The 57671-nt window shown below is 57.0% G+C and carries 49 protein-coding genes and 3 pseudogenes (2 of these 52 running past the window's edge); 8 read left to right on the top strand and 44 right to left on the bottom strand.

What is annotated here, in order from left to right; genetic code table 11:
- Together IPP88_07630 and IPP88_07625 are read left to right on the top strand one after the other, a co-directional pair.
- Window positions 1-1070, top strand: partial view of a PAS domain S-box protein gene (locus IPP88_07630; protein MBL0122596.1) — the 3' portion only. 586 nt of this gene lie to the left of the window's left edge; 1070 of the gene's 1656 nt are visible here — the last part of the coding sequence; the start codon falls outside the window, past its left edge; the stop codon is at window positions 1068-1070.
- A gap of 242 nt (window positions 1071-1312) precedes the next feature.
- Window positions 1313-1693: a response regulator transcription factor gene (locus IPP88_07625; protein MBL0122595.1), complete on the top strand. Its 381-nt coding sequence runs from the start codon at window positions 1313-1315 to the stop codon at window positions 1691-1693.
- Window positions 1694-1698: 5 nt separating this feature from the next.
- On the opposite strand, the gene IPP88_07620 is transcribed toward IPP88_07625, so the two are convergent.
- The 20 genes and pseudogenes from IPP88_07620 to IPP88_07525 all read right to left on the bottom strand — a co-directional run bounded on the left by IPP88_07620 (window position 1699) and on the right by IPP88_07525 (window position 23359).
- Window positions 1699-3144, bottom strand: coding sequence for a sigma-54-dependent Fis family transcriptional regulator (locus IPP88_07620; protein MBL0122594.1), 1446 nt, complete (start codon window positions 3142-3144; stop codon window positions 1699-1701).
- A 550-nt stretch (window positions 3145-3694) separates the two neighbouring features.
- Window positions 3695-4926: pseudogene (locus tag IPP88_07615) on the bottom strand (regulator).
- Between the two features lie 25 nt (window positions 4927-4951).
- A complete protein-coding gene (locus IPP88_07610; GenBank protein MBL0122593.1) occupies window positions 4952-6010 on the bottom strand; it encodes a regulator in 1059 nt (352 codons plus the stop codon).
- Entirely contained in the window at window positions 6010-6258 is a 249-nt protein-coding gene (locus IPP88_07605; protein MBL0122592.1) for a cytochrome c, read from the bottom strand. The genes IPP88_07610 and IPP88_07605 overlap by 1 nt, the downstream gene beginning before the upstream one ends.
- A 186-nt stretch (window positions 6259-6444) precedes the next feature.
- Window positions 6445-6993: a TlpA family protein disulfide reductase gene (locus tag IPP88_07600; GenBank protein MBL0122591.1), complete on the bottom strand. Its 549-nt coding sequence runs from the start codon at window positions 6991-6993 to the stop codon at window positions 6445-6447.
- Window positions 6993-7619 carry a hypothetical protein gene (locus IPP88_07595; protein ID MBL0122590.1) on the bottom strand — a complete coding sequence of 209 codons (627 nt, stop codon included), beginning with the start codon at window positions 7617-7619 and terminating at the stop codon, window positions 6993-6995. The genes IPP88_07600 and IPP88_07595 overlap by 1 nt, the downstream gene beginning before the upstream one ends.
- Window positions 7616-8437 carry a cytochrome c biogenesis protein CcsA gene (gene ccsA / locus IPP88_07590; GenBank protein MBL0122589.1) on the bottom strand — a complete coding sequence of 274 codons (822 nt, stop codon included), beginning with the start codon at window positions 8435-8437 and terminating at the stop codon, window positions 7616-7618. Before ccsA ends, IPP88_07595 begins: the two co-directional genes overlap by 4 nt.
- The gene (locus IPP88_07585) at window positions 8437-9429 is read right to left on the bottom strand and encodes a cytochrome c biogenesis protein ResB (GenBank protein ID MBL0122588.1); all 993 of its coding nucleotides are present in this window, start codon (window positions 9427-9429) and stop codon (window positions 8437-8439) included. The genes ccsA and IPP88_07585 overlap by 1 nt, the downstream gene beginning before the upstream one ends.
- The gene (locus tag IPP88_07580) at window positions 9426-11846 is read right to left on the bottom strand and encodes a hypothetical protein (GenBank protein MBL0122587.1); all 2421 of its coding nucleotides are present in this window, start codon (window positions 11844-11846) and stop codon (window positions 9426-9428) included. The genes IPP88_07585 and IPP88_07580 overlap by 4 nt, the downstream gene beginning before the upstream one ends.
- 2 nt (window positions 11847-11848) lie before the next feature.
- Window positions 11849-12931, bottom strand: a complete 1083-nt coding sequence (locus IPP88_07575; protein MBL0122586.1) for a 6-bladed beta-propeller — start codon at window positions 12929-12931, stop codon at window positions 11849-11851.
- 80 nt (window positions 12932-13011) lie between these two features.
- Window positions 13012-13344 (bottom strand): hypothetical protein, encoded by a 333-nt coding sequence (locus IPP88_07570; protein ID MBL0122585.1) that lies wholly within the window; start codon window positions 13342-13344, stop codon window positions 13012-13014.
- Window positions 13345-13417: 73 nt separating this feature from the next.
- A complete protein-coding gene (locus tag IPP88_07565) occupies window positions 13418-13966 on the bottom strand; it encodes a hypothetical protein (GenBank protein ID MBL0122584.1) in 549 nt (182 codons plus the stop codon).
- A 27-nt stretch (window positions 13967-13993) separates the two neighbouring features.
- A complete protein-coding gene (locus tag IPP88_07560) occupies window positions 13994-14878 on the bottom strand; it encodes a hypothetical protein (GenBank protein ID MBL0122583.1) in 885 nt (294 codons plus the stop codon).
- A gap of 13 nt (window positions 14879-14891) precedes the next feature.
- The gene (locus IPP88_07555) at window positions 14892-15737 is read right to left on the bottom strand and encodes a hypothetical protein (protein MBL0122582.1); all 846 of its coding nucleotides are present in this window, start codon (window positions 15735-15737) and stop codon (window positions 14892-14894) included.
- A 56-nt stretch (window positions 15738-15793) separates the two neighbouring features.
- Window positions 15794-17422, bottom strand: a complete 1629-nt coding sequence (locus IPP88_07550) for a c-type cytochrome (GenBank protein ID MBL0122581.1) — start codon at window positions 17420-17422, stop codon at window positions 15794-15796.
- Between the two features lie 8 nt (window positions 17423-17430).
- A complete protein-coding gene (locus tag IPP88_07545; GenBank protein ID MBL0122580.1) occupies window positions 17431-17892 on the bottom strand; it encodes a hypothetical protein in 462 nt (153 codons plus the stop codon).
- Window positions 17893-17931: 39 nt separating this feature from the next.
- Window positions 17932-19458, bottom strand: coding sequence for a hypothetical protein (locus tag IPP88_07540; protein MBL0122579.1), 1527 nt, complete (start codon window positions 19456-19458; stop codon window positions 17932-17934).
- A gap of 557 nt (window positions 19459-20015) precedes the next feature.
- Window positions 20016-20798, bottom strand: a complete 783-nt coding sequence (locus IPP88_07535; GenBank protein MBL0122578.1) for a peptidylprolyl isomerase — start codon at window positions 20796-20798, stop codon at window positions 20016-20018.
- A 365-nt stretch (window positions 20799-21163) separates the two neighbouring features.
- Window positions 21164-21985, bottom strand: a complete 822-nt coding sequence (locus tag IPP88_07530; GenBank protein ID MBL0122577.1) for a cytochrome c3 family protein — start codon at window positions 21983-21985, stop codon at window positions 21164-21166.
- Between the two features lie 246 nt (window positions 21986-22231).
- A complete protein-coding gene (locus tag IPP88_07525; protein ID MBL0122576.1) occupies window positions 22232-23359 on the bottom strand; it encodes a 6-bladed beta-propeller in 1128 nt (375 codons plus the stop codon).
- 242 nt (window positions 23360-23601) lie between these two features.
- Here IPP88_07525 and IPP88_07520 point away from each other — a divergent pair, with 242 nt between their 5' ends.
- From IPP88_07520 to IPP88_07510, 3 genes are all read left to right on the top strand, one after another.
- Window positions 23602-24333 (top strand): c-type cytochrome, encoded by a 732-nt coding sequence (locus IPP88_07520; GenBank protein MBL0122575.1) that lies wholly within the window; start codon window positions 23602-23604, stop codon window positions 24331-24333.
- Entirely contained in the window at window positions 24330-25373 is a 1044-nt protein-coding gene (locus tag IPP88_07515; GenBank protein ID MBL0122574.1) for a c-type cytochrome, read from the top strand. The genes IPP88_07520 and IPP88_07515 overlap by 4 nt, the downstream gene beginning before the upstream one ends.
- A gap of 93 nt (window positions 25374-25466) precedes the next feature.
- Window positions 25467-25916, top strand: a complete 450-nt coding sequence (locus IPP88_07510) for an SMI1/KNR4 family protein (protein ID MBL0122573.1) — start codon at window positions 25467-25469, stop codon at window positions 25914-25916.
- 152 nt (window positions 25917-26068) lie between these two features.
- Here IPP88_07510 and IPP88_07505 read toward each other — a convergent pair whose 3' ends face one another.
- The 3 genes from IPP88_07505 to IPP88_07495 all read right to left on the bottom strand — a co-directional run bounded on the left by IPP88_07505 (window position 26069) and on the right by IPP88_07495 (window position 28392).
- Window positions 26069-26863, bottom strand: coding sequence for a fumarylacetoacetate hydrolase family protein (locus IPP88_07505; GenBank protein ID MBL0122572.1), 795 nt, complete (start codon window positions 26861-26863; stop codon window positions 26069-26071).
- 181 nt (window positions 26864-27044) lie between these two features.
- Window positions 27045-27464, bottom strand: coding sequence for a hypothetical protein (locus IPP88_07500; GenBank protein ID MBL0122571.1), 420 nt, complete (start codon window positions 27462-27464; stop codon window positions 27045-27047).
- 148 nt (window positions 27465-27612) lie between these two features.
- Window positions 27613-28392, bottom strand: coding sequence for a hypothetical protein (locus IPP88_07495; protein ID MBL0122570.1), 780 nt, complete (start codon window positions 28390-28392; stop codon window positions 27613-27615).
- Window positions 28393-28622: 230 nt separating this feature from the next.
- Here IPP88_07495 and IPP88_07490 point away from each other — a divergent pair, with 230 nt between their 5' ends.
- The gene (locus IPP88_07490) at window positions 28623-29279 is read left to right on the top strand and encodes a phosphatase PAP2 family protein (protein ID MBL0122569.1); all 657 of its coding nucleotides are present in this window, start codon (window positions 28623-28625) and stop codon (window positions 29277-29279) included.
- 189 nt (window positions 29280-29468) lie between these two features.
- Here the strand turns inward: IPP88_07490 and IPP88_07485 are convergent, their stop codons facing one another.
- The 5 genes and pseudogenes from IPP88_07485 to IPP88_07465 form a co-directional block, all read right to left on the bottom strand.
- Window positions 29469-29759, bottom strand: a complete 291-nt coding sequence (locus tag IPP88_07485) for a collagen-like protein (protein ID MBL0122568.1) — start codon at window positions 29757-29759, stop codon at window positions 29469-29471.
- A 119-nt stretch (window positions 29760-29878) separates the two neighbouring features.
- Window positions 29879-32285, bottom strand: a pseudogene (locus IPP88_07480) (hypothetical protein).
- A 324-nt stretch (window positions 32286-32609) separates the two neighbouring features.
- Window positions 32610-33801, bottom strand: a pseudogene (locus IPP88_07475) (ammonium transporter).
- Window positions 33802-33897: 96 nt separating this feature from the next.
- Window positions 33898-35157, bottom strand: coding sequence for a serine/threonine protein kinase (locus IPP88_07470; protein ID MBL0122567.1), 1260 nt, complete (start codon window positions 35155-35157; stop codon window positions 33898-33900).
- Window positions 35148-36044, bottom strand: coding sequence for a PEGA domain-containing protein (locus IPP88_07465; protein MBL0122566.1), 897 nt, complete (start codon window positions 36042-36044; stop codon window positions 35148-35150). Before IPP88_07465 ends, IPP88_07470 begins: the two co-directional genes overlap by 10 nt.
- 213 nt (window positions 36045-36257) lie before the next feature.
- On the opposite strand from IPP88_07465, the gene IPP88_07460 reads away from it, so the two are divergent.
- Both IPP88_07460 and IPP88_07455 read left to right on the top strand, forming a co-directional pair.
- Complete coding sequence (locus tag IPP88_07460; protein MBL0122565.1) at window positions 36258-36587, top strand: hypothetical protein; 330 nt, start codon at window positions 36258-36260, stop codon at window positions 36585-36587.
- Between the two features lie 112 nt (window positions 36588-36699).
- Window positions 36700-37002: a hypothetical protein gene (locus IPP88_07455; protein ID MBL0122564.1), complete on the top strand. Its 303-nt coding sequence runs from the start codon at window positions 36700-36702 to the stop codon at window positions 37000-37002.
- A gap of 172 nt (window positions 37003-37174) precedes the next feature.
- Here IPP88_07455 and IPP88_07450 read toward each other — a convergent pair whose 3' ends face one another.
- The 16 genes from IPP88_07450 to gyrA form a co-directional block, all read right to left on the bottom strand.
- On the bottom strand, window positions 37175-40174 hold the full coding sequence (locus tag IPP88_07450) for a diguanylate cyclase (protein MBL0122563.1): 3000 nt from the start codon (window positions 40172-40174) through the stop codon (window positions 37175-37177).
- Between the two features lie 106 nt (window positions 40175-40280).
- Window positions 40281-41276, bottom strand: coding sequence for an ADP-glyceromanno-heptose 6-epimerase (rfaD, locus tag IPP88_07445; protein MBL0122562.1), 996 nt, complete (start codon window positions 41274-41276; stop codon window positions 40281-40283).
- Window positions 41277-41298: 22 nt separating this feature from the next.
- Window positions 41299-42234, bottom strand: a complete 936-nt coding sequence (rfaE1, locus tag IPP88_07440; GenBank protein ID MBL0122561.1) for a D-glycero-beta-D-manno-heptose-7-phosphate kinase — start codon at window positions 42232-42234, stop codon at window positions 41299-41301.
- A gap of 123 nt (window positions 42235-42357) precedes the next feature.
- A complete protein-coding gene (locus IPP88_07435; protein MBL0122560.1) occupies window positions 42358-43695 on the bottom strand; it encodes a UDP-glucose/GDP-mannose dehydrogenase family protein in 1338 nt (445 codons plus the stop codon).
- 2 nt (window positions 43696-43697) lie between these two features.
- Complete coding sequence (gene pyrF, locus IPP88_07430) at window positions 43698-44468, bottom strand: orotidine-5'-phosphate decarboxylase (protein ID MBL0122559.1); 771 nt, start codon at window positions 44466-44468, stop codon at window positions 43698-43700.
- 32 nt (window positions 44469-44500) lie between these two features.
- Window positions 44501-45802 (bottom strand): lipopolysaccharide assembly protein LapB, encoded by a 1302-nt coding sequence (locus tag IPP88_07425; GenBank protein ID MBL0122558.1) that lies wholly within the window; start codon window positions 45800-45802, stop codon window positions 44501-44503.
- A 28-nt stretch (window positions 45803-45830) separates the two neighbouring features.
- Window positions 45831-46268, bottom strand: a complete 438-nt coding sequence (locus IPP88_07420) for a DUF1049 domain-containing protein (protein ID MBL0122557.1) — start codon at window positions 46266-46268, stop codon at window positions 45831-45833.
- Window positions 46269-46294: 26 nt separating this feature from the next.
- The gene (locus IPP88_07415) at window positions 46295-46624 is read right to left on the bottom strand and encodes an integration host factor subunit beta (protein ID MBL0122556.1); all 330 of its coding nucleotides are present in this window, start codon (window positions 46622-46624) and stop codon (window positions 46295-46297) included.
- A 97-nt stretch (window positions 46625-46721) separates the two neighbouring features.
- Window positions 46722-48461 (bottom strand): 30S ribosomal protein S1, encoded by a 1740-nt coding sequence (gene rpsA / locus IPP88_07410; GenBank protein MBL0122555.1) that lies wholly within the window; start codon window positions 48459-48461, stop codon window positions 46722-46724.
- A 170-nt stretch (window positions 48462-48631) separates the two neighbouring features.
- A complete protein-coding gene (locus IPP88_07405) occupies window positions 48632-49288 on the bottom strand; it encodes a (d)CMP kinase (protein ID MBL0122554.1) in 657 nt (218 codons plus the stop codon).
- 8 nt (window positions 49289-49296) lie between these two features.
- Window positions 49297-50610 (bottom strand): 3-phosphoshikimate 1-carboxyvinyltransferase, encoded by a 1314-nt coding sequence (gene aroA / locus IPP88_07400; protein MBL0122553.1) that lies wholly within the window; start codon window positions 50608-50610, stop codon window positions 49297-49299.
- Window positions 50607-51491, bottom strand: coding sequence for a prephenate dehydrogenase/arogenate dehydrogenase family protein (locus tag IPP88_07395; protein MBL0122552.1), 885 nt, complete (start codon window positions 51489-51491; stop codon window positions 50607-50609). The genes aroA and IPP88_07395 overlap by 4 nt, the downstream gene beginning before the upstream one ends.
- Window positions 51492-51583: 92 nt before the next feature.
- Complete coding sequence (locus IPP88_07390) at window positions 51584-52708, bottom strand: histidinol-phosphate transaminase (protein MBL0122551.1); 1125 nt, start codon at window positions 52706-52708, stop codon at window positions 51584-51586.
- A 124-nt stretch (window positions 52709-52832) separates the two neighbouring features.
- Window positions 52833-53900: a prephenate dehydratase gene (gene pheA / locus IPP88_07385; GenBank protein ID MBL0122550.1), complete on the bottom strand. Its 1068-nt coding sequence runs from the start codon at window positions 53898-53900 to the stop codon at window positions 52833-52835.
- Window positions 53901-54038: 138 nt separating this feature from the next.
- Window positions 54039-55127 (bottom strand): 3-phosphoserine/phosphohydroxythreonine transaminase, encoded by a 1089-nt coding sequence (gene serC, locus IPP88_07380; GenBank protein ID MBL0122549.1) that lies wholly within the window; start codon window positions 55125-55127, stop codon window positions 54039-54041.
- A 94-nt stretch (window positions 55128-55221) separates the two neighbouring features.
- Window positions 55222-57671 carry the 3' portion of a DNA gyrase subunit A gene (gene gyrA, locus IPP88_07375; protein ID MBL0122548.1) on the bottom strand. Its footprint extends 100 nt past the window's final position, so the window shows 2450 of its 2550 coding nt (coding positions 101-2550); the start codon falls outside the window, past its right edge; the stop codon is at window positions 55222-55224.

Genomic DNA, 57671 nt, shown 5'->3' with positions numbered 1-57671 from the left:
GCGAACAGCGTTTTCGCGGATTGGTTGAGGTCAGCCCGGAAGCCATTCTTATTCATCAAGACGGGAAAATAATCTTCTCAAACAAGGCAGCCATGACGCTTTTCGGCGCCGCCGAATCGGATCACTTGACCGGCACTTCAATCTTCAGGTTTTTTCATTCAGACTCTCTTGACGGTGTCCGGCAAACAATAGAATCAATTATGGCCGGCGCCCCATCGATGCCCATCATGGAACGCAAGGTTGTTCGACTCAGTGGTGAATTGCGATACGTCGAGGTCGCGGTCAGCGTATTCGAAGAGGCCGGCAAACACATCATTCTGGAAATGATGCGCGATATCACCGATCGGCACCTGGATCGCGCGGCGCTCGAGCACTCTCACGCTGAATTGCGGCAATTGGGCGTCGCGCTGGAAATAGCCCAAGAGGGCGAACGCAAACGAATTGCCCAGGAACTGCACGATGACCTGGGCCAGACGTTGACCGTACTCAAGATGGATATGTCCAGCCTCAAGTCGCAATTGATGGCGACGCCCGCAGATGCGACCGCCTGCGCGACTTGGCTGGAGGACATTGATCGCATGGATGGTCTACTGAACCATACCGTGCTTTCCGTACGACAGATCTCGGCTGGATTGCGCCCACAATTGCTGGACGATCTCGGGCTGGCGACGGCGTTGGAGGCGCTCGTGATGCAAGTGTCGCGAAGCTCGCATATCCATTGCACCTTCGACCTCGATCCGGAGAGGTTACTAATCGATCAACGGCTTGCAACGCCGCTCTATCGAATTGCACAGGAAGCGCTTAATAATATTGTGAAGCATGCCAAAGCGACTGAGGTCTCGCTGAGACTTTATCGGGATGTTGCGAGTTGCCTGATTCTCGAGGTTCGTGACAACGGCATTGGCATAACCGGTGAGAACAGACGCAAAGCCGCATCATTCGGGCTAATCGGAATGCGAGAACGTGTCTACGCGCTGAATGGTGAGTTGCTGATCGAGAGCCAAGGAAATGGCACACTTATACACGTCGCCATTCCCAGTAATGAGAATGGTTCTTTTTCCAAGGCTTGATCCGAAGGGCCGACTCGCGATGCTTGTTGAGACTGGTGCCCATTTTGTGCTTTTCGCCGCCGATTCCACACGTTTTGCCGACAACCCCCTGAGCTCTGCGGCCATTCTGGACGGGCCGGATTATCCGGCATCATTGGCACGAAACATGCGTGCCGCCGATTAGGCTGAATCAACCGGGAATAAGGATGGAAATACGAACCGCACGACGCAATACCAAACGCCCATAGTTGGGCGACGTACACATGGACGTTTTCATCGTGGACGATTCGAACAGCATTCGCGATCACATTGCCGCAATGCTGAACCAGATCCCGAACACCAGGATCACGGGACAGGCTGATGATGCGCCGGAAGCAATCCGCATCATTGATCGAAACCCGCCGGACGTTGTTGTACTCGATATTAGACTGCGTGCCAGTAATGGACTGGCCGTATTGCGCTATGTGGCAAGCCAATACCCCGCGATGAAAGTGATCGTCCTGTCCAATCATGCAGAGCGGGAATCACGCGAGTTGTTCATGAATGCAGGCGCCTTCCAGTTTTTTGATAAGTCGCTGGAATTTGATAAGGTCCACGACGCCATTTCGCTGCTTGCGGCATCCACGACGATATCAAACCATTAGGCGCGCTAGCTTTTCTCGACCGGACCAGTTGCACCTTCCTCGAGGCTCGAAGTTGGCGAAAACTCCTCCAATTTGCGATACAGGCTCGACAGGCCAATACCAAGCTTGTTTGCAGCCTGTCGGCGATCACCGCCTGCTGCCGCGATCGCAAGCGAGATAACTTGCGCCTCGAAGCGGCGCAAGTTATCTCGCAAATTGCCATCGAGCACCACCTCGTTGTCCAGGTTTGCCGATACCTGATTCACCGGCGATGCCGTTGCCTGTGACTCCGCAAGTGCCCGCGTGATCTGTGGGGGAATATCCGCAAGCGTAATGCAGTCGCCATCGGCCATCAAATGCGCACGATTCAATACATTCTCGATCTCGCGCACGTTTCCGGGCCACCGGTAAGCGAGGAGCAATTCTTCGGCGGCGGCATCGATTCGCTGCGACCGCGGAGTCTCCCTTTCATTTCCGACATCGCTCAGGACATGCAATATCAACCCCCTGAGATCTTCCTGTCGTTCACGTAGCGGAGGAACATGAATATGAAACATCCCCAGGCGAAAATACAAATCCTCTCGAAACTTGCCATTGGCGACCATCTGCTGCAGATCGCGATTGGTCGCAGCAATGATGCGCACATCAACGCGTCTCGACTGCTCGCCGCCAAGCGCACGTACCTCCTTTTCTTCAATGACATGCAACAATTTCGTCTGCATGTGCAAGGTCAGCTCGCCAATTTCGTCCAAGAATAGGGTTCCGCCATCTGCCTCGACGAAAAGTCCCTTGCGGGCACGATCCGCACCGGTAAACGCACCCTTCATGTGGCCGAAAAACTCGCTCTCAAGCATTGTTTCCGGAATCGCCCCGCAATTGACCGAAACAAAATTTCCACCTATACGGCCACTCTGCGCATGCAAGGAACGGGCAATGACTCCTTTCCCGGTCCCGCTCTCGCCTGTAATCAGCACGGTGCTTGCCGTTGGTGCCACCCTGCTTGCCAGGCGTTCAACTTCGCGCATTGATGTCGACGCGAACCTGAAGAGCTTGGGCGAACTTTCCGTGACTGCCTTGCGCAATGCTGTGTTTTCTTTACGAAGGCTTCGCAAGGAAACGATTTGCGATAGCCGATGCAAAAGCTCCTCGGTACGCAGTGGCTTGGTAATGTAATCCGCCGCGCCGGCGCGCAAAGCCTCAATCGCCGTTTCCGTCGATGCAAACGCGGTGACCATGATGAACGTGGTATCGATACCACTGGCGCGAGTGTTCTTTACGAGATCAATGCCGTTGCCGTCAGGCAACTGAATATCACATAGCGCGACATCCACATCTCCGCGCACAAGTTTTGCCGCGGCCTCGGCTGCACTAGCTGCCTGATCAACGTTGTAACCGGCCTGCTTGACGTGGGAAGCCATGATTTGCCTCACAGCAGGCTCATCGTCTATAACCAGAACACGCAGGGAATTCATACTTGGAACAAGGTTTTCCGGTGAAGTGATTATCGTTTTGGCCGGTATTGAAGGCCGCCTCCAAGGCACATTGTAGTACGGCTTTCCGGAGTCCAATTGTGCGACGCACGAATGCAACACAACGCAAACTGCTTGGCAACCGCTTGCTGGGCCAGAGAACACTGCCAGAGCAATAGCAATTGGAGACGCAGCACATCCGCGCCAGGCAGTTTGCCAGGCCCTCTTTCGACACTGCTGATAGGGGCGGGAAGACTACCCCCGATGGACAACGCGCACGTATGCCAATGTGCGGTGCACACATTGTCCGACATGGCGGTCGAACGCGTATTGGAAATGCGATTCGAAGCGGTCGATGGAAAATTGCGCGACTTACGCGTTCAGTTCGCGAGCGAATTCGAACGCGAACTCATTGGATGCAGTTCATTCGCCGACTATTTCCTGAATACCCGCACCGTTTTTTCTGCGCCTGGTGAAAGTCTAGATGACGGCAAGTCCGTCATGAAACCAGCGCGAAGCGAGATGAGTGCCGCTCGCTATTACTTCGTGCAACTCAGTCGGCCTTCGCGATGTGCGCAACGCCGCCATAGCTTCCCACCCAGATGCTGCCGTCCTTGCCGGACGCCATCGAAAATACATTGTTGGCAAACAATCCGTCATTGACGTTCATGACAATAAACTTGCCGTTGCCAAGTCGTGCCAAGCCGTTGTTTGTGCCAATCCATAGCGTTTCCCTGCATCAATGTGCAGCATGAATACATGGTTGCCCGGAAGTCCTTCAGCGGTCGTATAGTGAGTCCAGATCTTTCCATCGAATCTCGACAACCCACCGCCCCAAGTACCCGCCCAGACAACGCCCTGCGAATCGACAACCAGAGAAATGATGTAATTGGGATTGAACGCGACATTGATTCCGGTGAGCCCCATGTCTTCCTTCTGCCTGGCGTGATGCGAGGAAACCTGCGCAGGGTCGCTCTTAAATGAAATATCTTTCTTTACTTTTTCGTACGGCGCACCGAGGCCCTTGGCGTGATTCCAGTTCTCCCATTTTTCGCCGGCAAACCGCGCTAAGCCACCTTCCGTGGCGAGCCAGATATCCCCGCCCTTTCCTTCGGCAAGTGCGTAAACCCAGTCATTCGGCAATCCGCCCTTGGTATTCTCGACCGTGAAGACATCCCACTTGCTTCGATCCTTGAATTCACCTTTGCGAACCCGGTTAACACCAGACCAGGTGGCGATCCACACGTCGCCGTTTGCCGCCTCAAGTACATCATAGACAAAGGCATCGCCTAATCCGTCAGGGACGTTTATCAACTCCCAGCGATCTTTGGCTTCATCATATAACCCCATGCCGCCGCCATATGTGCCCGCAATAATTTGCCCGCGATATTTGCTGACGTGAAAAATGCCATTCGAAAGCAATCCGTTCTGGTTGTCGAAAAGCCGGAACTTGTCGGTGGCGGTGTCATAGCGGATCAAGCCACCTGAGGTCGCCACCCACAACACTTTTCCATCGAGCAGCATGTCCTTGACATTGCGGCTGCCAGTCCTGAAATGGACGAACTTGGCGAGTCGATCAACCTCTACCTTGCCTTCGCGTTCGATCGGTGCGACTTGATGCGCAGCCGTCAGCGGTGGGTGATTGCCCGGCAGTGCGGACGTCTGAGCGCTGGCCGTAGTTGGCCCTGCGGCGACAGGTGCGTGCTTCGCCGGCGTAGGCTGGACTGCCGAAAAAATGATGATCCCGACGCCGGCAAGGAATGCCACTCCAATACCAACCTGCATCAAATCGAATTTCATGTCCTGCGCCTTATGGTTGAATCCGGGTGACGCCACGTTTGGTGCCTGCCCATATCACGCCGTCGGGCGCAACCGCCAACGCATAGACATGGTGTTCCAGCAATCCCTGCGCCTTGCCAATGCTGTACCAGCGCTTGCCGTCGAATCTGGTCACGCCTTTGTCGGTCCCGAACCACATCGCACCGCTCGTGTCCTGGACAATCGCATAAACGAGATTGCCCGCCATACCGTCCCTTACGGTGAAATTGGTCCAGCGCGTTCCGTCGAAACGTGCCGCGCCGCCGCCCCAAGTACCTGCCCATACGGATTTATCGGCAGCAACTTGTATGGCAAACACGTAATTGGGGTTATAGGTTGGCTTGCCTTCGTTTGACACCGATAGATCGTGCCGCAAACGCGTGCCGAGACCGGTATTGGTGCTGGGCGGAAGTTGTTCGCTATTGGGTGCGCCGAGGCCTTCCTTGTGGGTCCATACGGACCACTTCTTGCCATCGAACATGGACACGCCACCCTCGGTCCCGAACCATACGCGATCCTGCGTATCAACGCCAATGCCGTAGACCCACTCATTGACCAGTTCCTTGACGTAGTTCTTGAATTTCCCTGTCTTCAGGTCAAAACGGCTGACGCCGGCCCACGTGCCGATCCACAATGTACCGTCGCGCTGGCTGGCAAACGAATATACCCAGTAATCCGCCAGGCCGTGCATGGGAAAATAGGTCTTCCATTTGCCGTCACGATAGCGCGATGCTCCGCCAGCGTTGGTACCGAACCACTTGTATCCGTCTCGATCAATCCCGACCGCGAAAACATACTCATTGGCAAGCCCTTCCTTGCGAGTGAATGTGCTGCGCGGCTTCAGCGTTTTCAAATCCACTTCATGCACGCCCACCGACGTACCAACCCACATGCTGCCATGATCGGCGTCGGATTTCAGCGCTCGCACGAATACGCCTTGCCCGACCTCGAACGTGTCAATCACTTTGGGCTGTGAAATTGCGGTCAGGGACACCATGCCCAGAAAAACCGCAAAAGCGCGACCCAGTGAGAGCGCATAACGGCCATTCATCAGTTCAACGTCCGTAAATAGGCAATCACGTCAAACAGATCTCGTTCCCGCAAGATGCCGAGAAAGCCGGGCATTGCTCCCCTCCCGGCCCTGATGCTGCCAAATAGCGCGCCGTCCGACGTGAACAAGGCATTGCTGCGTGAAAAATCCGGCACACCCGCTGCGCTTCCTCTACCGTTAACGCCATGGCACGACAGACAGTATTGCGCGTATAGCCTGGCTCCGTTTTGCGTGTCGGCCGCCCGCACTCCGCTATTCAAGAGTGCAATTGAGACCAGGAGGTACCAAGGCGACCTCATTCTCATTATTGAGATTCCTTCCCAAGCATTGGATGGTTTTTGAGTAAATCGCTACTTTTCAGTGCAACATTTCGGCATGGCGGGCAAGTACTGCTGCACGCCGCAAGAAACGTGCCGGACAAGCCAAGCGTTTGCTCACCGCTGCACATTTGCCGAGTCCGCGTAGACCTTGTCAACAAGCGCAATCCACTTGGGTTCGGCCCAATCGCGCGCGCCCTCAATACGGGCAATCACCTTCCCATCCGGTGCGACGAGAAATGTTTGCGGGTATGAGGAAATTCCCAATATTTCGCGCGCACTCGGTGCGTGCGTGTCGAGATAATTCGGGAAAGTGATCTTCGACCTCTTGAGCCATTCCCGTACCTGATGTGTATCATCTTCGACCGATAGTCCAATCACAGCCGCGCGTGCAGGATCGAGCCGGGAATGCAATTGTTCGAGACTGGGCATTTCCCTGCGACAGGGCGGGCACCATGTTGCCCAGACGTTTACGAGCAGCACTTTTCCGCGAAAAGTGGTCGACGATGAATCTGCCCTGTCAATACCTTGCATGCGAATCGGCGGAAACCCTTGGCCCACTGGCGCTCTGCTGCTGGCATCGATTCGCTCACATGCGGCAGGAGCGAGAAGCAACAGGATGACGATTGCGCAAACGCTCTTGATCCGCACCAATAGAGAAACCATCATTTGCCCTTGCTAGCTTCGGTCCACGCGACATTTCGTCCCGGGAACGACGGGGACTGGTCGCCGGCCGGACTCCTTTCACTTGCGGACTGCCACTCCCACAACGCGGCGCGCGCCTTGCGCACGAATGGATCGTCGGGTTTTGCAAGGTGCACAAAACTCCGCATCGCGCCTATCGCGCGTGCCCTGTCGTTTTCCGCCTCAAACGCCAACGCCAGACCATAGTAGGCATTTGCTTGCATCGGTCGCAGTTCAATCGCGCTTGAAAAGAAATCTCGCGCGGCAACGAATCGCTTGAGGCCGAGCATGGTATAGCCCATGTTAGCGTGTGCCTCGGGCATTGCGGGCGCAAATTCGAGCACCCGATGCAGGGCGGTGAGAGCGTGTTCGTACTGTTTGGCGTGCAGCATCAGCACAGCTTCCTTAAAGCGCCGCTCCACCTCACGCGCTTTGGCATCGGACTGATGCTCGTGCGCTCTGGCTTCTCGATTGGCATCGTCACCAACTGCGCCAGACCTGGATCGCGAGTCGCTGGCATCATTGCCCCACACCAGTACGGCTATCACCGCGCAAGCTACCATGACCAATGACAAAGCGGTCAACCAGTATTCTTTGATGGAATTCACACCGCCCCTTTATGCGGCGCGAGCGTAACGAATGGAACACCAAAAAAAGTCAGAAACGCAATCGCAAAAACCGCTGATATCATCAGGGCGCCATGAAACGGAGAAACTCGATACGTGATTCGCAGGTGAAGCGCGCCCGCCAACGCAAGCCAGGTAATGAAAGCCCACGTCTCAAGCGGATCCCAGGCCCAGTAACGGCCCCATGCGTCCTGGGCCCAGAGCGCACCCATGATCAACATGGCGCTTTCAAATATTAGTGCTGCCTGCATGACACGCCATGCGATGGCATCGAGTAATGCATCGGCCGGCATGCTCGTGAACCATGTCGCGGAAAGATCGAATCGGCGAAGTATCACAGCGCCCGATATGCCTAGCGCAATGAGGCTGCAACCAAGGAATACCTTGCCAAGCAAGACGTGAAACCAGAGAATTGGCGTCGCATAGGTCGCCGGAAAATGACTGTCTATTGGCTCAATTGACCAGAGCCAAAGCGCCATCACCAGAAGAATCGGCATGACAATACGTGCCGTCGCCCGCATGCGCGGGGCGCGCCAATAGACGAGCGTGTAGATCAGGCCCAGGCTGAAGAGGTTGCTTGCAAGGACTTCAAACATATTGAAGAATGGGCCATGCCCCAAGCGCACCCACCGCTGCGCAATGGCTGACGCCAGAATGAGCAATCCCGCACAAAGTGCCATCAACACCGCCGCTTCACGCCTGCGCGAGGCAATGGCGCCTTGCCAGGAAAGAAGTGCGCCCGCCGCATAACAGCCGAGCCCAAGCCAGAGCGTAATTACCTCCACGCGCAAACCGATCATCACGCCACCCTTGCCGCCGGCGATGTGCCGAAAACATCGCCTTTAAATTGCTTCGACTTGCGCCAAAATTGAAGCGCCAGTCCAAACACGGCGACGACGGCGGCGGACAACATCCATGGAAGTGTTGGATCGAAAAAAATGCGGTAGCCCATCCAGCCTCGCAACTCGTCAAACCGAAGTGTGCCGCCCTCCAAACTGACAGTTTCACCGCGCCGGAGTTCTGCTCTGTTGCCTAGCGTATTGACCACCAACACGCCAGATGCGCGATCACTGGTGAGCGTCCACGCGCGATCTTCTTGCACCGGCGTATCGAGATGCAGCCAGAATCTAATGTCCGGGCCGCCGGGTGCTTGCCAGCGATTGGCCTGCTTCCAATCGAATAGCGGATACCCGGGCATATGTACCGCGCCAGTAATTGCTCCGCCTTGCGACGGGAGCCAAGTCAATATCGCCGCAATTCCCTTGTTGTGCGTGGTGTAGAAGCGAAAACCGTCCGCGAGAAACGGGACGTCATCACCCACACGATGCCACTCTCCACCGGATTTACTTTGAAACAGGACTTCGCTTCGAGTGCGGGCCCGCTTGACACCCGGCGCATAGTCGACGCTGAACGGCCCTTGAAGAAATGCAATATCTTGCAGCCAGGCCGGATGGAACGGCCCTTGGCTGTTGGTCACGACCTCACTTACGGAAAAAACGTTGCCCTCCAGCATCTCAACATGGCCATCAAAATGCGTCAGTCGGCCCAGCCCGGCGAGTAGCAGTAGCGCAAGCAACGCGAGGTGAAATACGAGGAGCCCTGACTCCCGCCGCAGCCTCGGCTTCATGATCAAGGCGGCCACAAGATTGAGCGTCAACATGCCAATCGATGCGACGACAGCCCATGATGTCGCCAAAGTCAGGAATTCCTTGGTGACCAATGCCAACCCGAGGAGCGCGAAAACGAGCACCGTCAATTTGGTGGACGCCAATTTCATCATCAGCGTTTTCATGGAAGGTTATCGCAGCTTTCGCTGCTGCCAGCCATCCAGTCCTTGCCATTCCGGCCGTTTCCAGGTGCCCCCGCAGAACCGCAGTCAGTGTCTTGCCAATTGCCGCTTGCAGCAAATGTCCTGACCTTGAGGGCAGCGTTGAGATAGTATGGCGCGCGACTGTACGGTGCCGTGGTGTTGTTGCGAACTTGCGTACCGGCTGCAAGCCCGACCTCTGGCCCAACATCGTTCAGATTGACCAGCAGCGCCTTGTTTTTCCATCCATGCGGCACGGCGACATGACACCATGTGCAGCGTAACCGCTGAATCTTGTCAGTGTGGAAGGCATGCAGATTACCTTTGCTGCTATTGTAGAAACCAGTCGTCCTATTCGACACATTGCCAATTCCGTTGCGATCGGCGTAATTGTTCGGATCGTGGCACTTGAAGCAAAGCGCGTTCGCCGTGAATCCGTTATCTCGGGCACCAGTACCCGTGCCTGCACTCCATTCGCCTTTGAGGATGAAGTTGTTGTTTGAGCCATGCGGACCCCACGGGCTGCCATTTTCGCCCCCGTTGGGTACTACGGTATTCGCGGCGGTGTCGGATCCGTGACAATCACTGCAGTACATGGTTTGAGTGCCGACGTTCGTACCCCATGGTCCGCGAAAACTCCCCACGATGGTTCCGCGGACTGCATTAGTGCGCCCCGTGCTGTCAATGACCGGATGCCAGCTACGATGATTATTTACCCCATAGGCTGCGCCAGCACCGCTATCAGCGGTGCTGAGTTCACCCTTGTGACCGCCAGGAGCCTGAAACTCCATTGCCTGGTTGGTGTACTGGACCACGCCATTGGTGCCTGACGGGGTGGTGCCCGGGGAGTCTCCCGGATTGGGCGGCGTGTCATAGGCAAAATCCGAGTGACACTTGAGACACACTTGATACTCGCGCGTCACCCACGCGCTTGCGGTCGCGGCACTTGCACCGATTCCGCCGTCACCACGCTTGAAAATGTAGCTCAGCGGGTTGTTGGTGAAGCTCGCGGAACCATAGATGGGCTCAACGCCCGTCGTACCGCGCATTACCCCGGACGCAATGTTGGTGCCTAAATCATGCGTGCCCGCGGCGTCCGGCAGCACCGAATTGCCATTGAAGAGCCGGTTCTTGGTTACGCGATGCGGGTTGTGGCAATCGGTACATTCGGCGTGCCGATTTTGTGAAGCGCCTTTTCCCATCAATGCCTGGGACTCGACAAAATCCTTGCCACGTCTAATGCCCGGCCCCGTTCCAATATCGTGCACTTCTGGCTGCACGCTTATCGGCATGTGCCGCAACGATGAGAAATCAGTCTTGATATCCGGTACCGTTGCAGTCGATGTGAGAACGCTCTCGGCGGCGCTGCTGTGACACTGATAGCACGTCTGCTCGATCGCGGAATTGCCGCCGCTCTTCGGCGTCGAAATACTGTCCGTTCCTTCCCGCAACAGACGGCGCGCGCCCTGCACGGTGTGCGTATCATGGCAATTCAGACAAGCAGCCTGCCAGACCGGGAGATTCGCTGGAAGCTCTCGCAATGCCGCCGCGCCGGCGCTGTATGCCTGCGTAGCGACAGTCGGATTTGCATGCGCCGAACCTGCCCAGGCTTGCCCGGCTTTATCGTGACACGCCAGGCAGACGATGTCGCCACTTTCGCTAAATGTGCCGCCGACCGGCGCGGTGAATTGAAAACGATTGCCCCGCAGAAACTTTGCACTCCCTTTCGTAGGATCAATTTCGCGTACGTGCGGGTCGTGGCAGGTCGCGCACTGCATCTGGCCATTTTCAAGCGGCAGTTTCGGTTTGGGATTGACTCCCGCCAACCGTGTGCCAACATTGACACCATCTGGCACCCGAAGCTCACCGTCGTCCACAGCCAGTTGGGCATCGTAGGTGAAAGAAATCGGGTGATCATTGGTCAAGTTGATACCCAGATTGCGAGTGAATCCTGTGTCTGCGCCGGCGCCAACCGGCATAGTGCCGCCCACCGCCGTGCCGGCAAGTGCGACGATAGCCGGGGCCTGACCGTTGAGGACATTTATGTTCCCGATTGCCATGGTGCCGTCATGGCATGACAAACAAAGCTTTGATGACCCGCCTGGTGAATTGGCCAGTTCCGCTGCGTTAGCCTCCAGGGAGCTTGAAGTATATGGTGTGTAAGTCGCGCCGGATTGATGACGATTCCAGAGCGGGGCAGGCAGACTCTCCGCACCATGCGGCGTGTGACAAAACACACATACCTGCGATTCACTCTGCGCCTTTACCGGCCCCGGACCTGTCACCGAGAGATTGTGTTTAGTGTTGCGAACGTCCGGGATCTTCTGCGCAAGCGCCAAAGAAACTGCGGCGGAGATCGCGACCAGCGCAATGACTCCATGAATGAATCTGTTGTTGCGCATTCTCACTGATCGCCACCCAGAAACTGCATGATGGCCACACGCCCGTTAAACATATCCGCGACAAATACGCGACTATCACGATCTGTCCAGACGCCCGCCGGAAGGTAGAACTCGCCATTTGCCTTCCCCGTACCACCTATCGCCATTAGAAACCTACCCGTCTTGTCATACACCAGCAAATGATCATGGTAGGACTCGACGACATAAATGTTGCCTTCGGCATCGACGGCAACGCCCTTGGGATGGACAAGGTTGCCGAGAAACAAGCCACGCTGGCCAAACTGAAACAACGGTTTGCCGCCTAACTCGAAGACCTGGATCCGCGCATTCATGGTGTCAGAAACGTATAGCCGGTCCTCAGCCACAGCAAGATGCGACGGATAGCTGAATTCACCTGGCGCTCCCCCGGCACGGCCAAACGTCCTCAGGTGTCTTCCCTCGTCGTCAAACACCTTGATGTCATGTGAATGAATATCGGAAACAAATACCTCTTTCGTGCGTGCATGCCGGGCGATACCGGCAGGACGCTTCAGCATGCCAGCACCAAAGTCGCCAATCGGTTCACCCTTGGCGCTCAATCGAATTACGCGCTTGAGTTCGGCGTCCGTGACAAGTATCTGCCCATTGGATCCTGGCGCAATCGCAATCGGAGCGACAAAGCTGGAATTCTTCCCGGCGCGATCCCATATATCGAGGCGACCGGCCGCTTCATCGAATACCAGGACTGCTTGTCGGCTCACATCGGTCACGAGAATCCGACGCGCCTCGTCAACCATGCCCGATTGCGGACGCTGCAAGACGATCGGATTGGGCGCACGCTCGTCCAAACCAACCAACCAGCGAAACGCCTTGGAAAGTCTGGCTTGATCCTTCCCGGCAATCGTGAAATTGCCCTCGCCGAGCAACTGCCCGATCATACGGTAACGCGGCATTTCCCTGGTTTGCGCGGCCGGCCAGACGCGACCTGTATCAATACCATCTACCTCATACCGCATTACGCCCGGCGAATGAGCACACGCAGCAAGCAATGAAAGGGCCAGTGCGATCGCGAAACGCCGTCTCAATTGATTGTCTTCCCGCGGCATTGCGGCCCGCATACGTGCCGTCACCGGCGTCTGCCGTTGCAGATCGTCCGCGAAGATGAACGCCTTCTTGACGCTCCCGGTCACCATTTGCCTGGCCCTTTGGTTTCACTACTGCCAACAATACCGGACGCCAGGCCCAGCTTGCCACTGTGGCACAAATCGCAACGCTCCGCGCCCCATGCTAGCTGACCATTGTGACAGGCGCCGCAGAATTGGCCATTGGAAATATCACGCATCAGCACTTGATTGGCGCCCGCGCGCATTTTGAAGCCAAGCTCTGTATGGCACGCGCTGCAGCGATAACGGATACGGTGGAACCAATGCGGAAACACGACCGGTCGCACGCCTTCCCGTTCTGATCGTTGGTTAAGGACCACATCCCCATATTCCGCAATAGCTGGCGCTGTCATCATCCCGAAGCAAAGTAGTTGAAACAGCCAGCGCGCCTGGAGTCCCCTGCGGCACCGGCTACGCTTCAGCGACCAGTCAATTGCGCGCATCAACGACCCGCGGCCCGATTTGTCGCTCGACGTTGTGACAACGCGCGCATTCGGTCAATGGAAACGCCACAGCACCGTGGCAAAGCCCACACTTTTCTCCACGCAAAATCATCGCCATGTTGATTTTCGTGGCACCAGCTTCGCGCTTGAACAAATCGTCGTGACAGCTTCCGCAGTCGAGCCACGCTGTGTGCTGACGATGCGGAAACTTGACCATGGCCATTTCACCAGTATTCCTGAGGATGACTTCTGTATCCCGCGTCGGCATTTCTACGACGGCGCGAACGTGAGTCCTTGGCTTGATATGACCATTCTCTATTGCTTGCACCCAGCGCACCTGGTTGCCAACCGTGTCTGGCGGGAGCACGGCCAAGGCTTCGCGCGGCTCTTGCAGGACGCCGATGACTGGTCCCGCCGGGTCATGCAAGTCGTCTTTCGCCAACGGAAGCCAGTTGGCCGCAACGGCCGCACTAGCGAGCGCGATCCACAATATTGCGGAGGAAAGTCGCGGCACTCCCCGGAGTAACCGGCCAATTGCGGATCTCTTGCGACCAATCACGGTTCATCCCGGGATATATACACCGGCACCGCGAATGGCGCGAACCAGTTCCCGGGTGGATTCCTCCAGGAAACGCACACCGCCATCGAAATCCTGCTTGATAGCCGAAGCCTCCGCCGATTTGCGCGATTGTCCCGCTTCATCCAGTGCACGCTTAACCATGGCATCGATGGTCGCATTGGCACGCTTTTCCGCCAGCAGTATGTTTACCAGCATCAGGTGCGTGTCGTTCCGGTCGAGTTCGTAGTGATATTCTTCGGCCTTGCCTGCAAAATTGAGCGAACGCACCAGTGTATCGCCACTACGCATTCCGCGTACCGCCGCCTTTACCGTCAGGTAGGCCTGATCAAGTGCGAGACGGGCTCCAGTAAGGTCGCCACCCAAAGCCAGCTTTTCGGCGCGAGCAAGGAAAGCTTCGGCGTTTCCGCTGCCTTCATCAGCCTTGTTGCGTCCTTTTTCCCTGCCAATTCGCTTCTGTGCCTCGATCAAGGCCTTCGTACTCTCAAGCCGGGCATTGAAATCGCGACGATCCTTGTCCGCCGCAACTTGTTCGGGGGCGGCCAGCCTGACCGCCTCAAACATCGCTCTGGATGCCTCGTCAAGCAGGCTCGATGTGTTCGCGAAGTCACCTTCACGAAACGCCGTGTCGGCCGCGCGAAACAGGACGCGCGCGGCCGTTCGGCGCGACTGTGCGGCCGGGTTCGCCGAAGAATCCACTTGCTTAGCGCCTGAGGAAGTCTCGATCAGCGTCGACAGTGCGCCTATACGCTGTTGGAGCGTCTCGCGACTTGGTACGCCCGCGCCATGCGCGGTCGTGGCAACAAAGAGTGACAACGCGAAAATCTGGGCGATGACGCTTCGGTATTTCGGCTTGTTCAAGTACCGCATGATTGTCTCGATGTCAGTTTGGGAGGCGTTGCGGAACCACAACACCCGCAACTTCCAGCGCGTGCTGCAACTTGGCGATCGCTTGCCGCTGTCCCTGAATGGCGCTCGTGAATTGTTTTTGCTCCGCGAGTGATCGCGCATTGGCAGCAAACGCACCGCTCTCAGTTAGCAGGCGATCAATCAGGGTCAACGTTTCCTGCGGCGGCTTGTACTCCTGAATAGCCACAGGCACCAATCCTTCGTAGTCCTGAGTGCGCTCCAATTCGTATTTATATTCGTCTTCGCCAGAACTGAAACGCAAGTCGTAAACGATTACCATTGGAGCCGTGCCCAGCAACCCGTTGTAGCTTAGAATCATGTCGCGTTGCGCCTTGACCAGTACCGAATTTGCCTCGTTCATTTGTCCAGACGACGCCATCCCCTTGGCTCGATTGACGAGCATCCTGACACGCTTTAGATCCTCGTCGCCAACCTCCGCGAGCCAGGAACTCCGGCGTTCGACGAGTCGCAAGTAAGACGATTGCAGCGCCTCGATGCTCTGCATAAGCTGGGTGTGTCGGGTTTGCTCCGTGCTCGCCACAATTCCCGGATCAACTGTTCGATCGCGCACTTTTCCAATGACGCGCATGGCTTCGTTGAGCGCTTGATCTGCCGCGGCAATATCGCCCCTTTCAAGTTGCGACTTGGCGCGTTGGTGCAGATCTTCGGCTAACGCCAATTGTTTGCGTGCATCAGCACTCAACGGCTTCATCCCGGCAGTCAAAGCAGCTGAATCTGTGAGGATACGTGCGATCAACACCTGCTTTTGCTCCACCCCCATGCGGTCGGGCACGGTCACCTGTCTCGTTTGCGCCAGCACAGACACGCACGCCTGGGAGACAATGAAGGTGACCACAATCGCGAATGGACGCGTATTCATGGTTTCACTCCTGCAGAAACGGTTACCGGGTCCTTGGCCTTCGAATGGCAGAGGCGGCATTCGGAAATCGGAAACGCCACCTTGCCATGACACACTCCGCATTTTTGCCCAAGTATGATTGACGCCATGCTGATTTGATTCGCACCTTTTTGCGGGATGAAAATTGCCGGGTGGCAATTCGAGCAATCGAGCCATTGCGTATGTTGGCGATGAGGATAGACAACATCCGGCATCGACCCTTTCACTTCGCGCACGATATTCAGGTCAAGTACCGCCATCTCGGCAGTTGTATCTTGTTTGTCCGCGCGTGGCGTGACCTTCCTGTCACCAATCGCCTTGGCCCAATCGATTCGATTGCCTGCGTTGCTCTTGGGCAGGCCTGCGTAGGCGTGCAACGGCGCCTGCAACTGGCCCGTTGCCTCGTTTGTGGCATCATGGATGCCGTCTTCGAGAGGCGGCAGATTGCGTTTACCCGGCGCGGCCAAAAGGCGGTTAAATGCATTGACGTCATTGGCGCCGGCAACGGGTGTAGCGACAACCACAGCAGGCGGCGCAAGTGGTGCGCGAGATTCCACCGCCAGTGGCTCGACTGGACGCGGAGCTTCCATCTCAACCCTTTTGCCTGTTGCAGCGGCAACTCCGGCTCTGGGACCATCTAGTTGGGCGACCATGAAATCTACCGCGGCAGTGATGTCTTCCTCAGCCAAAGCAGCATTTCCACCCTTGGGTGGCATTACGCCCTTGCCTTTGATGGCACTGGCGTAGAGCGCCGCGTTTCCGGCCTTGATTCGCGCTGACCATGAAGCGCGGTCGCCAACTTTTGGCGCACCGGCGATGCCCGTCGCATGACAGGCAGCACATGTTGCCTGAAATATCGACTTGCCACGTGGTTCCGTCGTTGCCACCAAGGCGACTTTTCGAATTTCGGATTTCGATTCTGCAAGGCTCGCCGAGCCCTTTACCTGCGCCACCATGAAATCTACCGCGGCTCTCACATCAGCATCGGCGAGGCTCGGATTGCCACCTTTGGCAGGCATCGCTCCCTTTCCTTTCAGCGCACTGATGTGCAGCTTGGACACGCCGCCACCAACGCGAGGACCCCATGCAACCGCATCGCCCAATTTTGGCGCCCCTGCGGCTCCGGACGCGTGGCACGGAGAGCAAACTGTTTGATATGTGCCGCGCCCCTTTGCGCTGCCCTCGGCTGATGCCTTGGCAGCCGGCGCACTGAGTGCCGCGGTAGTACTGCCTTCGGCCTTTGAAGGAGCCGGCGCACTGCCAATCACCACCGCAGCAAGGCGCAACATGTGCATCACCGCACTCATGACTTCATCGTCACTCAGCGCCGTGTTGCCGCCTTTGGGCGGCATTGATGCCTTTCCCTTGAGTGCGCTGTCAAACAGCCCGCTGTAGCCATTTTTTCGAAGCCTCGCCTGCCAGGCTGCCGTGTCGTCTGGCCGTGGCGCGCCGCTGACGCCTTTTGCGTGACAAGCAGAGCAGGTCTTGTCATATGTTGAACGTCCATCTTGCGCATGGCCCAGGCACGGCCACCAAACCCCTGTCACCGCGCCCAGTGCGAACAAGGCATGGCGAAAACTTTTGGATGGTTTGTGCGAATGATTCATTGTGTGCCCTACTTCTTGCCAGCGATGAGCGGGGGTTTTATAACCGCCGCTCCGCCAGGATTCATCGCTGTGGTCGCAGGCACAAGTGACCGCGTGGTCGCCTCGTGAACCTGCGTTGGCGTCCCCGGCTTTCCAGAGTGACAAAGGTTGCAGTTCTCGATTGACCACGCGATGTTGCCGTTGTGGCACGACCCGCAATACTGACCGTCAATAATCTTGAGCATGTTGATTTCATTACCGCCGGCCTTGAACTTGAAACCAAGATCCGCATGACAGACTTTGCATGCATAGCGGATACGGTGAAACCAGTGCGGGAAGACAACGGGCCGGACACCGGCCTGATCGGAGTAATTATTTATGACGACATCGCCGTATTCCGCGAACGCCGCGCGCGGCGCAAGCCAGGCCATAGCCGCGGCGCACCACAATGCAATCAGCATCAAAACTTGTCGTTTGCGCGTCTGAGTCATAACCACTTTGCTGATACCAAAAAAACGTACATGTCTGCCTCAGAAGCGTCGCGTTATCCGGAACATCACCAGCCAATGCTGCGTTCCATCGATCTCGGCGATACGCGTCAGAAATCGCGTCTCCAGTCGACCAATGCTGTAATCGAGGCGGTTTTCCCACGAGCGCAATTCGCGTTCGCCCGGTACGCCAAGCGCCTGAACCAGTTCCTGCCGGTTGAGACGCAACTGCGAATAAAACACCAGCCGCGGAACACCAAACAAATTCTGATGGCGATAATTCAGGTCTGCGCTCGCCGTTGTCTCGGTTTTCCCATCATTCAGAGCTTTCTCGAAACCCGGACGCTGGCTGGATCTTCGCGCTGCTTGCACTGTCAGGTTTCCCGACAAGGCACGATCGCGACTCAACTCCATCGTACGTGTAAGCTGAAGATTCAAGAGCTGAAGCGTTTCGTGCTGACCATCGAGATACCGCGAATCCGTTGCGCTTAAGCGAATGAATGAGTTCGAATTCGATTCGGGATCAACCTTGTTCAAAGTGATCGATGCAGAGTGAAACAGCTGTTTGGATCCTTCGGCATTTGCGCCGGCGATTGCCGCCAGGTTCTGTGCGGCATTAATCGTAATCGCGCTTCCGTTGCCAACTGCGAAAGAGCGCGCGAGCGTTTGCCCGAACATGCCGTTGAAAGAAAGACCGCTGCGGTCCGGAATGCCACTGGCGCCAATTCCGGTGCCCGCTATAAACCAGTCATAGCGGAACTTGTTCATTTCAATCGTGTCGCCTTGGTAGGTAATTCCGAGAGTCCCGGTTACTGGGCGATTGTGTTGCCCGGCAGCGTCGATATCAGTAATGGAAATGCCGGCAACCGCCCGCAGGTTGCGACTTGCCGAGTACGTGACGCCTGCACTGCCGTTGACTGACCTGGTCTCAACCGCGTTCTTTCCGGTACCGTTTTCAAGCGAAAACAGGCGGAAGCTTGCGTTTCCCGTGAGAGGCAGGCTTTCCGGACGCCAGAAGGCAATCGAACTCACCTGAAAAATCCGGAGTTCACTTTCTCCAAACGTGAAGCGACTGTCTGTATGGGTGAGATTTGCGGAGTTCTCCCATGACAAGGTTGAATCCGGCCGAAACGAATGCCGGGCAAGAAGCGTCTCGTAGTCATTTCGCTCGCCCGTGTTGACCCGCTGATTGTGATTCCAGGTGCCAAGCAACTGTACGTCGTGGGAGCGCCGCAATCGCGCGTTAACATCAACTTGCAGCGCGTTCTGGATCTCCTTGCCGACTGTCGTACCATCTTGACTGAAGCGGTCAAAGCTGCCGGAATATTGCTCCCGACCATCTTCGCTGCGATAGCGCTGCGTCATGCCAACACGTGTCTGACGGTAATTCTGATTGGCACCAAGGTCGGTATCGAATCCTTGGTCGCTGCGAAGAATGCGTGCCTCAAAGGGAAATCGGCTTGCAGGAAAAATATTCAGATTGGCAAAGCCCGTAACGAACTTGTCCCCGCCGGCCAGTGCGCCATCATTCAATCGACTGGCAGTCAGCCCCAGGCCAGCGGTCAACATGGCGAACCAAGGTTCGTAGACATAAGTTGAGGCATTGAAGTTGACGATCGCGGAGTGGCGCGTAAAGCTTGGCTGCCCCTCAACGCTATTACGCCGAAAGTCATATGCAAGATCGCCCCAGAGCCTCACCGGTGCCAGTTGCCAACGTTCAGATGGCTTTGCAACACGTGAATCAGCCGCTGTCACCTGTGAGCGAAAGGGAGGCGCAGGAGGGAGGGTAGGAAGAGGAACGATCGCGCTTGTGCTACCGGTACTGCCCGCCGATTGGGCCACCACGAGGCCAGGCGATTTTGGCGATACTGAATCACGCAATTCGCCTTCACCAGCGGCCGGTATGTCAAATTCGGGGAAAGGCAACGTGCGACTGCCTTGTTCGCCATCCTCGACCTGCACATCCGCGATCAGAGTTATTGCGGTGCTTCGCTCCGTGGACCAAGCCTGCAGCGGGCTATACACCGACAACAACACAGCCAAGATGCGTCCGTTGTGAGGACATCGATACTTGCGGGTTCCACTCACTGCGCTTCTTTCGCGGTTTCGGACAGACTTTCCACATTTCACTTCACCTTCGTGGGTATCCGGGTCGTATCCGCGGAACTCAACACGGGCACGAACACAGACTCGTCAATAACCGTCGTTGTGGATCTGCGCAACGTCGCCAAAAGCGCCTGCCATGCGTGCTCGCCTTGTTCACGGCGCCACAAATCACGCGCGCGTTGCTCAACCTTCGTCAATGGATTCAGGATTGCAGCTTTGCGTTCGTCGAGTCGAAAAATTCCCACGCCCTGCAAGAGCGTTACCGGCTCGGCAATTTCGTTAACCTTGAGTTTGTCGACAACTGCCTGTGCTGGCTCCGCCAGCATGCCGCGATGCAGATACCCCATGTCTCCGCCATTGCCCGCGGACTCGTCGCCTGAGCGTTGCCTGGCCTGCTGGGCGAAGTCCGTGCCACGTCGCAGTTTCTTGACCAGAGCCGCCGCCTCAATACGCGCCTTGTCCCACACCGCCTTTGGCGAAGACGGGTCAACTTTGATCAGTATCGTCGACACACGCGATCGTTCCGGCTCGGTAAATTTGTCCAGATTCGCGTCGTAGAAAACCTTCAGTTGTACTGCGTCCGGCTGCGCGACATCGTGGACCAAAGTGTGAAGTTGCTGGAGCAAGCTATCCGCCTCAAGTTGCTTTTGCAGCTTGGGCAGCAAGACTGTGCGTCTCGTTTGCCATTGGTCACTCGCCCGGTATCGCGTCTCGTATTCGCCAATCGCGCGACTGATCGTCGCGGCGTCAGGCTTAAGGCCGCGCCGTTTCGCTTCTTTCAGCAGCAGAACGTTATCAACCATGTTTCGGGCAACTTCGCGCTGCAATGCAGCCATTTCCCCTTTCCGGTGTCTTGCCGTGATAGAACTTTCGCCTCGCAGCGAGATCGACTGCCTGATCAAACTCATCCCGACTGATACTGGTATCGCCAATGCGGACAACGGCATCCTTGCTCGCGGCACTCGCAGCAGGGAGTGTCAGCGGAAAGGCGGCGACCAAAAAACAAAGCGCAGCGAATACTTGTTTCACTGGTGCGTGCCGCACTCGACAAACGCCGATCTGGTGTTCACACTGCGATGCGAGGACCGACCTGATCGCAGACGTTCCCCGCATGAGTGGAAATCCCCTCAGCGATACACACGATATCCGCTGCTTGAATTCCATGCGGTCATTTCACGTGGCAAGCCAGGCATACCGCGCTACCAGTGTTGGCAATGCGCAGGAAGGTCGGATTGGCGCTATGCGGATCATGGCAACTTGCGCACTCGACAAATGGCTCTGGCTGAGTCTGTCCGGTATATCCGCCACCGCCGGCACCAGGGCCGCGCGTATACAGCGCCATGTCGGTCTTTTGCCGGGACCCTGCAAGTCCGCCAGCCGCCGTCGTGTCGACCCACCAGACCCGGTTTGAACCGAGGATGGCGCTTTGTGGCACGACGAAATCTGGATCGCCAACGCCCGCCGCGCGGGTGACAGGTGTCGTGGCATTGAAGCCACCGCCGGCATACTGAATACCGATCGGGTGATCGTTTCTCAAATCTGTCGTGAGATTCGTAATCAGGCCGGCGCTGATCGCCCCCGCAGTCTGGTTGGCGCCCGCCCACGCACCAGCCATCGGCCCGCCAGTGGCGTTATACCCGCCCGATCCGGGCGCATTGATGACCACGTTCATTGCCTGGGTGCCGTCGTGACAGGACATGCACGCAATCGAAACAGAGCCAACGGGAGCGGTCTTCCCATCCAGCGTCGATGTGCCAAGACTATCGTAGGTCTGATAAGTCGTCCCGCTGATGACGCGATTCCACAACGGTGCCGCGGCCGAAGTATCGGCGCCGTGCGGCGTGTGGCAGAAGACGCAGAGTTCGTCGGTTCCGCCAAATCTGTTTGGCCCAGGCCCGGTGGTCCCGAGATTGTGTTTGGTCCCGGCAATTTGCGCCGTCGCCATTCCCGTGAACATCAGGCCTGCCGCACATGCCAAACCTGCAAGCATCCACGCCAAGCCTCTACGACAATCTTTGAACGTCACGCTCATATTTCCTCCGACTGGTGATGGGGTAGAAGCGGGATATTCAGCTTTTCCATCCGCGCTACTACTTTTCCAAACAGCAAATTACATGCCACTCGATCTGCGGCCGCTTTTCATGTGAAAACTAAGGGCATTGCGCCAGCCAAAGCATGTCGATTTCCCGGCGCCGGGAATAACTCGCGGGCAATTCTCGAATTTGAGAAAGGGGCGCTACTTTTCGGCACGTGCACCAGCCGGCGCGTTGGCGCTGCCAAGGAATCCCGCTTTAGGATCAAGCATTGCGGGTCTGAAAATATCCACCTTCCGGAAGTATTGATCGACGACATAAACGCGCCCATCTTCATCCACGGCAATTCCCGAAGGAAGCATGTATTTCGCCGGTCCATCTGCATTGCTCCGCCCGCCGATATCGAGAAGCAATTTTCCCTCCGGCGTGAAGATCTGGAAATTTCCGAATGCGGCGTCAACCACGTATACGTTTCCAGCGGCGTCAATGGCGATTTCTTTTGGTCGCGAAAATTGGCCGCCCTGACGACCGACGGCACCAAAACTGCGTATGAAACTGCCGTCCGGTCGCAACACCTGAACACGAAAGTTTCCGCCATCAACTACATAGAGAAAGCCATCTTTGCCGACAGCCACATCACGCGGCAGGTTGAATTCTCCGGGTCCGTCACCGCGTTTGCCTATGCTGCTCAGATACACGCCAGATTTACCGTCAAATACGCGCACACCATGATCCATGCTATCGATGCCGCCGATATCCACCACATACACCCGCGATCCAGCGGCATCGACCGCGATACCGGCGGGACGTTTCAGGATATCCGGCCCTCCCATTTGCCGCAGATAGATTCCGTCAGGTCCGTAGACCAATACCCGATGGGTTCCGCCATCACTAACGTACGCGTTTCCGCCCGCATCGACATCGACACCGAGCGGCAAGCGCAGCCCCCCTTCTGCCTGTGCGCCGAGTTCGTAGTAACTTCCCTGTGGAAAATCGAAGACCATGACCGAGCGCTTGACCGAATCGGTGACAAATACGCGCCCGTGCCGCACGGCGATTCCGTACGGTTTGGCCAACCCCTCGCCAACTTTCTTTTCGCCGGTAACGAGGCGGCGGAAGTCGGCCTTGCCATCGTCACGCATGACGTCAGCACTGCTGTAGATGCTGCGCTCATAAATGAATCGCGCAAACTCGGGAGGCGGCGGAAAGACCGGGTTGTCCACCGCCTTTGTCGGCGCCTTTGGCGCAACCGCACACGCGCTCAACACGACGATCAACACATTCACGATCGCGAATCGAACTTGTACGCCTATGTGCTGCTGTCGCTGCATATTGCTTTCCTCGCCGTAAGGCATTGCGACCACCAACTCGCAAGGAATGTGCCAAAAGCCTGCAGCAGCACGACATGGCACTGATATTGCATGCCTATCGAACCATTCGACGCGAAAACATCCGTAACCTATTGCCCCCTCCAATTTTGATGACCCCTTCCGTGGCACCGATGAGAAATCGATTCAAAACGCTCTCCAACTCTGTAAGGGGCTTGTCGATAGCGCTTTCATGCGTCTTGCCAATGCTTGCCGCCGTGGCGGGAGGCACATCGGAGGCCGGCAAATCCGCTGCGGATCCCGCCAAGTTGTATCAAAGCTACTGCTCTGTGTGTCACGGCGACAAAGGCGACGGTCAAAGCCGCGCGCGCGCAAGCCTGAACCCGCCGCCAGTGGATTTCACCCGCCCCGGCACCCGCGCCATGCTCACGCGCGAGCGCATGATTCTCGGCGTTCGCGAAGGACGCCCAGGCACTGCAATGGTCGGATGGAAGACGCAGCTTTCGGATGTCCAGATCGCCGCAATTGTCGACCATGTTCGCAATGCGTTCATGAATGCAAATGCCAACCTTGACGCGGGAAGCGCGCAAATAGGCGCGGCAAAAACATTTGTCGCACCCGCAGCAAGCCAGCAGAAAAACACCGCCCCGGTGCCCGCGCCTCTCAAGGGCGATTGGGCGGCAGGCCAGCGACTGTATGAGCAAAATTGCGTCGCATGCCATGGGAAGGACGGCGACGGAAATGGCCCACGTGCCTATTTCATCTCACCCAGGCCGCGTAGCTTCGTGAGTGCTGAATCGCGTGCCGCCTTTGGCCGGCCACTGTTGATTCTATCCATCGCGCAAGGCAAACGCAGCACCGAAATGCCCTCGTGGGAAAAGGTACTGAACGCACAGGAAATTGCCAATATCGCCGAATACGTATACCTACGCTTCATCGCCACAGCCGGTAACCCAATCCAGAGCGATCGCAAATGATCCGAACGACACTTCTGGCTGCTTTCAGGACTTTCGCACTGGTCGCAATTGCTGCCTGCGAGCATGGCGCTGTCGCCCCAACGCCGCATGTCAGCAACATCGCGCAAGTCAGCGCAAGCCATGAACTGGGACGGCAAGTCTACAATTTTCGTTGCTACTACTGTCATGGCTATTCAGGCGATGCGCAGACCTTGGCGGCCACTTTTCTGAATCCGGCACCGCGAAATTTCAAAACCAGTTCACCGGCTGAGTTGCCGCGCGAGCACGCAATCGACGCAATTACCAATGGGCGGACGGGAACGGCAATGAAGGGCTTCGCCGGTTTGCTCGCTAAAAACGAGATCCAGGCTGTCGCGGATTTCATAATCGACGAATTCACGCGCGCGAAGGCGAAAAACACCCATTATCACACCGACGATAACGGATGGCGTAATCATGAACGCTACAGGAGCGCCTTCCCATTCGCGACCGGCGAAATTGCGCTCGACGAACTCAACGAAACCCTGTCACCTGCACAGCGACAAGGGAAAAGGCTTTTCATGAACGCGTGTATCAGCTGTCACGACCGTGGGAGAGCCAGGATCGACGGCCCTGCTTGGGCGATACGACCGGTAACGTACCCACCCGATTTCTACCTGTTGGCGGAATCCGGGCGCGCCGATGGGCATTCAGGTTTCGATCCGCACCACACCCACGAAAAGCCACGCGCTATTCCCGGCCTGACAAAAGTCGAGAAACATGGCGAACGGCTATATCAGAAAAACTGCGCGTTTTGCCATGCCGCCGACGGCACAGGCCGCAACTGGATCGGCAGTTTTCTCGAACCCAATGCCACCGACTTTTCCGCCGCGCAGTCCAGCGCAAACGATAAAGCAAGACTCACCGCCGTCATTGCCACGGGCATCGAGGGAACATCAATGCCTGCGTGGAAAAATGTGTTAACGGCGGCTGAAATTGACGCGGTGGCTGCGTACGTTATTCGCGCATTTGCAATTGCAGAGGATGTCCCGCAACGAACTGCATCTGTCAAGAAACTGTAATAACGCAACCCTTGCTGAAAATGCCCACCACCATGGGATTCTCACAAGAAGCCACCTTTTCGTGAATGCAACTCAACCAAACGGATCAATATCATGACTTTTGATGAAGTGGCGCGACGTCTCTATGGCAACGAAGAATTCGAGCATGGTGCCGGCGCCAATGCCACGACAATTTCTGCGGCAGAGGCCGCATTGGGCTTGGCCTTTCCGGAAAGTTATCGACGGTTCCTGGCCTCGTTCGGTTGGGGTTGCATTGGCCACTTTGAGATTCATGGCCTTGGACAGGACGTTCCTGTATGGCTTGACATCGTAAAATTGACCGCAAGCCAGAGAAAACTGACGCGCTCAGGTATGAATTTACGAATCCCCCCATACCTTCTGCCGCTGCACAATGAAGATGATGGCGATCAGATTTGCATCGACACCATGCAACGTGTCGGAGATTCCGCTCCCGTGGTTTTTTGGGACCATACAATTGGAAACCGACAGGCGCCGGAAAAGATAGCGGATGACTTTATCGAGTGGCTGGCCAGTCTTATTTGAATAAATCGTACACTCCGCAACTGATCCATATGGATTCATGCCTTCAACGCCAATTTCCGCGATAGACGCCGCTTCGCGCAATGCACCGGAAGCTTCAGGTTGCCATCGCTCGATCGAAACCTGCGCGAAGTGCCGCGACCATCTTCGGGTAGTCAGACGATCTTGACGCTCAATTCCGGCAACTTGTCGATGTGGCATGCGATCACATCTCCGGGAACAACCGGTCCGACATTCTCCGGCGTACCAGAATAAATGATGTCACCGGGCATCAACTCGAATGCCTCGGAAATCCTGGAGATCTGCTCCGCGACGCTCCAGATCATCTGGTTCAGGTTGGCGTTTTGTTTGATGGCGCCATTGACCTTCAACCAAATGGCGCCTTCCTTGAAATGACCGACCTGCCCGACCGTGTGCAACGGCCCTATCGGCGCGGATTTGTCAAAGCTCTTGCCGATTTCCCAGGGCTTTTTCTGATCGCCCATTGCCCGCTGTAAGTCGCGTCGGGTCATGTCAAGCCCCAGGGCGTAGCCATAAACATGATCAAGCGCTTTGTCGACCGGAATGCTGCGTCCGCCCTTGTTGAGCGCCGCCACAAGTTCGACTTCGTAGTGATAATTCTTGGTCAGCGTCGGGTAAGGGTGATCGACTACCTTGTCCGGCGCGATGAACTGGATGGCATCAGTCGGTTTCTGGAAAAAGAATGGCGGTTCACGCGTCGGGTCGGACCCCATTTCACGCGCATGCGCGGCATAATTGCGGCCGATGCAGTAGATGCGGCGAACGGGGAACAGGTCAACACTACCGGCAACTGGAATTACCGTGACACCGATGGGAAACAAGGTTTTCATGTCATTGCTTGCTCCACCAGGAAGCGCGCACCCGGCAATAGCCCCAAGTGTGGCGACCGCACCGGTCTTGAGAATTTCACGACGATCATTTTGGTTCATGGCAATTTCCCCGCAGTTAACAGCGGACGATCCGGCGATGCCCACTTTCGCGTAGTGTAGTCCCGTCGTGGGAAGCGGACATTTGAGCGAGGTCAATTTTTTGCACGGGACTGCCAAATATTCACGCACGTAGCAACGTTGCGCATTGCACCTTCACTGGCACGGCGGAAGCAATTCCGCGCTACGCGTCGACCGACGCAACAACCTGATTGCGATCATCCGGCAAGTCAGCATTTAGCCAGTCGTTTGCTTTCCCGTAGCTCTCAAAAGCACGCAAGTTAAGCCCCCTGTTACCGGCACACATTTCGAGAAACCGTGCGTGATCAAATGCGAAATTACCATCCACCAGTACTGCGATTTTCTTGTTGGTGGGCAGTGCCGGATTTGGAAACGCCATGTGCTTCGCAAGCTCATAGATGTGAACAGTCGACATGGCACATTCGATACCCCGGAGATCAAGCAGTACTTCATATTGCTCATCGAAGTCCGGGTCGGCCACGATTGACTTCAGCGCAACTTTCGAGGCGTTGAGGTCGAGCGTCCCGGCCGCCGTCATCACCATGAGGTGTTTTAGCGGAAATGCATGTTTATGCGTTTTCATGCCTGTCTCTTTTCATCCCTGTGTTCTGTGTCGCAACGGGCGGGCAAAACCGGGAATTGGTCAGCCACATTGCCCGGTGATGATGGCAAGCGCATTGCAACCCCGTTCGGGATACCTGCGCTCGCCTCAAGTGTTCACCTTGAAACAACTACCTGGTTACGATCGCGAATCGTCCAATCGTTTGTGAGCACAAATTGTCCTGGGACAAAAATCTACCCGTAATGCCAGATGGGTTGGCCTCGATTTCCACCATGTCATAGTTGCCGGCGACACCCGGGCACGTATACGTGCCTGATGACGAACCCATCCGTCCACTCTGGCGATAGTTGCCAACGTAATTGCAAATTGTCCCGCTTGCGTTTGAAGTCATTGAAAGCGTGGTGGCGGAATTGGTAATCGCCACTCCCGCGACTGTCTCGGTCGTGCCCGCATTCAACGGATTTGAACAGCCGGTCGACGTCTGCTTGAAAATGCCCGCAAAACTTCCCGACAGGTCATTGTTACGAAAGGTCTGCCGCGTCAATGCCTTGGTCACAAATGTGCCGTCAACACTGTAGGCCAATGTAGCCGCGTCAATGAACGCGGTAAAGTCCACCGTGCCAACTTGCCTGACGCTGACCAAGCCGGGATTGAACGTGGTCCCGAGCCATGGTCCCGTGGTCTGGTACATCGGGCCGGAAAAAACCAGCGCCCCTGCTCCCGTCTGACCCGAATAAGTTGCCGTTGCCGTATAGAAAGTGGGCCGATTGTCCGTGCTATAGACGAAGAAGGTCAGAAAAACAACTTCGCGTTGATGGGTGGCCGTGACTCCCCACCCGGATTCATTGGCGTTCCACCACATATCCGTCAGATCGGTCGTGAAGGTGTTTGCCGATGCAAACGGCGAGCCGAGCCAGAACAATATCAGACCTGCAGTAATTTTTTTCATTTGATCCCCAAGAGTTTTCCGAGAACGAACAATGCAAACCGGCATTGATGCCTTGTCACATTCTTGGGCGCAGGCGGCCGCCCGGCAATTGGCCGGCTGCCCAAAAAAATGTAGGAGGATTCTGATTGTTTGGCAACACGATCAGTTCAGGCTGGCGGTCATTGTGGTGCCGCCGTGTAGACTGACCCCGTGTGTGGCGAAAAACAGAATAGAGAACAGGTTGGTGTGACGTGCCGATAACAATCGGGTTGGTCTTTGTGGTAAGTGCGATCGGGTTGTTCGGCTACGTCGCAATGGCGGTTGTAAACGGCGGGCCGTTGACGATTGCGGATGTGCACGTTGCCCGATGGCTTCACGCGCGATCTTCGCCGCCCATGACGCAAGCAATGCTGGTTGTTACGCACCTCCATGACACGATCCCCATCACAATTGCCGTCGCGCTCGGCGCGGTTTATCTGGCGCTAAAAAGAAACTGGTACTGGCTGTTGTGCGTGGGCGCGACGGTACCGATCGGCATGCTTCTGAATGTCGCCTTGTCACATACTATCCAGCGCGCCCGCCCGATCTTTGATGATCCGCTGCTGCTGATGACGACATATAGCTTCCCTAGTGGCCATGTGGCGGGCGCAACTTTGTTTTATGGGGTGTTGGCAGCACTGCTAGTCTCGCGGACACACAATCAACAATGGCGCATCGCGATTGTCCTTGCCGCTGGCGCGATGGTGGGGTTTGTCGCGCTGACACGCTTGTATCTTGGCGTTCATTACTTGAGCGACATACTGGCAGCGTTTGCAGAAGGAATCGCATGGCTCGCGATTTGCCTCACATCCATTCAGGCATGGTGGAATGCGGGCAGCAGTTCTCTTACCGAAAAAGTCGGGCAATAGGCGAAAGCAACCATTCCATCACGTACATCCAAGGAGAACCGAGCCTGGTCGATCGTGGCATCGGCTCACCGTTTTCAAATGGAGGCGCTCGAGGCTGCCAATGGATAAAGGAGAAGATGATGCCTCGAGATCCGGTGGCAGCATGTGGCCACCGCCCGGACCATTTGAACAATGTTTGATTGGAGCCAATTAACGCTGGGGAGCCGGTGGAGGAACGACAACGATCGTGTCGCCACCTGTTCTACCCTTGTCGCCCTTGGCGCCTTCAGCACCTTGAACGCCTTCCGCACCAGTTGCTCCGGTTGCGCCGGTTGCACCTTTTTCTGCCGAGGCACCCGGCGCGCCCTGCGCGCCCTGCGGACCCGCCGGACCCGGAACGGCCACGACAGCCGGGGCCGACGGTACGACAACCGTCGGTCGGTCACATGCGCTTAATGCCAGCGCGGACAATGCTACTGCAACGGCGATTGAATATTTCATGATGTGGTTTCCTTTATGTCGAACTAGCGTTGCATGCCGTATTGCACGCGACGGTCCAAATAACTTTGCTTCCAATGCTTGCGGGACAAAAAATGAATTACCCGGCGATGTGAGAACGGCTACTCCCTTTGCTTGCGATTTTCTTCGTCCCGCTTTTGCTCTTCCTTGTCTTTTTTCTTGTCATTCTTCCTGTCTTCCGGCTGGCCGGCAGCAGGCTTGGGCTCCTGGCCTCGGGGTTCTGCCTTAGGCGCCGATTGTGACTGCGGTGGTCGTTGTGGCGCGTTAGGCGCAGTCGCGGGGGCACGTGGCTCGGCTTGCCTGATTGCCGGGACAGGCTCTGCCCTCGGCGGTTGCGGTGGGGGTTGCGCTGCGCGTGCCGGAGGAACAATTTGCGGAAGCGCAGTCTTTGGCTCAATGGTGCGTTGCAGCGGCGGCGCTGCGTTCGGTTGTCCGCGCGGTTCGGATCTTCCACGTTGTTCGGGCTGCGGCGTTGGTGGGGATGGCGGGACGGCTTGCGACGGTGCAGGCTGGGCCGGTGACGGACGTTGCACCGGTGATGAAGGTGCGACTGGCGCGACAGGCTGCACTCGTTGCCCTTCGTTGCCGCGTTGGTTGGCTTGATCGCGCGGATCGCGCGGATCGCGTTTAGCGCGTTGTTCCGCAGGCGGCGTGGCGGGCATCACGGGAGCAGGTTGCGGTGGCGCGACGCGGGTCGGCGCCGCACTTTGCGCGGGTGCCGGTGCCGGTGGAACTGGGGCAACAGGTTGAGCGCGTTGATCGGCCTTGCCACGAAGATCGGACCTTCCGCGTTGCTCCGGTGGTTGTGCCGCTGGTATGGACGTTCCGGCTTGCGGTGCTGCACCCGTAGTGCCCGAAGTTGCAGGCGTGGCCGGTACATTGCGTTCATCGGATTTTCCACGCTTATCACCGGCCTTACCCGCAGGCATGTTGGGCGCAACTCGCGGAGGAAGCGCGGTCGGCGGCGCAACTTGCGGCGGGATAACTACTTTGACCACGGGTGCCGGCACTGCTGGCGCTGGCTTCAACGCCTGGCGCGCGGCCGGGTCGAGCGGAGTTCCAGGCTTGGCGGCCAGTTGCTGTTGTTGCGCCGCAAATCCCGCGTGCGCCGCAGGCGGCGCCGTGCGCGCAACTACTGGGCGCTCAAACACGCGTCCTGGCGGCTTGCCACCCTGAGCTGCAGCGCCACGAACACTCTTCTCAACAGGCGCCACGCGCGGAACCAGCGCGATTGGCGCACTGGCGATCAATTCCCGGGGCATCTCTACCCTTGCCCTGGACACCGGCTGCGATTGCACGAAAGCTGTCGCGGGTACGGCGATGACAGCTCCTGCCACTTGCCGGTTGGCGTAGACCACATTGGTCACGTTCGAATTGTTGTAATAATTATTGATGACGGTCGTATTGACGACCGTGTTGCTGCGATTGATATTCTCGAAATAGCCGCGGCTCACTGCATAGGACGGCCGATAGACTTCGCGCGGCGCAAGCGGGAACCATGCGACCCCTCCGACATTGCCGCTGGAAATCCTGAGCTGGAAATTGTCGCCGCCCACGAAGGCGACCAGTGCCGGGGCGTAGTAAGCGCGGGAGCGGGACGGACCGGGCACCCAACCCCATGCGCCGCGCTGATTCGTCCAGCGACCGTAATGTGACACGGCATAACCCCACGGTGCATCATCTATCCACGTCCAACCCCACGGATCGACCCACGCCCAGTGACCGTCGCGATATGGCGCCCAGCCGGCGGCCACGCGATTGGGAAACCAGATGTTGCCGTAAGTTGCATCGGCGCGCCACGTACCGTTCTGATCAAGGTCTTCATAGCCAACCACATCCCGCGAAACATAGCGCGCGGAAGTCGAATTGTCGTAACGGCGATCTCGCTGGCTCGCCCAGTTATCGAACTCATCGAGGCGCGGCGAATCAATGTAATCGTACTCGCGCAAGCCGGTTCCCGTGAACCGATACGGTTGCCGCGAATCGATGACATAGGCTGCACCATCGCCATAGGCTTCGCCACGGCCGCTGCGCACAATGATGGTCGTTGCGTTGCCATCTGCATCCACTTCAATCCGGTATTCGCCAGCCTGCCTCAAGGTAAACGCCAAGGTTAGGCGTATCAACTTCAAACAACTGGTTGGGATCGAGACGGCGGACGCGAACATTCAATGTGCCCTGCGTCAATTGCAGCTGGGTAATTTCGTCGTCGAGATTGAGAATGGATACGCTGGTGAATGCATTCATGCGGATCACGGCGCCGCCGATCTGGATTTCGGCACGGGCGCGCGCATCGGCCCAGAGGCGATCACCAGTCGTCAGCGGACGATTGACCGTGGCCTGAACCCATTCATTCTCGCCGCCGGGTGAAAAACTGACCGCGCCGGTGGCATAGCCGAGTCGCGCGACGCGCGATGGAGGATCCGCATTGGCCCAGCCGCTAAAGGCAATAATTGTTGCGCTGGCCAAAAAGGCCAGCGCCTGGAAACGAAGTGATTGGCGCCGCATGGCTATTCCTGACGTAAAAATGTGTTGAGGTGCGCGAGGTATCAACACACTTTGAATCGCGGACGCGCGGCGGCGTATCAGCGGAATTCGCAAACCCTTGTAGGACGAATGCCCCCAGCGAGGTGCGATCAGGTGCGCCTCGCAAAAAAAACACAAACTCTAGCACTGGCGGGTGCTTCCGTGGCATTTGACGCCAGAATGCGCGCCAATGCTAGGGTTTTGTATCCGCCTCTATATGGCTATTTGCCGCCTTGCCATCCCACATGCCAAGAGCTACGCGACCCACGCGGGGTAACACACGACCGTGACGGCTGTGCGGACCAATCAATCCCGCTCCGGCGTCGCGCTGATCTTGTGAATCGCCAAATCGGTACCTTCGTACTCCTGCTCTTGATCGAGCCGAATGCCGACGATTGCCTTGAGCGTGCCGTAAACCACGAACCCGCCGATGAGCGCGATCGAGATGCCGAGCACGGTGCCGGTGAGTTGGCTAAGGAAACTCACACCACCCATTCCCCCCAACGCCTTTGCGCCAAAAATTCCCGCCGCCAAGCCACCCCACGCACCGCACAGACCGTGAAGCGGCCACACTCCAAGAACATCGTCGATCTTCCAGCGGTTTTGCGCCTGGGTAAACATGAAAACAAACAGCGTGCCCGCGACGCTGCCGGTAACGAGAGCACCAATCGGATGCATGACGTCCGACCCTGCGCACACCGCGACCAGGCCCGCGAGCGGACCGTTATGCACGAACCCGGGGTCGTTCTTGCCGGCAACCAGTCCCGCCAGCGTGCCACCTACCATGGCCATGAGCGAATTGACGGCGACGAGCCCGGTGACTTTGTCGATGGTCTGCGCACTCATCACATTGAAACCGAACCAGCCTACACACAATATCCAGGCGCCAAGTGCCAGAAAGGGAATGTTCGATGGCGGGTGTGCCGCGATGTTTCCGTCCTTGGTGTAGCGGCCCATGCGTGGGCCCAGCAACAGCACGGCGCTCAGGCCAATCCAGCCACCGACTGCATGTACCACGACGGAACCGGCAAAATCATGGAACTCCGCGCCGAACCAGTTCTTCAGCGTCGACTGGATACCAAGGGCCTGGTTCCACGCAATCCCTTCAAAAAGGATAGACGAATCCGACCAACAGAAATGTAGCAATCAGTTGCGGATTGAATTTGGCGCGCTCGGCGATACCGCCGGACACGATCGCGGGGATCGCAGCGGCGAAGGTCAGCAGGAAGAAAAACTTGACCAGCTCGTAACCACTCTTTGCAGCCAGTTGTTCAGCGCCGGCAAAAAAATTGATCCCGTAGGCAACGCTATAGCCGATGAAGAAATAGGCAATGCTTGAAATGGCGAAATCCACCAGGATTTTCATGAGTGCATTCACCTGGTTCTTCTGGCGCACGGTGCCCAGCTCCAGGAATGCGAAGCCGGCATGCATGGCCAATACCATGATCGCGCCAAGCAAGATAAACAGTACGTCCGCGCTCGATTTCAGTGTATCCATATGCGTCCTATGAGTCCTTTGAGTCCTTTGAGTCCTACAAATCCTATAGACAGCGCAAGAGAGTAAGGCTTGTCAATTCGTTTCGTCAGTCCGCGTTCAGTACAACGCAATGACCAGCGCACCAACAATGGCCGTGATGATCATGATAACTACCCCCCAGCTGCGCGTGTACCTGAACCGTGGCGCGAGACGTGAATTCGACGCTGAACTTGTTGTCAGGTTTGTAACGTCCTCGACCGATGGCTGCGCGAGTCGCACCAACGCCTTCGCGGAATCGAACCGGCGCGAAAGCAGCAATAGCGTGGCGGGCGGATTGAATGCGGGGTCCGCATGCCACGGCACCGTAGTCGCGTCATTGCCAGGAGCATTTTCGTTGGCATCGGCAACTCGAAATCGTTCCGTCGGCAATCTTGAACGATGCGTCGCCGACTTGGCGACCCCGGCATGGCGCGGCACGGTCGCGGCGACATCAAGCGGGATAGTCGTCTCACCAATTTCCCGCGGTGGCGCGGGGGCATCGTCCAATGCCTCCTGGCAGGCGACAAGATCGGCCGCCAATTCGCCCGCGCTCTGATAGCGCGCATTGACATCTTTCTGCAAGGCCTTGGCGATGATGAGATCGAGGAATTCCGGCACGGCAGGGTTCAGCTGGCTGGCGCGCGGCGGCGAGGTATTGACAATTGTGTACATCAGGTCGCCGATGTCATTTCCGGAAAACGGTGGCATGCCGGCCACCATTTCGAACAGCACCACACCCAACGAAAAAACATCCGATCGATGATCGACGCGGCGCCCGGCCACTTGTTCGGGTGACATGTATTTTGGAGAGCCCAGTACCAGACCCACCTGCGTCTTGACCTCCGAGACGCGCATCCGCGCAATACCGAAATCCATGATCTTGGCGTGGTCACCACGCAATACCATGATGTTCCCGGGCTTGATATCGCGATGCACCACGCCTTGCTCGTGCGCAAATTCAAGGGCACTCGCGACCTGCGCCGCGAGACTCAACACCAGCGGCAGCGGCATGCGCCCCGCCGCCATCAGGTCGCGCAGTTCCACGCCTTCCAGAAGCTCCATCGCAATGTATGCCCAGTTACCTTCGCGCCCGGTATCGTAAATGGTGATGATGCCCGGGTGGTTAAGCCCACCGGCTGCCTTGGCTTCCTGATAAAAACGTGCCTGATATTCTGCGGATTCGGCGGCATCAGACGAAAGCAGCACCGCCTTCACCGCCACCTGACGGCCAAGTGTGGGATCGTCGGCTTTGTGCACGACACCCATCGCACCGCGCCCCAGTTCTTCGAGCACGCGATATCGGCCGATATGACTGAGTTCCAGACGGGTTATTGCCAAAACTTGAGCCCTTCCAGAATCCCGCGGTTCTTCTTCGCCCCCGGGGCGATGAAAGAGTGCTTCACTTGCAACTGCTCGCCCGGGTTCAGGTTCACCTCGGTCACAAACGGCGGAAACTTCCCATGGCGTACCTCGACCGTGTGCGGGCCGGCGGCGACTTGCACGCGCGTTACGGCGGGCGCCCGGCCTTTCGTCACACCGTCGATAAAGATCTCCCCCTGCGGTCGAATGTCGAATGCCAGAAATGCCGGCTGACGGGATTCCACCAGGCTCTGCAGCGCAAATCGCGCGCCGACACCGAGAGCCAGTATTCCGACACACGCGAGCATGACCATTCCCATGCGCCGGCGAGCACGTGCGCGCGTTGCCGCATCATCGATTGAAAAGAGTTCATGCGCGCGGACATGCGCGTCAGTAAAAGTTCCCGCTGGCTGAAATTGCACCGCGAGGTCCGGCGCACTTTCTGCCAGCACATCGCGAAATGATCGCGACACCACCAGACCACCCGCGGACGCGAATGCGGCAATGCGCATGGCCGCGTCGATGCCGTCGCCCATCAACCCCGACTCGCCACCCTCACCCATCGACAGCGTTACAGGACCATGATTGACACCGACCCCGAACGGGCCACCCGAAGTGGAGGCAACGGCACGTTGCGCGGCCTGCAGCGCGCCACGCGGATCAGACAGCACAACGAGGGCGGCACCGTCCAGCGCGTCAAGGATGATTCGGTCCTGCTCATTGAGCGGCACGGAAGCGGACGCAATCGCCGCATCCAGTTGCGTGCGGAGTTTGGCTTGTTCAGGGACCGGTTTGTGCGCAAACCCAGGAATCCCAAGGAATACCACGCTGGCAAGCGGACTAAAGGCCTCGGTTTCACTACTCATGCGGTCTCTGGTTTGGATGCTGCAGGAATTGTACCCGAGTTGATCGCCGCGGCATGTTGCGGCGGGTCATGACCACGAATAACGCCAACTCGGACAAAGCACCACCGGTCAGGATCCGTAAGTATCCCCCGGCAACAAAGCCGGGGGATACTTACTATTCGCTCGGCGAGCGTCACCAATTCCGCATTGGCAATTATTGGTAACGCGACGCCAATGTATTCCGGCCGCGATATCACGGTGACGCTCACCGGTATCGCCGATAACCAGCGCGCGATTGTCTCGTTCACCGGCATCGATGGCGGCTCGGGTGCGCAAGCGGCAATTGGATTTCTGGTTGGCGACGTGAGCAGTTCGCGTGCCGTGAACGCATTGGATATCAGTGCCATCAAGGCGCATGGCGGCCAACTTGTGACGGCGGGCAATTTCCAGTTTGACCTTGATGCGAGCGGGAGTATCGACGGACACCATGTATCAGCCGTCAAGGCGCTCTTGAAAAATCATTCGGCGACATTTATTCCGAGACCTGCGCTCATGCGAACGTGAAGAATCACGCACAACACAAATGAAAGCAGGCGGCGTCAACGCGTTTTCAGGTGCTTGCGTTATCGCTCAGCCGGCCGCCATACCGCTGCCATCCACTATTCGAGGAACTGAAATGAAAAAACTGATCGTCGCAATTCTCGTCGCTCTGCCCCTGTTCGCCACATCCGCCTTCGCAGCCACGCCGCAACAAAGCAAGATGGCCGCTTGTTCGAAGGAAAACAAAGGTCTCAAGGGAGATGATTACAAGGCTGCTCAAAAAGCATGCCTGTCGAAAGATGCCGTTCCCGCGAAGGCCGCCGCCACCACAGATAAGCCCACCACACAGAAAAAAAAGATGGCCGCCTGCGCAAAAGAAAACAAAGGCCTGAAGGGCGACGAATACAAGAAAGCCCAGAAGGAATGCCTCAGCAAGTAAAGCGATTGATTTAGCAAAATCAGGGCGCACGTTGGTGCGCCCTTTATTTCGTTCATGATCATAGCGAAAATCAGTAAAACTCAAGCACTGTAGCGGCGTTTTCGGCATTTTTGCCCCGTAACGCCCGCCAATGCTGGGGTTACAATGCGCGAATGGGCGGGTATCGTGATCACTACACACAAACGCGATTGCGCCCGCCCGCCTTGGCGTCATAGAGGCGCGCATCTGCCAGCGCCAGCAACCGCTCGTAGCTCGATTCATTCGTGAGCGTCGCCAGGCCAAAGCTCATGGTGACTTTCAGGCCGGGATTCTTGCTGGCCCAATCAAAGCCCTCAATGGCGGCCCGCAAGCGTTCGCAAATTTGCCGCGCCACATCGAGATCCGCCTCCGGCAACACCAGCACGAACTCCTCGCCGCCGTAACGGCCCACCATGTCGATACTCCGGCATCCATCTTTCAGGATATTGGCCACTTCGCGCAGCACATCGTCGCCGACGGCATGCGAGTAAAAGTCATTAATTTTCTTGAAGAAATCGAGATCAGCCAGGGCTACCGTGAGAGGCCGGACGTTGCGCACGGCACGTTCAAACTCGTGGGCAAGAATACGATCCAGTTCGCGGCGGTTGCCAAGTCCGGTGAGGCTGTCTTCCTTGGACAGGCGTTCATATGCTTGCGCTGCATCCGCGACTTGTACCAGCAGGAGGGCTTTCTCACTATTGGTGGCTTCGAGCTTTTGCTTTTCCAATTCCAGATCCTGGGTGCGCTCATCGACCATGCGCTGCAAGCGTCTGCGTTGCGCATTCAATTGTGCAATGCGCCCGCGATATATGACGAATACCAGCATGATGAATACCACTGCAAAGAGCAGGCGAAACCAGGTTGTCTCATGAAAGCGCGGCAGATGTTCCAGCGTCAACATTGCACCCGGTTCGCTCCACGCGCCGCCTTCCCGGGCTGCCAGCACACTGAACTGATATTTCCCCGGGCCAACATTGGTGTAGACGGCTTTTGCTTCACGGCCCGCATCCACCCAATCCGGATCGAAGCCTTTTAACTGATAGCGATAGCGCACTTTTTCCGGGTCCGCAAGACTCAGGCCCACGTAGGAAATTTCTACCCGGTGCTTGCCGGGTGGCACGTTAATACTCCCCGCTGCATCAGGAATCGCCCGTTCGGTATCAACCAGGACTTCCTTGATATGAACCGGCGGCGCGCGCAGGTCGATTCCGGCCTCGCGCGCCGGATCGGCAATCGCAATTCCACGCGCGGTGGGAAACATCAAGCGGCCATCACGTGCACGCCAGCCGGCCGGCTGCGTGGCGCCATTGCACTGCGCGGTTGCCATGCCCTCTGACCGTCCATAGGTCGCGGGCTCAAGTTTCTGGCGTTTTCCCGCGACCAGCTCGGCCAATTGGGATTTCGAGATCTTGATGATGCCGCGATTTCCGCAAGTCCAAATTTGGCCGAGATGGTCGTCGAGTGCGCTGAAGTAGGTTTGTTCCGGCACGCCTTCGCTGGACAACAGGCGGCGCACCCGATGATCGGATGCGGCCTGCCCGGGCTGCACATACGCAAGGCCGCCGCTGGTACTCACCCAGATGCGTCCCTCCATGTCGGCATTGAGCGCGAGAACCGAGGATTCCATGCCCGGCAACTTGACGACGAGCGCCGATTCGCCGCGCTCAATGATGCCGAGGCCGCCACGTGTGCCAACCCAAATGCGACCATCCTTGTCTTCCAGCAACGCACTCACTTGTTCACTGGGCAACCCGGCGTCCATCTGCATGTGCGAGACCGGCACATCGCTTTTCCAGGATGCTTTGATGAGACCGTTACTCGTGCCCACCCACAGCGTGCCGTTGCTGGCCGCCAGAATCGCCCGCACCGGCACGACTGAAATACCGAATTTCACCGAGACCGGCTCGATATTCTCGCCCACCAGACGGTGAATACCCCCTCCATTGGTGCCGACCCAGAGCGTCCCGTTGGGATCCTCTGCCAGCGATAGCACCGCACCGTTTATGAGCCCCTGCGCGCGGCCATATCGGCGCACTCCCGTAGCCGTGACGGCAAACAAGCCGTCCGCGGTCGCCACCCAGATCCGACCGGTTCGGTCCTCGAGCACGGCGCGCGAAAATTCTTCGGTGAGGCCCTTGCGAACGCCCCACGTTGCGATTCGTGCGTCGCGAAAGCGATTGACGCCGCCGTCCGTACCGATCCAGATACTGCCATCGCTGTCCTCGAAAATATCGCGCACATTGTTGTTGGTGAATCCGTCGGGCGTGGCGAATCTTTCAAAGGCATTTCCCGTCAGCCGGTAAACACCTTCAAGACTGCCTACCCAGACGCCGCCATTACGGTCGACCAGCAAACGCGTCAGGGCATCCGTCGCCAATCCCTGCGTACGTCCAAAGCGGCGGATGTTGTGCGGGTGTCCCCCGTCACGCACGGCGATGCCCTGGCCGTTGGTCGCGATCCACAAGCGCTTGTCGCGATCTTCGACAATCGCGGCAATGCTTGCCGAATCAAGCCACGTTCCGGTGGGGTTTACAACAAATCTGCCGTCTCGAAATGCTGCGAGTCCGCTATCTGTACCGACCCAAAGCCCGCCGTCGGATGTAGCCGTCGCCGCCGCAACTGAATTTGACGGCAGTCCGTCGGCGACGGTAAAAACGCGCGCCTCGCCGTTGCTTATTTGTGCCAGGCCACTTGAACCAATCGCCGCCCAAAGCTTCCCCGCGCCATCCTCAGCCAGCAAATTGACCGTACCCGTAGGAAGGTTTCCTTTCGGACGAATCGCCTCAAACTTGCCCTGCGAATAGCGGACGAGGCCTGCGTCGCGCAGTCCCAGCACCAGACTGCCATTTTTGGTCACCAGAAGCGTCGCCACGCCGCTACCCCGCAAGGCAGGCGCGTTGAACTGATTGAAGACCGTGAAGGCGATTCCGTCGAACCGCGCCGCGCCCTCATGCGTGGCAAACCATAAATAGCCATCTGGCGTTTGCGCCACGCTGCGCACCGTACTGTGCGGCAGGCCGTCGTCCACCGACCAGGATTGGTGCGTCAAGTCACTGAGCGGTTTGAAGGTATCGAGCGCAATGGCCGGGCTCGATGCCGTGCAGACCCACAAATGAAATGTCAGCAAAAGCGCGGCGACAAAATGGCGCGTCAAAGACTGATTTGAATCACGCGGCAGGTGAGATTTAGGCCATGGCACGCAGGCATTATATGGGCTTGCGAGTATGCAATTGGAAACACACCAGTTGAATCAATCGCGTCTACCTGACGGAAGCCAGCCACGGTATGTAGCGTGACACGCCCTGCTCCACCGTGAGGAATTCTTCCGTGTAGCCGGCGGCGCGCAGCCGGGCGGGATCGGCCTGGGTGAAGCTCTGGTACTTTCCCTTGAGCGCCTCCGGAAACGGGATGTACTCGATAAAACCTTGTGCCTTCAATTCATCCAGCGAAAGCGCACCTTTGCCCTCGAGCGCGCGGCAGGCGTTCATGCTTGCGACCGCGACATCATTGAACGTCTGGCTGCGACCGGTACCCAGATTGAAAATTCCGGAGAGTTCCGGATGATCAAGGAAATGCAAGTTCACCTTGACAACATCTTCTATCGATACAAAATCGCGACGCTGCTCACCGTTGGCATAACCATCATTTCCCTCGAACAGCTTGATTTTGCCGCTGGCGCGGTATTGGTTGAAGAAGTGATACGCAACCGAGGCCATGCGGCCTTTGTGATTTTCACGCGGGCCATACACATTGAAATAGCGAAATCCGGCGATCTGCGCGGAGGCGTTGACCAACAGCGGACGCACCGCCTGGTCGAACAGAAACTTGGAATAGCCGTAGACGTTCAGCGGTGCTTCGCATTCGCGCGTTTCCGAGAACACCGTGCCGCCGCCGTACACCGACGCCGACGAAGCATAGAGGAAAGGCACTGCTTCCTCCTGGCACCATTCCATCAGCGACAACGAATAGCGGTAATTGTTCTCCATCATGTAGCGGCCATCTGTTTCCATGGTGTCCGAGCAGGCGCCCTGATGCAGGATGGCGTCGATGTCGCCGCCAAGTTCGCCCGATTCGACGACCTGGAGAAAATCGTTCTTGTCGACGTATTCGGCAATCTCGCAATCGACGAGATTTTTGAACTTGTCGGCCTTGGTCAGGTTATCGACGGCGACGATATCGGTAATGCCCCGATCATTCAGCGCCTTGACCAGGTTACTGCCGATTAGCCCGGCAGCGCCGGTCACGATGTAGGTCATGTTGTGTGGTTCCTATGTAATCTCAGGTGAGTTCGGCGAGCATTTCCTCGCGCGACACCGTGGCCGTACCGAGCTTGCCGACGACAATTCCCGCCGCCAGATTGGCGATGTGCATGGCGTCGATCATCGATGCACCTGCTGCCAGCATCAATCCCATCGTCGCGATGACCGTATCGCCCGCGCCGGAAACGTCGAATACTTCGCGCGCGCGGGTGGGTTCGTGTGCGGCACCTTCCGCGGTGAAAAGCGTCATGCCTTCTTCCGACCGCGTGACCAGCAATGCATCGATGTCGAGTTCTTGTCGCAACTTGTCTGCCTTTCCGGCAAGCTCCACTTCATTTTTCCAGCGCCCGGCATATTCGCGGAATTCGCCGCGGTTGGGCGTCAGCAAGGTAGCGCCGCGATATTTGGAATAGTCGTCGCCCTTGGGGTCGACCAGGATGCGTTTGCGATGGCGTCTCGCGGCATCGATCATCTTCGACACGTGGGTGAGCCCGCCTTTGCCGTAGTCGGACAGGATCACCGCATCCACGCCATCGACCAGCGACTCGAAATCGCCCAACTTGTCCTCGAGTACTTCGCGCGAAGGCGGTGTCTCGAAATCGATGCGCAAGAGTTGCTGCTGGCGGCCGATTACCCGCAGCTTCACGGTAGTCGGCAATTGTGCGTCCTTGTGAAACAGCGTGACGACGTGTTCTTTTTCCAGCAGCGCCGCCAGCGAGCGTCCCGCCTCGTCATCGCCGACCACTGACAGAAGTGTTGCCTTGCCTCCAAGTGAGACGATATTGCGCGCAACGTTGGCCGCGCCGCCGGGACGCTCTTCGGTGCGTTGAACATGCACCACCGGCACCGGCGCCTCCGGCGAAATGCGTGAGACATCGCCAAACCAGTAGCGGTCCAGCATCACGTCACCGACGACGAGGACATGGGCGTTGGAACAGTCCGGAAGTTTTAGCACGGCATTGAGACTAAATGACAAACACCAGAGTTGGCGCGCTTCTCAGGCACTTTTGTGCCCAAACACCGCGCCATTGCTGGTGTTTTGGTTTTTGATCGGCGCTTCCTGAAATGCATCTGCGGTTCAAATGCCCTGCGCCTGCGCGCGACCGATCGGGTAGTAGTCGAAACCAAGGTCGCGCATGCTGGACGGCTCGTAAAGATTTCGACCATCAAAAACCACCGGCGTCTTGAGTGCCGCTTTCATTGCAGCGAAATCGGGCGCACGAAAATTCTTCCACTCGGTGACGATGGCCAGCGCGTCCGCGCCGGCAAGCGCGTCGTTGGCACTCTCCGCCAATCGGACGTTTCCATTTCCCGCGAGGAGGTGTTTTGCTTCATCCATGGCGACGGGATCGAAGGCGACAATCTTCGCGCCGCGCTGCGTGAGATCGTCAATCAGCACCAGGCTCGGCGCCTCGCGCATGTCGTCGGTATTCGGTTTGAATGCCAGGCCCCACAGGGCGAAGGTCTTGCCGGCAAGATTTTCGCCATAGCGCTTGACGATTTTTTGCGTCAGTACGTGCTTCTGCGCATAGTTCACGCGCTCAACCGCGTCCAGCAACATGAGATTCATGCCGGCGGCGGTCGCCGTACGCTGCATGGCCTGGACGTCCTTGGGAAAACAAGAGCCGCCATAGCCGATTCCCGGATACAGAAACTGATAGCCAATGCGTGGGTCGGAGCCAATGCCTTTGCGCACCGACTCGATGTCCGCACCCAATCGTTCGGCCAGCAATGCAAGTTCGTTCATGAACGAAATGCGGGTCGCCAGCATCGCGTTGGCGGCGTACTTGGTCAACTCCGCCGAACGTACGTCCATCACCATCAGGCGATCATGGCTGCGCTGGAAAGGCGCATACATTTTACGCATGGTCTCGATTGTCTCCGCATCATCCGCGCCGATGACGATGCGATCCGGACGCATGAAATCTTCGACCGCCGCACCTTCCTTCAGAAACTCCGGATTCGAGACGACCGAGAATTTGATATCGACACCGCGTGCTTTCAATTCTTCCGCGATGGCCTCGCGAACACGATCTGCCGTGCCAACCGGGACCGTGGACTTGTCGATGACGATCTTCGGGCTCGTCATGTGCCGGCCAATGTTGCGCGCCGCCGCGACCACATATTGCAGATCGGCCGAACCATCTTCGCCGGGCGGCGTGCCGACGGCGATCATCTGGATGTCACCGTATGCGACACCTTCGGCGATATCAGTCGAGAACTTCAGACGACCGGCCGCGACATTGTTCGCGACGATCTCCTTCAGACCTGGCTCGAATATGGGAATGCCACCGGATTTCAACGTGTCAATCTTCTTCGGGTCGATATCGATGCATAGCACGCGATTGCCGACATCCGCGAGACATGCGCCTGTCACCAATCCGACGTAGCCGGTTCCTACAACGGTAAGTTTCATGATTATTTTTCGGGCGCCTTGTCGAGCGCCATCAGTTGGTTATTAATCTCGTTCAATCTGGCAATGGGATCCTTGGCGTGTGTAATGCTGCGGCCGATAACCAGATAGTCAGCACCCATTTTAATCGCATCCACCGGCGACACCACGCGTTGCTGATCGCCTTTTGCATCGTCCGCCAGACGAATGCCCGGCGTGACATTCAGGAAATTCCCGGTCGACGCTTTCGTCAAAGGAAAAGCCGACTTCAGCATTGGGGCTTCCTCGGCAGAACAAACGACGCCATCCAGTCCGGCATCGAAGCAAAGCTGTGCGAGTCGCAATACCTGAGCCTTGGCGTCTGGCGCGGTGCCGCCGATACCGCAAATACCGATATCGGCGAGGTCCGTCGAACTCAGGCTCGTCAGTACCGTGACACCGATAAGCAGGGGTTTATGCCCGGCCGCGGAATCAATGGCCTCCCGCGCGGCGGCCAGCATCGCCCGCCCGCCGCTGGCGTGAACATTGAGCATCCACACACCCAACTTTGCCGCCGCCCGGCAGGCACCGGCAACTGTATTGGGAATGTCGTGGAATTTGAGATCGAGAAATACATCGAAACGGCGCTTGACCAATTCTTCAATGATCGCAGGACCGGTCGCCGTAAAGAGTTCCTTGCCGACCTTTACGCGGCACAACGCGGGATCGAGTTGATCGACCAAGCGCATGGCACTTGCCGCGTCCGGAAAATCAAGCACGACAATGACCGGTTTTCTCCTGTGATCATTGTTACGCATGTTCATTCTCATACTGTCGCCCCCACGATTCATCATTGAGCGGTCTTTTCCACATGCGCCGCCTTCTCAGCCTGTGAACGGGACAGGTGCCGCTCCGCCGTGTCGTATTCCGCCGTCAGCCGTGGCGGAAATGTCTCCCATCCGCCGCAGGCGGGGCATTGCCAGTGAAATTGCCTGGCCTTGAATCCACAACTGCCGCAAAGATAAACTGCCAGCCGGCTCGAATGCGTATGGACAAGATTTTTCAATACCTGCAGGTCAGCTTTCTGGTCCTCAGGCGCCGCGAGTATTTGCGCCTCAAGCAGCCTGTCTAGGCCAACCAGCGTGGGATTGCGGCGCAGATCGTCTTTGACCAGTTCGTAAGCGCCCTCAGGCCCGTCCTCCTCAAGCGTGACATGAAACAAGGCATTGAGCAGATCCAGGGCCGGGTATTGTTGCTGCAGGGACCGCAACTCGGCTAACCCCTGCTGCATTTGGCCAAGGGCCTTGAAACTCGACAGAATCTTTTCGGCCATCAGGCCAAGATAGGCCGGATCCTGCTGCTTGATCTTGCGCCACGTGGCGATCGCGTCACCGTGGTGGCCCGCAGCAACCAGGCATTCGACACGGATCAGATGTGCGCGCACGCATTTCGCATTTGCGTTGAGCGCATCGTCGAGATGCCGCTTAGCGTCGTCAATGCGGCCTTGCTGCTGCGCCTGGAGCGCAAGCTCGCAATGGTAGTTCGCGATGGCGCGTCGCATCTGGGCACCGGCTCTTTTATTGTCATTGCCGCTTTCCGGACTGCTATCGACCTCGCTTTCACGATCGCCGGCAGATCGTGAGTTCGCGGATGCATCGCCGCCGGCCCGCAGGCGCTCCGCGACATCCACGGCTTTTGTCCAGTCGCGTTCCTGGACGTAGATGTCCAACAGGTGCTTGAGCGTTTGCGATTGTTGCTGCCTGTCGCCGGCGGGTTTCGCCGACAAATCCAGAAGTATGCGTTCAGCGTGATCCAGCAATCCCGCCTTCTGGTAATCCCGCGCCAACTCCAGCAATGCGTTGGTTCGGTGCTCGACGTCAAGATTCATCCGCTCGGAAAGCTCCTGATGCACCCTGACCGCGCGATCGATTTCGCCGCGACGGCGGAACAGGCTTCCCAGCGCAAACTGTAGCTCAACGGCTTCAGGATTGGCCTTGGTCACTTCGATAAGAGATTCGAGTGCCTTGTCTGGCTGCTCACTGAGAAGGAAATTAAGGCCCTTGAAATACGACTGCGGCATGGCGCGCGATTCCAGCAATAGCTGCTTGATGTCGATTCGCGCTACCAGCCAGCCCATTCCAAAGATGGCCATTGCACCGAGAAAAAGCCACGGCAACCACTCAAACATTATTGATATTCGCGGTCGTGGTCGCAGTCGTGGCCGCAGGAACAGTCGTAGCCAATGCGGGCAAGACCGCGTCTGCCTCGCGCGTCTTATGCTGGAGCGCGCGATTGAGCTTGCGAACCTCGCGCTTCAATCTGAAGATGCTCGGCAACGAAGCCAGCAAGCCCAATAGCAGGCCACCGCCAAAAAATGCGAGCAGAAACAGCGCGAGCGGCGCCTTCAGCGACGAATCGAGATATCCATGCAGTTCGACCGGATCTGCATTTTTAGCCGCAAACCAGACAAAAAGAAGGATGACGATGACGCGCACAATCCAGATCAGAATTTGCATGACTAACACCTGGTGGAGAGTTGCAATATTGTAAGCTTGGCAACGCCCCCGCAGCCGGCGAGTAACCAAAATGCCCGAAAAAAAAGCCAGATGCGTTTCCACATCTGGCTATTACATTGGAGGATCATCTAATCGCCGTGTGCAGCATCGACCGAGGCGGCGGAATAGGCCGCATCATCGATCAGATCGACGCGTTCACGCAACTCCTTGCCCGCCTTGAAATGCGGCACATACTTCTTCGGCACCTGCACTTTTTCGCCGGTCTTGGGATTGCGCCCGGTCCGGGGTGGCCGGTAATTCAGGCCGAAGCTGCCGAAACCGCGAATTTCAATTCGGTCGCCCTGCGCAAGTGTCTGCGACATCGCGTCGAGCATCGTCTTCACCGCCAGTTCGGCATCCTTGGGCGCAAGCTGACTATGGCGTGCACTCAGGATTTCAATCAATTCAGACTTGGTCATGGATTTCACGAGGCTATTCCTGAAATCGTTGTTACCGCAATGGGGCCATGCAGACAAAGGTGCCGCGCTTTCGCGCGGCACCCGTATCAACGTGCTCTTAGTTGTTTTCGCCCTGCTTCATCTTTGCCTTCAGCAACGCACCCAGGTTTGTGGTGCCCGCATTGTTCGGCGCGTCATCGACCATTTTCTTCATGGCGTCCTTTTCTTCAGCGGCATCTTTCGCCTTGATGGACAGGTTGATGTTGCGCGTCTTGCGGTCGACATTGACGATTACCGCTTCGATCTCGTCGCCTTCTTTCAGGTGCGTGCGGATGTCCTCAACCCGCTCGCGTGAAACTTCCGACGCGCGCAGATAGCCTTCGATATCACCCGTCAACGCAATTGTTGCGCCTTTGGCATCGATCGACTTGACGGTACCCCTTACCAGCGTGCCCTTGTCATTGATCGCGGTGTAGTTAGTGAAAGGATCGTCGTCCATTTGTTTGATGCCGAGCGAGATACGTTCACGCTCGACGTCGATGGCCAACACAACCGCTTCCAGCTCGTCGCCCTTCTTGAAGTTCTTGACAGCTTCTTCGCCGGCAACATTCCAGGAAAGATCGGAAAGGTGGACGAGACCGTCGATATTACCCGGCAGGCCGATGAACACACCGAAGTCGGTGATCGACTTGATGGTACCTTTGACTTTTTCGCCCTTCTTGTGGGACATCGAAAACTCATCCCACGGGTTTGCCATGCACTGCTTCATGCCAAGTGAAATACGACGACGCTCTTCGTCAATTTCGAGGATCATGACTTCGACTTCATCACCCAGCGAAACCACCTTGGCGGGGTGCACGTTCTTGTTGGTCCAGTCCATTTCGGAAACGTGTACCAGGCCTTCGATGCCGGCTTCGATCTCGATGAACGCGCCGTAGTCGGTGAGGTTGGTCACCTTGCCGAACAAACGCGTGCTTTGCGGATAGCGGCGCGACAGGCCCGTCCATGGATCATCGCCCAACTGCTTCATGCCGAGCGAGACACGGTTCTTTTCCTGATCGAACTTGAGGATCTTGGCTTCGACTTCATCGCCTACATTCAATACTTCCGACGGATGCTTCACGCGACGCCATGCGAGATCGGTGATATGCAACAGACCATCGATACCGCCCAGGTCCACAAACGCGCCGTAGTCGGTGATGTTCTTGACGATACCCTTGACGATGGCGCCTTCCTTCAGCGTCTCCAGCAGCGCCTGGCGCTCAACGCCGGCCGAGGCTTCCATCACTGCGCGACGCGAGACCACCACGTTATTGCGCTTGCGATCGAGCTTGATGACCTTGAATTCGAGTTCCTTGCCTTCAAACGCGGAGGTGTCTTTCATTGGACGGGTGTCAACCAATGAACCCGGCAGGAACGCGCGGATGCCGTTGACCATAACCGTCAGTCCGCCTTTGACCTTGCCGGAAACCATGCCGGTGATGATGGTGCCCTTGTCCAGCGCGACATCGAGTTCATGCCAGGCAGCGAGTTTCTTCGCGCGTTCGCGGGAAAGCTTGGTGGCGCCATAGCCGTCTTCGAGGGCTTCGATGGCAACCGTGACAAAGTCGCCTACTTTTACTTCGAGCTCGCCTTTGTCATTCTTGAATTCTTCAACGGGGATCACGCTCTCGGATTTCAATCCGGCGTTCACAACAACGATATTTTGATCGACCAGCACCACTTCGGCGGTGATCATTTCACCGATTCGCATTTCCTGGCGCGTGAGGCTTTCCTCAAACAACGCGGCGAAACTGTCGACCGGGTGGGGAATCTTGGGGGCTTTGGGAGGCTTGACTGCTTGGGCTGTTGCGGACATGGAGACTGCACCTTCGGTTAAGTCACAATCCAGGCGGAATGTGACGGTTAATAAACACCCGTTTTCTATGGGAAAGCGGGCACCTTGCTACAAAAAAACTCGCTGTCTGGGGAGGTATCGGCTTCATTCAAACGAATGCAGCGTGGAAAAAACGGCATTCGATCAAACACCTATCCGCAATTTCGATACAGACCAAGGACTTTTTCAACCGCATCATCGGCAGAAATGTCAGTCGTATCAATGAGATAGGCGTCAGGAAAGTGCTTCAGCGGCGCGACCGGACGACTCATATCTCTTTCATCCCGAATACGCAGTTCCTTCACAACGTCGCGCATTATCGCAGACATTCCTTTTTGTTTCAACTGCTTAGTGCGTCTTTCGGCGCGAGCCTCAACGCTTGCTGTCAAGAAAAACTTGATTGTCGCATCGGGAAACACTACGGAGCCCATATCCCGTCCGTCGCATACCAATCCCGGGGCAACTCGAAAATCACGTTGGCGCTTCAGCAGGGCTTCGCGAACATGAGGAAATGCCGCAACACACGACGCTTTCTGGCTGACGGCCTCGGTTCGGATTTCGTCGGTGACATCCTGCCCATTCAGCCATACCTTGTCGTCTCCGAAAGTGACGTCAAGTCTGCCCGCCAAATTCGCCACGCCAATCTCGTCAACAAGGTCGAGACCAGCGCGTTGCGCGGCCAACGCCGCCAACCGATAAAGCGACCCGCTGTCGAGATAGTGAAAGCCAAGACGATTGGCGACTTTCTGCGCAACCGTACCTTTGCCCGACGCCGTGGGGCCATCAATCGCAATCACCGGGATATTCAACGGCTGATTCAAGTCCGCGCGCCTTCAGTCAACGAAGCCAGCACCTTGAAATAATCAGGAAAAGTTTTTGCTACGCAGCCAGGCTCATTAATCACCACTGGCACCCCGCCCAGCGACACGAGCGAAAAACACATTGCCATGCGGTGATCGTCGTAGGTATCGATGGTTGCATTCGGCGTCAGGTGCTTGGGCGGCGTGATTCGTATGTAATCGGTGCCTTCATCCACGGTTGCGCCGACCTTGCGCAATTCGATGGCCATCGCGGCAATACGATCCGTTTCCTTCACGCGCCAGCTGCCGATGTTTCGAATCACAGTCGGCCCGGTGGCAAACAAGCCACACATCGCGATGGTCATGGCGGCATCTGGAATGTGGTTCAGGTCCGCATCAATCGCCTGAAGTTTTCCTGTCGCCGGCGCCCGGGCTTCGATCCAGTCATCTCCCATTTCGATACGCGCCCCCATCCGTGCAAGCGTTTCCGCAAAACGAACATCACCCTGGATGCTGGACTTGCCGACGCCATGCACGCGTACCGGTCCACCAGCAATGGCGCCCGCGGCGAGAAAATATGACGCGGACGATGCGTCGCCTTCAACGTGAATTGTCCCCGGGCTTTGAAAACGGCTTTCAGCGGGAACGACAAAGGCGCTCCACCCTTCGCGCACAACGTTCACACCAAATCGCGCGAGCAGATTCAACGTGATATCGACGTAAGGTTTGGAAATCAGCTCACCGACCACTTGCACGCGAACATCGCGGCTCAACAGCGGAAGCGCCATCAGCAACGCGGAAAGAAACTGGCTGGAAACATTGCCGCGAACGTTTGCCACGAACGAAATTGCCGGCCGGTACGGCAGTATTTCAAGCGGCGGATAACCTGCCGCTTTCAGATATCGAATCTGCCCCCCAAGTTCAGCAAGCCCATCAACCAGATCACCAATCGGTCGTTCGTACATGCGCGCCACGCCGCTCAACGTGTAATGTCCATCGCCAAAAGCCAACGCCGCGGTCAGGGGCCGAAATGCCGTACCGGCGTTGCCGAGGAACAGCTCGGCTTCCTTCACCGGAAAACTTCCTCCGCAACCGAACACCTGATAGTCGTCCCGCGCCAACGTGTCAATGCGCACACCGAGCTTTTGCAGTGCGGCCAGCATTACGTCCGTATCATCTGATTTCAGCAAGCCGCGCACAATCGTTTCGCCATCGCAAAGCGCAGCCAGCAACAGGGTGCGGTTGGAAATGCTTTTTGAGCCAGGCAAAGTGATGTCGCCTTCCACATGCATGCATGGCGCAAGCGCAAGCGACGACGGATACGTACTCATGCCGATTCATCGCGAAAATGATCGAGCTCGCCGGCCAGCCATTTGTCGCGGGCCTCCCGGGCACGCGCCATCAGCACTTCGATGGCCGCGCCATCTCCCGCGGCCAGCGCATCACGCAATTGTTTTGCGTGCGCGAGATAGCGGTCAAACTCCGCGACCACCGCATCGCGGTTGTTGAGCGCAATATCGCGCCACATTTCTGGCGACGAGCTGGCGATGCGGGTGAAATCGCGAAATCCCGAGGCCGCGAAGGAAAACAGGTTTTTCGCGTTCGGTCGCAAGGCAAATTCATCAACCAGAGCAAACGCCAGCAAATGCGGAAGGTGGCTCACCGCCGCGAATATTTCATCGTGCGTTTTCGCGGGCATTTCGACGACATTTGCGCCGCAGGCACGCCACAATGAACGAACTTGTTCGATCGCCGCCGGCACATTCTCCGCGAGCGGTGTCAGGACGACGTTCTTACCTTCAAAAAGTTCGGATGCCGCCGCCGCGAAACCGACATGCTCCCGGCCGGCAATCGGGTGCCCGGGAACGAATTGCGAGATTTTATTGCCGAGATGCACGCGGGCCGCAGTGATCACACTCTGCTTGGTGCTGCCGACATCCGTCACCACGGTATTCGCACGCAGATGCGGGAACATGGCGTCAAACACCACCGCCGTCTGCGCGACCGGTACCGACACAAAGACGATATCCGCCCCTTCAATTGCGGCGAAAGTCGATCCGCATGAATCAATGGCACCACTGCGCAGCGCCAGATCCAGTTGCGATTCATCGCGGTCAAAGGCTGTGATGTTGACTTCTGGCCATGCATTACGCAACGCAAGTGCGACGGAGCCACCAATCAATCCAAGGCCGACAATTGCAATATTCAGCATTTCCGGAGCCTAAGTGTCCGACTGGCGGGCGTTTCCAGCCATTTTTGGCCTGAAAGGTTCGCCAATGCTAGTGTTTCACTTTCGGTACCCACCTAGGCTGCCTTCCGCGTCGCCTGATCGAGCGCCGTGAGGAACCGATCATTTTGGGCACGGGTGCCAATGGTCACACGCAACCAGTCCGGCATGCCGTATCCGGCGATGGGGCGAACGATTACGCCCTGTTTCAGGAGCGCATGGAATACCGCATTCGCATTCGTATCCACTTCACCGCTTCCGACCCTGAAGGTGATGAAGTTTCCGTAGGGAGGAATAACCGCAATGCCCCGCCTCGAAAGTTCCGCGCCAAGGTATGCAATGCCGTCGGAATTGACCTGGCGGCTCCTCGCGATAAATTCATCATCGTCGAGCGCGGCGGTCGCGGCGACCATGGCGAGGTGATTGACATTGAACGGCTGACGCACACGATTCATTAGCGCAATGAGGTTTTCATTCGCAAGCCCGAAGCCGACCCGCAAGCCCGCCAATCCATAGGCTTTGGAAAGCGTGCGGGAGATAATGAGATTGGGAAATTCCTTGAGCCAGGGCACGCTGTTATACGCAAGCGTTGCGTCCAGGTACTCGGTATAGGCTTCGTCGAGTACCACCAGCACATTGGCAGGCACCCGCTTCAGGAATGCATGCAACTTGTCCGCGACCACAAACGTACCGGTCGGGTTGTTGGGATTGGCCAGAAACACAATGCGTGTGTCAGTTCGAATGGCGGCGAGCATGGCATCCAGATCATTGCCGAATTCCATCGCAGCAACTTCTATGCCGGTGGCGCCAACCGCCTGTGTCGCCAGCGGATAAACCGCGAACGCATGTTGGGAATACACCGCGGATGTACCCGGCGCCAGAAAGGTTCGTGCGGCGAGTTCAAGAACATCATTGGAGCCGTTGCCTAGAATTATCTGCTCGGGCCTCACGCCAAATTTACGGCAGATGACTTCTTTCAATGCGAAGCCGCTGCCATCGGGATACAGCGCCAGATCGTTCAGCGCTTTCTTGATGGCTTCAATTGCCTTTGGTGAAGGGCCAAGCGGATTTTCGTTGGATGCGAGTTTGATGATGTCCGCTTCCTCCATTCCCAGTTCCCGCGCCACGTCGGAAATCGGTTTTCCGGGTTGATACGGAGCGATGGAGCGGATGTATTCGGGAGCGAGATCGGTGAGGTTCATTTTGGAATGGAAAGATCAAAGACGGGCCACGGATTTCACGGATAAAGTCAGATCGACAGAAAAACTCGCACGGACAAACTTGCTTTTGTCCGACCTTATCCGTGTGATCCGTGGCAAATAGCTTTTATATGACCGCAACCGGATAAGAGCCAAGCACCTTCACGTAGCCCGCGATCTTGCGCAACTCGGCCAACGCGTCAGCGACATTGGCATCGTCCTGATGACCGTCGATATCGACGAAAAACAAGTAATCCCACACCGCCACTTTCGACGGACGCGACTCGAACCGGCTCATTGACACACCGCGCTGCGCAAATGGCGTCAGCATTTCATACACCGCACCTGCCCGATTGGCGGCTGAGAGTACCAGCGAGGTTTTGTCCTTTCCCGTGGGCTTGGGTTCGTAATTTCCGAGGATCAGAAAGCGGGTGGTGTTATTGGGCTCGTCTTCAATATTGGAAGCCAGGATGGTCAACTTGTAGTGCTCGGCCGCCATTTCACCGGCAACCGCCGCCGAGAAAGGCTCCAGCGATGCGCGGCGCGCGGCCTCCGCGTTAGAGGCAACGGCTACGCGCTCGGCATGCGGCAGGTAGGCGTTCAACCATTCGTGGCACTGGGCCAGCGATTGACCGTGCGAAAACACGCGCTGGATAGCCGGGTACTCGGCAATATCGGACGCCATCAGGTGGTGGTGAATGCGAATCAGCACCTCGCCACAGATTTTCAGCGGTGTTTGCGGCATCAGATCGAGCGATCGACCGACAGCACCTTCTGTCGAGTTTTCCACCGGCACGACACCAAAATCCGCCGCCGCCGATTCGACACTGCGATAGACATCGTCGATACTTGCGCACGGCACGGTGACGCCGCCTTCGCCAAAGTGCTTTACCGCCGCGCGTTCGCTGAAGGTGCCTTGCGGCCCCAGATACGCGACCGTGACCGGACGTTCAAGCGCCAGACACGCCGACATGATTTCGCGGAACAGTCGCGCGACGACTTCATCCGGAAGCGGACCTTCATTCAACTTCTGAATGCGGCGCAAGACTTCCGCTTCGCGCTCGGGACGATAGGCCTGCCCGACTTTGAGCGATCCCACCTTGCGCGCAAGTGCCGCGCGCGCATTCAGGCTGGCGAGGATTTGCTCGTCGAGGGCATCAATTTGGGCGCGAAGTTTGGAAAGATCGTCGGACATCGAATGGATATTTTCAACAGGGGCTAAACCGGGCAAAAAACTGCACGCAACATTACCGGTAATTTAACTGAAAACGATGCAATTGCCGCGATCAATATACGAAGTATTGGCAATACGGACGGTAGAGCAACCGCTCAATCAGCCATTGCGCGTGGCGAAGTCCTGCATGAACGCTACAAGCGCCGCAACCCCGGCCATGGGCATGGCGTTATAAAGCGATGCCCGCATGCCCCCGACCACTTTGTGGCCCTTCAAAGCAGCCAATCCGGCATTCGCTGATTGTTCCAGAAAGGCAGCGTTCAACGATTCATCCTTGAGAAAAAACGGCACGTTCATGCGCGAGCGATCATCAACCGCGACGTCGTTGCGATAAAAGCCACCCGATTGATCAATACAGCCATACAGCATGCCGGCTTTCTCGATATTCTGCCTTTCCATTCCAACAAGGCCGCCCTGCTTCCTGAGCCACTTGAAGGTGAGGCCCGCCAAATATACGGCAAAGGTTGGCGGCGTATTCAACATCCAGTCATTGGCGGCTTGCTGGGTATAGTCAAAAACCGAGGGCGTCATCGGGTGTGCGCCGCCAAGCAAATCCTCGCGGACGACGACAAAGGTGAGGCCTGAGGGGCCAATGTTTTTTTGCGCGCCGCCATACAGGCAACCGTATTTCGACACATCCATCGGCCGCGACATGATGTGTGAAGAGGTGTCGGCCACCAGCGGCACATCATCGTCAATTTCCGGCGTCCAGAAATATTCAACACCGTGAATGGTTTCATTGGTACAAATATGCCGGTAAGCCGCGTCCTTGTTCGATTTCCAGACACTTTGCTTCGGCACGTAGGTGAACTTCCGGTCCTCGCTTGAGGCGATGACGGCGACTTCACAATACTTACGTGCTTCCTTGATCGCACCCGCCGACCAGTGGCCGGTGTTCACATAGTCCGCCTTGTGCCTGCCGCGGAGCAGGTTCATCGGCACCAGCGAAAATTCACCCTTGCCGCCGCCCTGCAGGAACAGGATCTTGTAATTCGCCGGGATCGCGAGGAGTTCGCGGAAATCGCGCTCAACTTCAGCGGCCACCTCCATGAAAACTTTGCCGCGATGGCTCATCTCCATGACCGACATTCCGGTGCCGTGAAAATCCAGCAATTCGGCCTGCGCCTGTCGCAACACCTCTTCGGGAATCGCCGCAGGGCCTGCGGAAAAATTGAACACACGAGACATTACTTGCCCGCCCGTTTCACCGCGCCCATCGAAGTGAACGCGGAAATACCGGATCCCTCCCGGCACGGGTCGGCGCGGAACCGTTTCAGCGAGTTCACGCTTCGTCTTCCTCGTCCGATTCGACCACCTTCTGCAATCCGGAGAGCTTCTGGCCGTCATCGAGGTTAATTAATGTCACGCCCTGCGTGGAGCGACCCATTTCGCGGATCTGCTGCACCTTGGTACGTATCAGCACGCCACCGGTCGTGATCATCATGATCTCATCTTCGGGCCGCACCAGCACCGCGGCCACGACCTTGCCATTGCGTGCCGAGGTCTGGATCGCGATCATGCCTTGTGTGCCGCGGCCATGACGCGTGTATTCGGATATTGCAGTACGCTTGCCATAACCATGCTCGGTCGCGGTCAGTACCGAATCCTGTTCATTCTCGGCCACCAGCATCGAGATGACCTTGCCGCCCTTCGCCAGATTCATGCCGCGCACACCGCGGGTATCGCGTCCCATGGATCTGACGTCGCTTTCTTCAAAGCGTACGGCCTTGCCTTCATTTGAGAACAACATGACATCGTATTTTCCGTCTGTCAGCGCAACGCCAATCAGGTTGTCACCCTCGTCAAGCGCGATGGCGATGATGCCGGCTTTGCGCGGGTTGCCAAAGTCGGACAGGGCAGTTTTCTTGACCACGCCTTCGCTGGTTGCAAAGAACACAAACTTGTCTTCGGCGAATTCCTGCACGGGCAATACCGCGCTGATCTTTTCACCTTGCTGCATTTGCAGCATATTCACGATCGGCTTGCCACGCGATGCTCGCGAGCCCTGCGGAATTTCGTACACCTTTACCCAGTACACGCGCCCTTTATTCGAAAAACATAGTACGTAGTCGTGTGTCTTGGCGATAAACAACGTGTCGATAAAGTCATCTTCCTTCATCGCGGTTGCCTGTTTGCCACGGCCACCGCGCTTCTGTGCACGGTAGTCTGCCACCGCCTGATACTTGATGTAGCCGGCATGCGACATCGTTACGACCACTTCCTCGTTGGCAATCAAATCCTCAATGGACATTTCCTGGCCGTTGTTGACGATTTCCGACCGACGTTTGTCGCCGAACTGCTCCTTGATGACCCTGAGTTCCTCGGAAATCATGCCCGTCACGCGTTCCGGCTTGGACAGAATGTCCAGCAGGTCGGTGATGGTTTCCATGACCTCCTTGTACTCTGAAACGATTTTGTCCTGTTCCAGACCGGTCAAGCGCTGCAATCGCAATTCCAGAATGGCCTGTGCCTGTGCATCCGAGAGGCGATAGCCGTCATTCTGCAAGCCGAAATCCTTGTGCAATCCTTCCGGACGATATTGATCCGCCATCGCCCTTGTTAGCATTTCCTCGACGAGCTTTGAACGCCAGATGTTATTCATCAAGCCTTCCTTGGCAATCGCCGGGCTCGCCGATTTCTTGATCAGTTCGATAATCTCATCGACATTCGACAACGCAACCGCGAGACCTTCGAGCACATGCCCGCGTTCGCGGGCCTTGCGTAATTCGAACACAGTGCGGCGTGTGATGACTTCCCGGCGATGGCGAAGGAAAACCTCAATGAACTGTTTCAGGTTGAGCAGGCGCGGCTGGTTCGCGACCAGCGCAACCATGTTCATGCCGAACGATTCCTGCATTTGCGTCATCTTGTAGAGATTGTTCAGCACAATCTCCGGGACTTCACCGCGCTTCAATTCGATCACCGCGCGCATGCCGGATTTATCCGATTCATCGCGCAGGTCCGAAACTCCTTCAAGCTTTTTGTCGCGCACCAATTCGCCGATGCGAACCAGCAGGTTCGCCTTATTTACCTGGTATGGCAATTCGTCGATGATGATGGCTTGGCGGCCACCTTTCTCGAGATCCTCGAAATGACACCGGGCGCGCATGATGCAGCGTCCGCGCCCGGTGCGATAACCATCACGCACGCCATCGAGCCCGTAAATGATTCCGGCCGTCGGAAAATCCGGCGCCTTCACGATCTGAATCAAGTCCTCGATATCCACTGCGGGATTCGCCAGGACTACCTGGCATGCGTCGATGACATCAGACAAATTGTGTGGCGGAATGTTGGTCGCCATTCCCACAGCAATACCGGTTGAGCCATTCACCAGCAAATTGGGAAAGCGCGCCGGAAGCACCAGCGGTTCCTGTTCCTTGCCGTCGTAGTTGGGACCAAAGTCGACGGTTTCACTATCAATATCCGCCATCAGTTCCGAGGCAATCTTCTGCATCCGGCACTCGGTGTAGCGCATAGCTGCGGCATTGTCACCGTCGACCGAGCCAAAGTTTCCCTGACCATCGACCAGCATGTAGCGGAGCGAAAAATCCTGCGCCATCCGCACCATCGTGTCATAGATGGCCGTGTCACCGTGCGGGTGATACTTGCCCATAACGTCACCGACGATTCGCGCACATTTGACGTAAGGGCGGTTATGGACGTTGTTGACTTCCTGCATGGCAAACAGCACACGCCGGTGCACGGGCTTCAATCCATCGCGCGCGTCCGGCA

The organism is Betaproteobacteria bacterium, assembly GCA_016720925.1.
Taxonomy (GTDB): Bacteria; Pseudomonadota; Gammaproteobacteria; order Burkholderiales; family Usitatibacteraceae; genus UKL13-2.
Note: the sequence above shows the minus strand (reverse complement) of the source record. Positions and strands in the feature narration are given on the sequence as shown.

Excerpts from the sequence above, each read along its gene's own strand:
- IPP88_07600 (MBL0122591.1), bottom strand. The coding sequence starts at position 6,993 with ATGGTTTCTCTATTGGTGCGGATCAAGAGCGTTTGCGCAATCGTCATC.
- IPP88_07580 (MBL0122587.1), bottom strand. The coding sequence starts at position 11,846 with ATGCGCAACAACAGATTCATTCATGGAGTCATTGCGCTGGTCGCGATC.
- IPP88_07390 (MBL0122551.1), bottom strand. The coding sequence starts at position 52,708 with ATGAACCTCACCGATCTCGCTCCCGAATACATCCGCTCCATCGCTCCG.
- IPP88_07530 (MBL0122577.1), bottom strand. The coding sequence starts at position 21,985 with ATGCTTGCAGGTTTGGCATGTGCGGCAGGCCTGATGTTCACGGGAATG.
- IPP88_07435 (MBL0122560.1), bottom strand. The coding sequence starts at position 43,695 with ATGAAACTTACCGTTGTAGGAACCGGCTACGTCGGATTGGTGACAGGC.
- IPP88_07415 (MBL0122556.1), bottom strand. The coding sequence starts at position 46,624 with ATGACCAAGTCTGAATTGATTGAAATCCTGAGTGCACGCCATAGTCAG.
- IPP88_07575 (MBL0122586.1), bottom strand. The coding sequence starts at position 12,931 with ATGCCGCGGGAAGACAATCAATTGAGACGGCGTTTCGCGATCGCACTG.
- IPP88_07515 (MBL0122574.1), top strand. The coding sequence starts at position 24,330 with ATGATCCGAACGACACTTCTGGCTGCTTTCAGGACTTTCGCACTGGTC.
- IPP88_07455 (MBL0122564.1), top strand. The coding sequence starts at position 36,700 with ATGAAAAAACTGATCGTCGCAATTCTCGTCGCTCTGCCCCTGTTCGCC.
- IPP88_07395 (MBL0122552.1), bottom strand. The coding sequence starts at position 51,491 with ATGCTGAATATTGCAATTGTCGGCCTTGGATTGATTGGTGGCTCCGTC.
- IPP88_07560 (MBL0122583.1), bottom strand. The coding sequence starts at position 14,878 with ATGCGGTACTTGAACAAGCCGAAATACCGAAGCGTCATCGCCCAGATT.
- IPP88_07460 (MBL0122565.1), top strand. The coding sequence starts at position 36,258 with ATGTATTCCGGCCGCGATATCACGGTGACGCTCACCGGTATCGCCGAT.
- IPP88_07520 (MBL0122575.1), top strand. The coding sequence starts at position 23,602 with ATGCTTGCCGCCGTGGCGGGAGGCACATCGGAGGCCGGCAAATCCGCT.
- IPP88_07550 (MBL0122581.1), bottom strand. The coding sequence starts at position 17,422 with ATGAATCATTCGCACAAACCATCCAAAAGTTTTCGCCATGCCTTGTTC.
- IPP88_07570 (MBL0122585.1), bottom strand. The coding sequence starts at position 13,344 with ATGATGACAGCGCCAGCTATTGCGGAATATGGGGATGTGGTCCTTAAC.
- ccsA (MBL0122589.1), bottom strand. The coding sequence starts at position 8,437 with ATGATCGGTTTGCGCGTGGAGGTAATTACGCTCTGGCTTGGGCTCGGC.
- IPP88_07465 (MBL0122566.1), bottom strand. The coding sequence starts at position 36,044 with ATGAGTAGTGAAACCGAGGCCTTTAGTCCGCTTGCCAGCGTGGTATTC.
- IPP88_07500 (MBL0122571.1), bottom strand. The coding sequence starts at position 27,464 with ATGAAAACGCATAAACATGCATTTCCGCTAAAACACCTCATGGTGATG.
- IPP88_07495 (MBL0122570.1), bottom strand. The coding sequence starts at position 28,392 with ATGAAAAAAATTACTGCAGGTCTGATATTGTTCTGGCTCGGCTCGCCG.
- serC (MBL0122549.1), bottom strand. The coding sequence starts at position 55,127 with ATGTCTCGTGTGTTCAATTTTTCCGCAGGCCCTGCGGCGATTCCCGAA.
- pyrF (MBL0122559.1), bottom strand. The coding sequence starts at position 44,468 with ATGCGTAACAATGATCACAGGAGAAAACCGGTCATTGTCGTGCTTGAT.
- IPP88_07535 (MBL0122578.1), bottom strand. The coding sequence starts at position 20,798 with ATGGTTGATAACGTTCTGCTGCTGAAAGAAGCGAAACGGCGCGGCCTT.
- rpsA (MBL0122555.1), bottom strand. The coding sequence starts at position 48,461 with ATGTCCGCAACAGCCCAAGCAGTCAAGCCTCCCAAAGCCCCCAAGATT.
- IPP88_07510 (MBL0122573.1), top strand. The coding sequence starts at position 25,467 with ATGACTTTTGATGAAGTGGCGCGACGTCTCTATGGCAACGAAGAATTC.
- IPP88_07505 (MBL0122572.1), bottom strand. The coding sequence starts at position 26,863 with ATGAACCAAAATGATCGTCGTGAAATTCTCAAGACCGGTGCGGTCGCC.
- IPP88_07485 (MBL0122568.1), bottom strand. The coding sequence starts at position 29,759 with ATGAAATATTCAATCGCCGTTGCAGTAGCATTGTCCGCGCTGGCATTA.
- IPP88_07525 (MBL0122576.1), bottom strand. The coding sequence starts at position 23,359 with ATGCAGCGACAGCAGCACATAGGCGTACAAGTTCGATTCGCGATCGTG.
- pheA (MBL0122550.1), bottom strand. The coding sequence starts at position 53,900 with ATGTCCGACGATCTTTCCAAACTTCGCGCCCAAATTGATGCCCTCGAC.
- IPP88_07610 (MBL0122593.1), bottom strand. The coding sequence starts at position 6,010 with ATGAATGGCCGTTATGCGCTCTCACTGGGTCGCGCTTTTGCGGTTTTT.
- rfaD (MBL0122562.1), bottom strand. The coding sequence starts at position 41,276 with ATGACCTACATCGTGACCGGCGCTGCCGGGCTAATCGGCAGTAACCTG.
- IPP88_07540 (MBL0122579.1), bottom strand. The coding sequence starts at position 19,458 with ATGTTGACCGCTGGCCTGGGGCTGACTGCCAGTCGATTGAATGATGGC.
- IPP88_07620 (MBL0122594.1), bottom strand. The coding sequence starts at position 3,144 with ATGAATTCCCTGCGTGTTCTGGTTATAGACGATGAGCCTGCTGTGAGG.
- IPP88_07425 (MBL0122558.1), bottom strand. The coding sequence starts at position 45,802 with ATGGCCATCTTTGGAATGGGCTGGCTGGTAGCGCGAATCGACATCAAG.
- aroA (MBL0122553.1), bottom strand. The coding sequence starts at position 50,610 with ATGAGTACGTATCCGTCGTCGCTTGCGCTTGCGCCATGCATGCATGTG.
- IPP88_07625 (MBL0122595.1), top strand. The coding sequence starts at position 1,313 with ATGGACGTTTTCATCGTGGACGATTCGAACAGCATTCGCGATCACATT.
- IPP88_07585 (MBL0122588.1), bottom strand. The coding sequence starts at position 9,429 with ATGAAAACGCTGATGATGAAATTGGCGTCCACCAAATTGACGGTGCTC.
- IPP88_07545 (MBL0122580.1), bottom strand. The coding sequence starts at position 17,892 with ATGACTCAGACGCGCAAACGACAAGTTTTGATGCTGATTGCATTGTGG.